At 33.6% G+C, this 57,671-nt stretch carries 55 protein-coding genes and 2 pseudogenes (1 of these 57 running past the window's edge); 24 read left to right on the plus strand and 33 right to left on the minus strand.

The window, feature by feature from the left end:
* The 3 genes from LS72_RS06435 to LS72_RS06440 form a co-directional block, all read right to left on the minus strand.
* Nucleotides 1-867 (minus strand): hypothetical protein (locus tag LS72_RS06435; RefSeq protein ID WP_138155196.1); only part of this gene is annotated, 867 nt, incomplete at its 3' end.
* Entirely contained in the window at nt 867-1,037 is a 171-nt protein-coding gene (locus LS72_RS10850; RefSeq protein WP_194145568.1) for a hypothetical protein, read from the minus strand. The genes LS72_RS10850 and LS72_RS06435, both read right to left, overlap by 1 nt.
* Nucleotides 1,038-1,253, minus strand: a complete 216-nt coding sequence (locus tag LS72_RS06440; protein ID WP_238700743.1) for a hypothetical protein — start codon at nt 1,251-1,253, stop codon at nt 1,038-1,040.
* 279 nt (nt 1,254-1,532) lie between these two features.
* Here LS72_RS06440 and LS72_RS06445 point away from each other — a divergent pair, with 279 nt between their 5' ends.
* Nucleotides 1,533-2,207 carry an XRE family transcriptional regulator gene (locus LS72_RS06445; RefSeq protein ID WP_052087413.1) on the plus strand — a complete coding sequence of 225 codons (675 nt, stop codon included), beginning with the start codon at nt 1,533-1,535 and terminating at the stop codon, nt 2,205-2,207.
* 281 nt (nt 2,208-2,488) lie between these two features.
* On the opposite strand, the gene LS72_RS06450 is transcribed toward LS72_RS06445, so the two are convergent.
* The 8 genes from LS72_RS06450 to LS72_RS06485 all read right to left on the minus strand — a co-directional run bounded on the left by LS72_RS06450 (nt 2,489) and on the right by LS72_RS06485 (nt 9,432).
* Complete coding sequence (locus LS72_RS06450) at nt 2,489-3,055, minus strand: D-glycero-alpha-D-manno-heptose-1,7-bisphosphate 7-phosphatase (RefSeq protein WP_034553765.1); 567 nt, start codon at nt 3,053-3,055, stop codon at nt 2,489-2,491.
* Nucleotides 3,056-3,601 (minus strand): queuosine precursor transporter, encoded by a 546-nt coding sequence (locus LS72_RS06455; protein ID WP_034553762.1) that lies wholly within the window; start codon nt 3,599-3,601, stop codon nt 3,056-3,058.
* A 96-nt stretch (nt 3,602-3,697) separates the two neighbouring features.
* Nucleotides 3,698-3,955 carry a 30S ribosomal protein S18 gene (gene rpsR, locus LS72_RS06460; protein ID WP_034553761.1) on the minus strand — a complete coding sequence of 86 codons (258 nt, stop codon included), beginning with the start codon at nt 3,953-3,955 and terminating at the stop codon, nt 3,698-3,700.
* Between the two features lie 11 nt (nt 3,956-3,966).
* Nucleotides 3,967-4,452, minus strand: coding sequence for a single-stranded DNA-binding protein (locus LS72_RS06465; protein WP_034553760.1), 486 nt, complete (start codon nt 4,450-4,452; stop codon nt 3,967-3,969).
* Between the two features lie 18 nt (nt 4,453-4,470).
* Nucleotides 4,471-4,902 (minus strand): 30S ribosomal protein S6, encoded by a 432-nt coding sequence (gene rpsF / locus LS72_RS06470; protein WP_034553759.1) that lies wholly within the window; start codon nt 4,900-4,902, stop codon nt 4,471-4,473.
* A 63-nt stretch (nt 4,903-4,965) separates the two neighbouring features.
* Nucleotides 4,966-5,967: a DNA polymerase III subunit delta gene (locus LS72_RS06475; RefSeq protein ID WP_034553756.1), complete on the minus strand. Its 1,002-nt coding sequence runs from the start codon at nt 5,965-5,967 to the stop codon at nt 4,966-4,968.
* Nucleotides 5,968-8,070 carry an RNB domain-containing ribonuclease gene (locus tag LS72_RS06480; protein WP_034553755.1) on the minus strand — a complete coding sequence of 701 codons (2,103 nt, stop codon included), beginning with the start codon at nt 8,068-8,070 and terminating at the stop codon, nt 5,968-5,970.
* Between the two features lie 360 nt (nt 8,071-8,430).
* Complete coding sequence (locus LS72_RS06485; RefSeq protein ID WP_414458065.1) at nt 8,431-9,432, minus strand: asparaginase; 1,002 nt, start codon at nt 9,430-9,432, stop codon at nt 8,431-8,433.
* Nucleotides 9,433-9,543: 111 nt separating this feature from the next.
* Here LS72_RS06485 and LS72_RS06490 point away from each other — a divergent pair, with 111 nt between their 5' ends.
* Complete coding sequence (locus LS72_RS06490) at nt 9,544-10,092, plus strand: membrane protein (protein ID WP_034553752.1); 549 nt, start codon at nt 9,544-9,546, stop codon at nt 10,090-10,092.
* Between the two features lie 146 nt (nt 10,093-10,238).
* Here the strand turns inward: LS72_RS06490 and dnaJ are convergent, their stop codons facing one another.
* Nucleotides 10,239-11,339, minus strand: coding sequence for a molecular chaperone DnaJ (gene dnaJ / locus LS72_RS06495; protein WP_034553750.1), 1,101 nt, complete (start codon nt 11,337-11,339; stop codon nt 10,239-10,241).
* Nucleotides 11,340-11,440: 101 nt separating this feature from the next.
* On the opposite strand from dnaJ, the gene recR reads away from it, so the two are divergent.
* Entirely contained in the window at nt 11,441-12,013 is a 573-nt protein-coding gene (gene recR, locus LS72_RS06500; RefSeq protein WP_034553747.1) for a recombination mediator RecR, read from the plus strand.
* Nucleotides 12,014-12,040: 27 nt separating this feature from the next.
* Here the strand turns inward: recR and LS72_RS06505 are convergent, their stop codons facing one another.
* The gene (locus LS72_RS06505; protein ID WP_034553746.1) at nt 12,041-12,799 is read right to left on the minus strand and encodes a TSUP family transporter; all 759 of its coding nucleotides are present in this window, start codon (nt 12,797-12,799) and stop codon (nt 12,041-12,043) included.
* 340 nt (nt 12,800-13,139) lie between these two features.
* Between LS72_RS06505 and LS72_RS06510 the strand changes: the two genes are divergently transcribed.
* The 8 genes from LS72_RS06510 to LS72_RS06545 all read left to right on the plus strand — a co-directional run bounded on the left by LS72_RS06510 (nt 13,140) and on the right by LS72_RS06545 (nt 20,082).
* Nucleotides 13,140-14,240, plus strand: coding sequence for an NAD(P)-dependent alcohol dehydrogenase (locus LS72_RS06510; RefSeq protein WP_084590145.1), 1,101 nt, complete (start codon nt 13,140-13,142; stop codon nt 14,238-14,240).
* 11 nt (nt 14,241-14,251) lie between these two features.
* A complete protein-coding gene (locus LS72_RS06515; protein WP_034553744.1) occupies nt 14,252-15,451 on the plus strand; it encodes an NAD(P)/FAD-dependent oxidoreductase in 1,200 nt (399 codons plus the stop codon).
* Nucleotides 15,452-15,689: 238 nt separating this feature from the next.
* Nucleotides 15,690-16,544 carry an ATP phosphoribosyltransferase regulatory subunit gene (locus tag LS72_RS06520; RefSeq protein WP_034553742.1) on the plus strand — a complete coding sequence of 285 codons (855 nt, stop codon included), beginning with the start codon at nt 15,690-15,692 and terminating at the stop codon, nt 16,542-16,544.
* Nucleotides 16,545-16,553: 9 nt separating this feature from the next.
* The gene (locus LS72_RS06525; protein ID WP_138155198.1) at nt 16,554-17,801 is read left to right on the plus strand and encodes an adenylosuccinate synthase; all 1,248 of its coding nucleotides are present in this window, start codon (nt 16,554-16,556) and stop codon (nt 17,799-17,801) included.
* Nucleotides 17,801-18,226 (plus strand): flagellar export protein FliJ, encoded by a 426-nt coding sequence (locus LS72_RS06530; RefSeq protein ID WP_034554158.1) that lies wholly within the window; start codon nt 17,801-17,803, stop codon nt 18,224-18,226. Before LS72_RS06525 ends, LS72_RS06530 begins: the two co-directional genes overlap by 1 nt.
* Nucleotides 18,223-18,768, plus strand: coding sequence for a MotE family protein (locus tag LS72_RS06535; protein ID WP_034554159.1), 546 nt, complete (start codon nt 18,223-18,225; stop codon nt 18,766-18,768). Before LS72_RS06530 ends, LS72_RS06535 begins: the two co-directional genes overlap by 4 nt.
* Before the next feature lie 9 nt (nt 18,769-18,777).
* Complete coding sequence (locus LS72_RS06540; protein WP_052087305.1) at nt 18,778-19,248, plus strand: hypothetical protein; 471 nt, start codon at nt 18,778-18,780, stop codon at nt 19,246-19,248.
* 87 nt (nt 19,249-19,335) lie between these two features.
* Nucleotides 19,336-20,082: a HugZ family heme oxygenase gene (locus tag LS72_RS06545; RefSeq protein ID WP_034554161.1), complete on the plus strand. Its 747-nt coding sequence runs from the start codon at nt 19,336-19,338 to the stop codon at nt 20,080-20,082.
* A 1,289-nt stretch (nt 20,083-21,371) separates the two neighbouring features.
* Here the strand turns inward: LS72_RS06545 and LS72_RS06560 are convergent.
* The 16 genes and pseudogenes from LS72_RS06560 to rfaD form a co-directional block, all read right to left on the minus strand.
* Nucleotides 21,372-22,601: a molybdopterin molybdotransferase MoeA gene (locus LS72_RS06560; RefSeq protein WP_034554164.1), complete on the minus strand. Its 1,230-nt coding sequence runs from the start codon at nt 22,599-22,601 to the stop codon at nt 21,372-21,374.
* Nucleotides 22,602-23,606, minus strand: a complete 1,005-nt coding sequence (locus tag LS72_RS06565) for a NifS protein (RefSeq protein ID WP_034554166.1) — start codon at nt 23,604-23,606, stop codon at nt 22,602-22,604.
* A complete protein-coding gene (gene selB / locus LS72_RS06570) occupies nt 23,600-25,423 on the minus strand; it encodes a selenocysteine-specific translation elongation factor (protein WP_034554168.1) in 1,824 nt (607 codons plus the stop codon). The genes LS72_RS06565 and selB overlap by 7 nt, the downstream gene beginning before the upstream one ends.
* Entirely contained in the window at nt 25,413-26,762 is a 1,350-nt protein-coding gene (gene selA / locus LS72_RS06575) for an L-seryl-tRNA(Sec) selenium transferase (protein WP_034554170.1), read from the minus strand. The genes selB and selA overlap by 11 nt, the downstream gene beginning before the upstream one ends.
* Nucleotides 26,763-26,819: 57 nt before the next feature.
* Nucleotides 26,820-27,173: a YraN family protein gene (locus LS72_RS06580; protein WP_034554172.1), complete on the minus strand. Its 354-nt coding sequence runs from the start codon at nt 27,171-27,173 to the stop codon at nt 26,820-26,822.
* A 2-nt stretch (nt 27,174-27,175) separates the two neighbouring features.
* Entirely contained in the window at nt 27,176-28,456 is a 1,281-nt protein-coding gene (locus tag LS72_RS06585) for a homoserine dehydrogenase (protein ID WP_034554174.1), read from the minus strand.
* Between the two features lie 15 nt (nt 28,457-28,471).
* Complete coding sequence (gene queF / locus LS72_RS06590; protein ID WP_034554175.1) at nt 28,472-28,927, minus strand: preQ(1) synthase; 456 nt, start codon at nt 28,925-28,927, stop codon at nt 28,472-28,474.
* Between the two features lie 60 nt (nt 28,928-28,987).
* A complete protein-coding gene (locus tag LS72_RS06595; RefSeq protein ID WP_238700746.1) occupies nt 28,988-30,196 on the minus strand; it encodes a beta-1,4-N-acetylgalactosaminyltransferase in 1,209 nt (402 codons plus the stop codon).
* A 9-nt stretch (nt 30,197-30,205) separates the two neighbouring features.
* Nucleotides 30,206-31,414, minus strand: a complete 1,209-nt coding sequence (gene gltS / locus LS72_RS06600; protein ID WP_034554516.1) for a sodium/glutamate symporter — start codon at nt 31,412-31,414, stop codon at nt 30,206-30,208.
* 87 nt (nt 31,415-31,501) lie between these two features.
* Nucleotides 31,502-33,754, minus strand: coding sequence for a 5-methyltetrahydropteroyltriglutamate--homocysteine S-methyltransferase (gene metE, locus LS72_RS06605; protein WP_034554515.1), 2,253 nt, complete (start codon nt 33,752-33,754; stop codon nt 31,502-31,504).
* Nucleotides 33,755-33,919: 165 nt separating this feature from the next.
* Nucleotides 33,920-34,486 (minus strand): anthranilate synthase component II, encoded by a 567-nt coding sequence (locus LS72_RS06610; RefSeq protein WP_034554513.1) that lies wholly within the window; start codon nt 34,484-34,486, stop codon nt 33,920-33,922.
* On the minus strand, nt 34,461-36,233 hold the full coding sequence (locus LS72_RS06615; RefSeq protein ID WP_034554512.1) for a bifunctional chorismate-binding protein/class IV aminotransferase: 1,773 nt from the start codon (nt 36,231-36,233) through the stop codon (nt 34,461-34,463). The genes LS72_RS06610 and LS72_RS06615 overlap by 26 nt, the downstream gene beginning before the upstream one ends.
* A gap of 204 nt (nt 36,234-36,437) precedes the next feature.
* A pseudogene (locus LS72_RS06620) lies at nt 36,438-38,045 on the minus strand (methyl-accepting chemotaxis protein); the annotation flags it as partial.
* 233 nt (nt 38,046-38,278) lie between these two features.
* The gene (locus LS72_RS06625) at nt 38,279-39,874 is read right to left on the minus strand and encodes an ABC-F family ATP-binding cassette domain-containing protein (RefSeq protein ID WP_138155200.1); all 1,596 of its coding nucleotides are present in this window, start codon (nt 39,872-39,874) and stop codon (nt 38,279-38,281) included.
* A 12-nt stretch (nt 39,875-39,886) separates the two neighbouring features.
* On the minus strand, nt 39,887-41,407 hold the full coding sequence (gene rfaE1 / locus LS72_RS06630; protein WP_034554754.1) for a D-glycero-beta-D-manno-heptose-7-phosphate kinase: 1,521 nt from the start codon (nt 41,405-41,407) through the stop codon (nt 39,887-39,889).
* Nucleotides 41,408-42,406: an ADP-glyceromanno-heptose 6-epimerase gene (gene rfaD, locus LS72_RS06635; RefSeq protein ID WP_034554755.1), complete on the minus strand. Its 999-nt coding sequence runs from the start codon at nt 42,404-42,406 to the stop codon at nt 41,408-41,410.
* Between the two features lie 329 nt (nt 42,407-42,735).
* Here rfaD and LS72_RS06640 point away from each other — a divergent pair, with 329 nt between their 5' ends.
* The 13 genes from LS72_RS06640 to LS72_RS06700 all read left to right on the plus strand — a co-directional run bounded on the left by LS72_RS06640 (nt 42,736) and on the right by LS72_RS06700 (nt 54,053).
* Nucleotides 42,736-43,083 carry a DUF485 domain-containing protein gene (locus LS72_RS06640; protein WP_034554756.1) on the plus strand — a complete coding sequence of 116 codons (348 nt, stop codon included), beginning with the start codon at nt 42,736-42,738 and terminating at the stop codon, nt 43,081-43,083.
* Nucleotides 43,084-44,733 (plus strand): cation acetate symporter, encoded by a 1,650-nt coding sequence (locus LS72_RS06645; protein ID WP_034554757.1) that lies wholly within the window; start codon nt 43,084-43,086, stop codon nt 44,731-44,733.
* A gap of 96 nt (nt 44,734-44,829) precedes the next feature.
* On the plus strand, nt 44,830-46,338 hold the full coding sequence (gene nikA, locus LS72_RS06650; RefSeq protein WP_138155202.1) for a nickel ABC transporter substrate-binding protein: 1,509 nt from the start codon (nt 44,830-44,832) through the stop codon (nt 46,336-46,338).
* Nucleotides 46,338-47,270 carry an ABC transporter permease subunit gene (locus LS72_RS06655; RefSeq protein ID WP_034555357.1) on the plus strand — a complete coding sequence of 311 codons (933 nt, stop codon included), beginning with the start codon at nt 46,338-46,340 and terminating at the stop codon, nt 47,268-47,270. Before nikA ends, LS72_RS06655 begins: the two co-directional genes overlap by 1 nt.
* A complete protein-coding gene (gene nikC / locus LS72_RS06660; protein WP_138155204.1) occupies nt 47,271-48,074 on the plus strand; it encodes a nickel ABC transporter permease subunit NikC in 804 nt (267 codons plus the stop codon). It abuts the gene before it with no gap.
* Nucleotides 48,074-48,802: an ABC transporter ATP-binding protein gene (locus LS72_RS06665; RefSeq protein WP_034555242.1), complete on the plus strand. Its 729-nt coding sequence runs from the start codon at nt 48,074-48,076 to the stop codon at nt 48,800-48,802. The genes nikC and LS72_RS06665 overlap by 1 nt, the downstream gene beginning before the upstream one ends.
* Nucleotides 48,786-49,586 (plus strand): ATP-binding cassette domain-containing protein, encoded by an 801-nt coding sequence (locus LS72_RS06670; protein WP_034555248.1) that lies wholly within the window; start codon nt 48,786-48,788, stop codon nt 49,584-49,586. The genes LS72_RS06665 and LS72_RS06670 overlap by 17 nt, the downstream gene beginning before the upstream one ends.
* A gap of 62 nt (nt 49,587-49,648) precedes the next feature.
* Complete coding sequence (tatA, locus tag LS72_RS06675; RefSeq protein ID WP_034555244.1) at nt 49,649-49,876, plus strand: twin-arginine translocase TatA/TatE family subunit; 228 nt, start codon at nt 49,649-49,651, stop codon at nt 49,874-49,876.
* Nucleotides 49,877-49,878: 2 nt separating this feature from the next.
* The gene (argS, locus tag LS72_RS06680; RefSeq protein ID WP_138155206.1) at nt 49,879-51,453 is read left to right on the plus strand and encodes an arginine--tRNA ligase; all 1,575 of its coding nucleotides are present in this window, start codon (nt 49,879-49,881) and stop codon (nt 51,451-51,453) included.
* Between the two features lie 21 nt (nt 51,454-51,474).
* Nucleotides 51,475-52,398 carry an ACP S-malonyltransferase gene (gene fabD, locus LS72_RS06685; protein ID WP_034555014.1) on the plus strand — a complete coding sequence of 308 codons (924 nt, stop codon included), beginning with the start codon at nt 51,475-51,477 and terminating at the stop codon, nt 52,396-52,398.
* Nucleotides 52,398-53,084, plus strand: a complete 687-nt coding sequence (locus tag LS72_RS06690; protein ID WP_034555013.1) for a 5'-methylthioadenosine/adenosylhomocysteine nucleosidase — start codon at nt 52,398-52,400, stop codon at nt 53,082-53,084. Before fabD ends, LS72_RS06690 begins: the two co-directional genes overlap by 1 nt.
* Entirely contained in the window at nt 53,084-53,542 is a 459-nt protein-coding gene (locus tag LS72_RS06695) for a SixA phosphatase family protein (RefSeq protein WP_034555012.1), read from the plus strand. The genes LS72_RS06690 and LS72_RS06695 overlap by 1 nt, the downstream gene beginning before the upstream one ends.
* A gap of 1 nt (nt 53,543) precedes the next feature.
* Nucleotides 53,544-54,053, plus strand: a complete 510-nt coding sequence (locus LS72_RS06700) for a NanQ anomerase/TabA/YiaL family protein (protein WP_034555011.1) — start codon at nt 53,544-53,546, stop codon at nt 54,051-54,053.
* On the opposite strand, the gene LS72_RS06705 is transcribed toward LS72_RS06700, so the two are convergent.
* The 4 genes and pseudogenes from LS72_RS06705 to lgt form a co-directional block, all read right to left on the minus strand.
* A complete protein-coding gene (locus LS72_RS06705; RefSeq protein ID WP_194145570.1) occupies nt 54,054-54,722 on the minus strand; it encodes a YggS family pyridoxal phosphate-dependent enzyme in 669 nt (222 codons plus the stop codon). It lies immediately after the preceding gene.
* 15 nt (nt 54,723-54,737) lie between these two features.
* Nucleotides 54,738-55,742, minus strand: coding sequence for an SAM-dependent methyltransferase (locus tag LS72_RS06710; protein WP_138155208.1), 1,005 nt, complete (start codon nt 55,740-55,742; stop codon nt 54,738-54,740).
* Nucleotides 55,742-57,656: pseudogene (abc-f, locus tag LS72_RS06715) on the minus strand (ribosomal protection-like ABC-F family protein). The gene LS72_RS06710 and the pseudogene abc-f overlap by 1 nt, the downstream one beginning before the upstream one ends.
* Nucleotides 57,649-57,671, minus strand: the 3' end of a protein-coding gene (gene lgt, locus LS72_RS06720; protein ID WP_034554977.1) for a prolipoprotein diacylglyceryl transferase. The gene runs 790 nt beyond the window's last position; the window shows 23 of its 813 coding nt (coding positions 791-813); its start codon lies off the right edge, out of view; its stop codon occupies nt 57,649-57,651. Before lgt ends, abc-f begins: the two are co-directional and overlap by 8 nt.

The following is a 57,671-nucleotide window of genomic DNA, read 5'->3' on the forward strand; positions in this document are numbered from 1 at the left end:
ATCCTCCCTATTTTTAAGCTCTATAAAATGCTTCACCGCTATCCCGCTAAGTTTTGCACTCTCATAGTCTTGTAAGATTCTCTCTCTTTGTTTAGCTTGGGCTTTTTGGTTAGGGGTGAGGTTATGCCAAGCGGTTGCATCATTGTGCTTTTCTGCTTTGTCATTGCGTCCCACCACTTCGTCATTGAGAGCGTTAGTGAAGCAATCCATACTCTCGCATACATTACGCTTTGCCACTTCGTCATTGCGAGGGCTTTGCTTAAAGCTTTCCATACTCTCATCTACCCTTGCAGATTCCACTACTCCACCATTAGGTAAATTATTCCGATAAAGAGAGGAATTGCTGCTGACAATAGCCCTACTATTACACTCACTAGCATTAGCATTCCCTCTAGTGTGTAGAGCTTCTCTTGAATTTTCTTTGAGAGCTTTTTCATTGTTAGCTCCTTTTTCTTCCATTTTATTTTCTTTACAAGCCAATGCTTTAGAATCCTTAGATTCCATAACATTAGGTTGTGTTGTTTTATCTCTGCTTTCCACTGCATCTTTACTTGAGTTTTCACTACATATATGCTTTTCTGTGTTAGCAGATTCCACCACCTCACCCATTTCCTCTAGCACATACTTTATAGGATAGCCTTTTTCTATGGCTTCCACTTGCTTTTGGGATAAGGGGGTGTTCCAAATTTGGAGGATTTTGCCTGCGTTGCCACCGATACCATTAGTGTAAGTAAAGTTTATTATAATAGACCTAATAGAAGAAATTTTTTTGCCACTCTGATTGGCTCTAAAACAAGCTTTTTCTAGGCTCTTTTTATTAATATTAAAGGATTCCGCAAACTCTTTACTGCTTATCCATTGTCCCATTACATCACTTCCCTGAATACTTTAGCGGTTATATAACCTTCCTGAATGATTTCATCGGCAAACGCATTAGCCTCTTGTAAGCTATCAAAAAACCTAACATAATCTTCTGTATCACTATCTGCATAAATCACGACAAAACCAGCTATTCTTTTTTCATTCTTTTTTTCCATTTACGCAACCTTAAATCCCTCTTTTTCTAGCATTTCTTTAAGTTCTTTGGCTCTGCCCCATTTACCTTTTGTAATGCCTTTGGATAAATCACATAACACGCTATAATCAGAATCACTAAGACCTTTAGCTTTAGCCCAAGTGCGTAGCTTAAACCCCTTTTTAACCATTTGCTTAGTGAGACAAGTAGATTTTTTACGCATTTTCTTATCTTTCATAGCTATACCTTTACTTTTATGTTATAATCACACTTAACCACTCCACAAATGGAGTGGAAAAGATGTAAAAAGACTTAAGCTTTAATCTCTATTTTGATGGAGATTCTAAGCCTTAGCCACTTCACAACCTTTTTGAATCTAAATGTAGCATTTTAAATCCTTTTAAAAGATTGCAAACCCACCCCCCTACCACTTTTAAGTTTTTTATCTTTTTATGATAAAATTCTTTAAAAGTAATGAAATTATAGTCTATTTTAATAGACTTGTCAAGGTTTATTTATGGATTTAAGAGAAAAAATAAGGACTGCGAGAAATGTGCTTGGTATCACACAAGGAGAATTAGCAAAAAATAGCGGAATATCTATACAAAATATAAAAAAACTTGAGACACAAGTCAATACAAATCCCACAAACAACACATTGCAAAAACTTGCTATTGCACTTAAAGTTGATAGTGATTATTTTGTCTCTCAAGTGTCTCCCAATCAAGAAAAATCTGTCTCTCAACCCAAAAATTCCTCCCAAACCTTAAACCAAGACGATTTTTATTTTATTCCTAAGCTTAATATTACCGCTTCTGCTGGTGGTGGTAACGAATTAGAGGGACTAGAATGTTATGAGAGCGGACAAACACTAGCCATTGATAAAGCCTTTTTTAAAGCCATTCCTTCACACAATATCAAAGCTATAAGAGTAGATGGCTACTCTATGATACCATTACTATTCCCTGATAGCTGGGTAATTTTCGAGGAGGGCAACGAGTTTAAAGGTGATGGATTATATATCATAAACTACGCAAATCAACTAATGGTAAAGCTTTTACAGCTTAATCCTATAACAAATATTTTAGAAATTATAAGCACAAATAAAGATTATAAAAGTTATGAAGTTTCTCTGAGTGAGAGTCAAGAATTGTGTTTAATTAGAGGTAAGGTGTTAAGGTCAATAATTTAATTTTGTGATGATTTTTGTGAGTGTTTTTAATAGCGTTTAATACGAGGTTTAAGCCACTTTTTTAAGGGTGTTTTGTGATTGATTTTGTGATGTTTTGTGAAAAAATAGCCATTTTGTGAAAAATTCTAAACTTAATTTTCCATTTTAAATCGAAGTAATTTAAAGAACAAACTTCTATTTTATCGCACTTTAAAGCACTTCGCTTTTAAAATTTGCACTTTGAAATAAAACTACCCCTTAAAATTTTATTGAATCTTAGTGAGCGGATTGGGCTGTGTGGTTTATGTCTCCTCAAATAAACTTAATGCTTCTTTTAGGGAATGAATATGATGCGTTGCATTAGGGGAATAATCATCTCCTATGTGGATTCTACGCTCTATTCCTACATTTAATCCCGCAATCATATCGGTATCTTTATCTCCAATGATATAAGTTTGATAATCTTTTAAAGAGAGGTTAAAATCTCTAAGTGCTTGTAAGAGCATTCCGCTTTTTGGCTTTCTGCATTCGCACATTTCATCAGGTGTATGGGGGCAGAAATAGATTCTATCAAAGGCTATGTTTTGAGGTATAAATCCCTTTTTGCGTAATGGCATCATTAGGCAAGAAGTAATGCAGTTTTGCATATAGGCGTTTAGATGGTAAAAATCTTCTTGCGTGAAAATTTTGCGGTTAATTCCAGATTGGTTGGTTATTAGAAAGCATAAGCTATTTTGTTCTTTAAGTTTTAAAAAAAGCTCCATAAAGTAGGGAGCGAAATAAAATTCTTCGATTTTATAGCCATAAGGGGAATCTTCTAAATTTACAACCCCATCCCTATCAAAGAAAACGATTTTTCGTTTTTGCATTTAACGCACAATCCCTAAAAACTTCTGCATTCGTATCCCAAAAAGATAAAAGAGGGGAGTATTAGAGAAAGCAAAAAAGAATTTTATTGCATAATCTCCGATTATTAGCATTAAAACATTACTCCAAGGCATAACAAATAAAAACGCAATATGAAAAAAAATCATCGTATCAATAAGTTGGGAAAAAGCGGTGCTTCCAGCACTTCTAAGCCACCATATTTTAGGGAGTTTGGATTTTATCCAATAAAAAATATAAACATCCATTTGTTGGGAGAAGAAAAAGGCAATCACACTAGCAATGGCAATCCTAAATTCTGCTAGGAATAAAGAGGGGATGAAAGCAAGTAATATTCCAATTCGCACTATTTTTAAGACTTTTGTTTTGTTATAACGTTCTGCTAATATATCTGATAATAAAAAAGTGAAAGGGTAGGTAATAGCACCATAGGTAAGAAAATCATTAATCGGGAATTGCACAAGGTAGTTAGAGGTAATGATTAAAAAGGTAAAGACAAGAGTAGAAATACTCATTACTGCTAAAGACATAAAATCCCCTATAAAAGTTCAAAATTATGATAATGTTTTATAAGGCTTTGAATCAAAGCCTTATAAAACATTATCCCTTTAAGGGATAATCACTAGTTAGATTTTAAAAGGGTTTTCTACAACCTTCTTTCTATCTACAATATAAGGTATGAGTGCCATTTGTCTTGCACGTTTAATGGCGACTTCTACACGTTCTTGCCATTTTTTTGAGTTTCCTGTCAAGCGGCGAGGCATAATTTTATAACGTTCGGATAAAGAATGTTTTAACATATCAATATCTTTATAGTCAATAAAATCAATTTTTGCCTCTGTATATCTGCAATATCTTTTAGAATATCTTTTCTTTTCTGCCATATTGTATCCTTTTAAAATGGTATTTCCTCATCATTAATATCTATGACGGGTATTTCTTGTTCTTTTGTTGTATTTTGAGGTTTTTGTTGTGCGTAATTAGGGCTATTTGGTGCTGTATATTCTGATGAGTAGTTATCTTCTTGGTTGTTTCCATAGGTCTCATTAGAATTTTGGGGTCTTCCTAGCATTTGCATACTTTCTGCTGTAATGCTATGCCGACTTTTCTTTTGCCCATTACTATCCATCCAGCTCTCTAGCACCAAGCGACCCTCTATAAGCACTTGAGAGCCTCTTTTTAAATATTGATTTGCCACTTCAGCGGTTCTACCAAAGAGATTTACATCAATAAAACAAGTTTCCTCGGCCTGTGTGCCATCTTGTTTTTTGTAACGGCGATTTGTCGCTAATCCTAATTTAGCTAATGCCGAACCATTTGGTAAATATCTTAACTCAATATCACGGGTTAAATTTCCTACTAAAATGACTTTATTAAACATAATAATCCTTATAGCTCTTTAAACTTCTATTGTAGGGGATTGTTCTTTGTCATCCTCAATTTTTTCTTCTCTAGGTTCTTTATCTTTACTTTCTTTTAAGGCGATAGGTTTTTTGTTGTGAATGGCTCTATCAACAAGAACTTCCCACGCTTTTTGTTCTTTTTTGCTATCATATTTGATAACAATAAAGCGTAAAATATCTTCATTAATACGATAAAGACGTTCTAACTCTAAAACTAATTTGGGTTCAGCTTTAAAGTAAATCACGAAGTAATAGCCACGTTTATTTTTTTTAATCTCATAAGCAAGATTTCGCATACCCATATCTAAAGTTGCACTAATCTCACCACCATTATTTACAATCGCTGTTTTGTAAAAATCAATTTTTGTTGTGATTTCTTCTTGTGTTAAAGTGGGTTTTACCACAAACATAGTCTCATAAAAACGCATAAAACTCCTTTTGGATTCTGCCCCTTTCTAAATAAAGGAGCAAGGAATAAATAAGCCTCTATTCTATTTTAAAATTGCTTCAATTTTCATTAAAACCTTTAAAAATCCATTGCCTTTAGTTATGCCTTTAATGGATTCTTCACGCCATTTATTGAGATGATAAAATATGTTTTGGTATTGGGATTGATTAAGGCGGATAGCGAGATTCTTTTTCTTTTCTAAAAGGGCTTGGGGGAGTTTATAGCCTAAGACTTCTTCAGAGCTTAGATTCCCATAGAGCTTAATATGGGTAGCAAATAAAAAAAGGGTGAAAAAATATCTTTGGATCTCATTAATGAGTGAAACTTCTTCAAAACCTTGCTCTAAAAATTGCTCTAAATGGTGATAATAGGGTTTTTTTGTAAGCAATAATTCTAAAATTTCTTCATATGTAATACTTCCTAATCCATAACCTAAGGAATCCACAATTTGTGTATTAATCTCTTCATCAAAAATGCTATATTTTTTTAATTCTGCGAGGGTTAAACCTAAATTAAAATTTTGTTGCTCTAAAATCTTTTTTAAAAGAAAATCTGAAATTCTAAGTTCAAATTTTGTAGCATATTCCCGCAAAATATTGAGGCTTTCTTTTAAATTTGGTTTGAAAAAACGCACTTCAAAAAAATCCTGCCCTTTAAAGCTTTGAATCATTGCCTTGCAGTCTTGTGCATATTGTGCGGAGGTTTTGTTGTCTGCTTGATAAAATTCTAAGATTAAATGTCCACTTTGGGTTTTTTGTAGGGTTGATAAAAGGGAGTCTAGCTGTTTTTTGGGGATTTTTTTATCTATTTTAATCCATACAAGTGAGGAATCTCCAAAAAGAGAGCCTTGAGAGAGACAAGAGAGGACAGATTCATAGTCAAAATCATTAAAATAAAAACTATTTTTTTCACAACCTTGTTCTAAAAGCTTTTGTGTGATTTTCTCTCCATAATATTCTATAAGAAAAGAATCTTCACCATAAAGTAAAATAGCTCTTATAAGCGTGTTTTTAGCAAGTTTTACTTCAAGTTCTTTTTGATACATTTACTTTCTTTTGCGTGTTTTGATATTTTTTATGAATTGCTTGGCTTTTTGTTTTGCCTTCAATTTACTAGGTTTCTTTTGTGTTTTTTGGGAAAAATAATTGAGTAATTGTTTATTATCTTCATTGAAATATTCTATGATTTTTCCATAAATTTTTGCAGTGGCTAAATTAACCTCTAAGATTTGAATCCTTACTCTTTGGTATTTTGTTCCGCAACTCTTTAGTGAGATTACTCTAGCACCTATTAGCGGATAGCTACTTAGGGCTACAATGGGGTTTTGGTTGTTTTGGCTATGGATAATTCCCTCATAGCTTTGCCCTATATGTTTAAAGAGGTAGCGCGCAAATTTTCTATCTTGAAAATCTTGTTCTATTTTAGTTACCTCCCTTTCTTTTTGACTTAAATCTTCACAAAGAATGGGCAAGGATTCCTTGGAATTGGGCATTTGTGTGAGTGTGATTTTTTCTTTTAAGATTCTATGGAGGAGTAAATCACTATAGCGGCGGATTGGTGAAGTAAAATGGCTATAAGCATCAAAACCAAGCCCAAAATGTCCTATATTATGGCTTGTATAGCTAGCTTGCTCCATAGATTTTATGACAAGTTTATCAGCTTCTATGGCTAATTTTGCCTTTTTGGAGAGTTTTTGCACTTCTAAGATGGCTTTGTGAAAGGATTCTATAGTTTTTGGTGCCGCATTATGTTTCCAAAGCCCAAGCATTTTTAATTCTAAAAATAAAGCCTTAATGTTTTGGGGTTTTGGTTTTGGGTGGATTCGGTAGATTCCAAGCGTAGAATCTTTATTAGAGGCTTTTTGTTGAAGCATTTTTGCACTTTGAATATTGGCTAGGAGCATACATTCTTCAACGAGTTGGTGAGAGAGTGTTTGAAATTTTAAAGATGCAGATTTTAATTCGGTGTTTTTGTCTAATTCTAATTCTAAAGAATCCCCTAAAAAGTCAAAACCAATTTGCAAACGTTTTTTGCGTAAAGTTTGTGCTAGAGCATTAAGTTCTAATAGCATAGGTTTCAAGGGGTGTTTTATAACAGAGCTTTGCTTAGTTTGTAAAAACTCATCGACTTCCTCATAGTTTAGCTTTTGTTTAACCTTAATGAGTGCGTGTAAAAGTTCTGTATGCAAAATGGCTTTAGTGCGTTTATGTAATCTCATCTTAAAAGTCATAGCTAAACGGACTTTGCCCTCTCGTAAAGAGCAAAGATTTTCACTTAAGGCAGGGGGGAGCATAGGGATGGATTTATGAGGAAAATAAATGCTAAAAGAGCGGTTTTTAGCTTCTATATCTAAGGGGGAATTAGGGGTAACATAATGGCTAACATCAGCAATAGCTATATAAAGCAAAGAAGAGGTGGAATCATAAAAAATCGCATCATCGTGGTCTTTTGCGTTTTTTGGGTCTATGGTGCAAAAGGGTAGGTGTGTAAGATTGATCCTTTCTTTAAAGTCTTTGATTTTTACTTCTTTGGTATTTTGTGCCTGTATCTCTGCTTGGAGGGAGAAAGATTCTTGCCTTTGGTAAAGGTTTAAAGAGAGTATTTCATCAATATTGGGGTCATCTAAGGTCCCTAAAATTTCTAAAATTTCTCCATTTTTGGGATTGAGCTTTAAAAGTGTGCCTTTTGGAAGTGTTTTGAGGGATTTTTGGGGAGCTTTGATTTTATAGGATATTTCATTGGGGATTGAGATGGCTATGCAATTAAGCTGGTATTTTTCTAAATAGGCAATGACATTTTGTTCTTTGCTCTCTAAAATAGTTAAGACCTTTGCTTTAGTCTTTTTATGGGATTTTTTTGTAAGGATTTGTGCTAGTGCTATATCCCCCTTGTTAGCGTTTTTTAAAAGCTTTTTTTCGATGAGCCAATCGGGTTGGTTATGGATTTTGGGTAAGGGGGTGATGAAGCCATATCCTTCTTTGGTAAGCTCTATTTTTCCGATACAATAGGATTTTTTTAGGATATATCGTTGCTTTTTGGTTGTAAGGGCATCAAATTGTTTGAGAGTTTCTAAAATATCCATAAAGGGAGAGGGGAGTTTGGAATCTGTAAAAATCCCTTCTTTTAAAAGATAAATAAATTCAGTCATTAAAATCCCAATCCGATCTATTATTAGAATTAAGCCCTAATTGTAGGAAAATTTCATTAAAACTTGATTAAATGGGGATTAGGGTTTTTAGTGGAATCTTGTAAATAAGTTTGTGTTAAGGGTGCTAACTATGCCTTAACTTAAACCTTAATTAACTCTTTTTCCTAATACTCATAAAAACAATTACCCTTAGTAAAAGCTAAGACTTTAAAATCGCACAAACAAGAATAGGAGATCTAGATTTGATAAACAAATCTTTCCTAATTGTCTATTTGGTTTTAAAACCTTAGCTTTTATAGGAATCCTTAGTTTATAAATAAATTTCTCAACTACTACGATAATTTTTGGAGAGTATCTCTATTAATATTTTTTAAAATACTCTCTAATAGTCTTAATCGCTTTAGTTTTGCTTAAAGCAAGCATTAAAAGTACCCTTGCTTTTTGGGGGTTTAGATTATTGGCACTTATAAATCCCTCTCTTAGCTCTTTTTGTGTTAATGGCACTAATCCAGCTCCAACTCGGGAACTTTTAACGACTATTATTGCTTGTTTTTTCAAAAGCCCCCTTAAGTAGTCCTTTGGGGTTTTATGGATACTTCCCGCACCGCTTCCTGCGATGATTAAACCTTCAGAACCTACTTTTACAAAGGCTTCTATGGCAACTTTGGAGCCATCATTGCAATATGAATAGACAATATCAACTTTTGGTAATATGTCTAAATCTTGGATATTAAAGGGGGTATCTTGGGTATGGGGTTTTAGTGGCATAGTGTGAAAAAATATCTCCCCATCTATGATATACCCCATTGCTCCAGAATTGGGTGCATTAAAGGCTTCAAGGTTTAGCGTATGGGTTTTGCTTACTTCCCTTGCACTATAGATTTTATCATTCATAACTACCATTACACCTTTATGCGAGGATTCTTTATGCCCTGCTAGAGAAATTGCATTATAAAGATTTTTAATCGCATCACTCCCTATGGCACTAAAGGGTCTTATCGCTGCTGTGAATACAACGGGTTTGTGGCTTTTAAGTACTAAATGCAAGAAATAAGCACTTTCTTCTAAAGTATCGCTTCCGTGAGTAATAACGATGCCATCGATGTTAGAATCCTTTAAAAGATTATCGGTTTTATGGGCTAGATTCAACCATATTGCATTACTCATATCCGCACTATCAATATTGGCTATTTCTTCTAAAGTAATATTAGCAATGCTTTGAAAGCTTGGGGTAGATTGCAATAAGCGTTGAATACTTATTTTGCCTATTACATAATCTTTGGTAGAGAGCATATCTATTGCCTCACCTGTAATAGTCCCTCCTGTGCTTAAGATTACAATATTGGGCTTTAAATCCATTATTTTCCTTATTTTAGCTCTTAATATTGAAATTAAAGATTTTATATTTTAACAAAAATTAGGGATTTTAGTGTTATGATTTGTCTTTTAAGCTTAAGATAAAAGGGATTTATAATGGTCAAGCAGTTTCGTAATATACATATTTATCTTAGTTTATTTTTCTTGCCTGTAGCTTTGATGTATGCACTAACTGGGGCATTATATATTTTTGGTGTTGATGAAGATAGTGGAGCGTCAAAACATACTTATACACTCAAGGCTACTATTCCACAAGGAGGAGAGATTGAAGCGATGTTAGAATATCTTAAGGCAAATGATATTGCCCTTCCAAGAGGGAGTGAGCCAAAATTAGATAAAAAAGGGTATTTGCGTATAGGCAGTGTTCATTATTTTGCGGGTATTAAAAAGTTAGGAGAAGGGACTTATGATATTATGGTATTTAAACGCTCTTTTATTGGTGATATTATTCTTCTTCATAAGGCAAAGGGGGAGTGGTATTTTAATATTTTAGCGGTTGGTTTTGGTATTGCCATAGCTATCCTTTATCTCTCTGGGCTTATCATAACGCTTTTTAATTCTAAGAAAAATCGTTTTATTCAATATGTAACTCTTATTGTAGGGTTTATTGTGAGCTTTGTTTTAGGGACTCTTAGTGTGCTTTAGAGGTATAAACCTTTGCTTTTATTGAAGTATGTTATTTTGCGTTTAATCTTTAGTATTTTGTGGGTTTGCCTCTATTGCTAGAGATTTTTAAAAGGCTTATTTTGCATAGAGGCTTTATTAGGAATGCAGTATGCAAAATTTCTTAGTTATTTAAACCAGTTCTTAACTTTTTCTACTAATCCTTCTAAGCAGTTAATGGGGGTGGATTCTTTATAGCCAAATGATTGGTGTAAGGATTGGAGCATTTCTTTTTGTTTTTCATCAATCTTTGTAGGGTAGGTGATATTAACAACTACTATAAAGTTACCTTTTCTACCACTATTTACGCTTTTAATGCCTTCTCCGTGAAAAATGAATTGTTGTTTGTCTTTTACCCCTATAGGAATTTTTAACTCTAATTCTTTGGTTAAAGCAGGAATTTTTATCACCCCTCCTAACATTACAAGTGTAAAAAATATCGGAACTTCCAAATAAACATCATTGTGATGGCGGATAAAATGTTCATCTTCTTCTACAGAAATTTCAAGGTATAAATCACCTCTGCTTCCATCTGGCATTATATTTCCGCGTTTTGCCACCCGAATTTGATTGTGGCTATCCACTCCCTCTGGGATATTCACTTCAAACTTTTCACTCTCTTCTTGGTAGCCTTTTCCATTGCATTTTTCACATTTTTCAGCAATCATTTCTCCGCTTCCACGACATTTTGAGCAAGTTTGTGCAAAAGTCATAAAGCCTTGTGAGAAAGTCTCCCTACCACTTCCTTTGCAAGCATTACAGGTTGTGGTTTTTCCATTCTTTGCCCCACTTCCTTTACAAGAGCTACAAGCTTTTTTATAGAGGATTTCAATTTCCTTTTTGCAACCAAAAATGGCTTCATTAAAGCTTAATTGAAGTTCCACTCCTAAATCGCGAGGATATTTATCTTGTCTTTGTGGGCGGGTATTGAATCCTCCGCCAAAAACAGAGTTAAAAATATCAAAGATACTTCCCTCCATATCAGAAAACCCAAAGCCACTACTTTCTAAGCCTTTTTTGCCATAAGTATCATAAATTTGTCGTTTTTCCTTATCACTTAAGATTTGATAGGCTTCATTGATTTTTTTAAACTTCTCTTCAGCTTCTTTATCATTAGGGTTTCTATCAGGATGGTATTTAAGTGCCATTTTGCGATAAGCTTTTTTTACTTCATTTCCATCGGCATTACGGGATATTTCTAATATTTCATAATAATCAAATTCTTCCAAAGAGGACTCCTAAAAATGTAAGTAGCATAAAATTAAATTTGGGATTGTAACGAAAATTAGTTTTATTAGTTATTAAAAGTTTTTAGGCTAAACTCTTTTGTATGAAAGCACTCCCTGAAAACTTTGTAAAGCTTATTGAATCTTTAGAAAAACTCCCTAGTATTGGTAGAAAATCTGCTACGAGACTTGCCTACTTTCTTGCTTTTGAAGATAAATTTAGTGCCTTACAAATAGCACATAATATAGAAGTTTGTGTGCGTGAATTATGTGTTTGTGAGGAATGTTTGGGGATTAGCTCTAAGCCTATTTGTGAGATTTGTGCTACCCCTATAAGGAATAATGGAGAGATTTGCATTGTTGCTAATCCTAGAGATATTTTTTTACTTGAGGAGAGTGGAGAGTTTAATGGTAAATATTTTGTTATTACTTCTTTAGAAAAACTTGATTTAAAAGCTTTAGAGAACAAGATCCTTAGGGATAAGGTTAAAGAAGTGATTTTTGCCTTAAGTCCGACACTTGGCAATGATAGCTTGATGTTATATTTAGAGGATAAACTCTCGTATTTGGGGATACAATTTACTAAGATCGCTCAAGGTGTGCCAACAGGTGTAAGTTTAGAAAATATAGATCAGCTTTCTATCATCCGAGCTTTGCAAGCACGTACCAAGATTTGAAATGTAATGAGATTCTTAAGATTAAGCTTAGCCTAGTTGCTCATAAAATAATTTCAATGCCATTGTAAAAGAAATCACTACAATAAGGGGCTTAATGAGTTTAATGCCATATTTAATGGCTGCCCTTGAACCTAGATTTGCTCCAATAATTTGTCCAATTGCCATAATAAAGCCAATCCCCCAAAGCATATTCCCACCTAGTGCAAAAAAGATTAAAGAAGCAAGATTAGTAGAAAAGTTATAAAGTTTTGCTTGTGCTAAAGATTGGGTAAGTCCAAATCCTGCAAGTGCAACAAGGGCTAAGATTAAAAAAGAGCCTGTCCCTGGTCCAAAAAATCCATCATAAAAGCCAATCCCCGCTAAAGATAGCAAAAAGAAGCCTTTGTGGAATCTAGCTGCTCTTTGTTCTTCGGTGATTTTGGGTAAGAATAGAAAATAAAGACCAAAAACCATAATTAAAAAAGGGAGAAATTTTGAGAGAAAATCTGTATTAATAAATTGCACGCTAAGGGTTCCAAAAGCAGAAAAAACAAATACCAAAATAGCATAAGGCAAACATTGTTTTAAACTAAAATAACCTTTTTTGTAAAAATGCCTTGTAGCTGAAAAACTGCCAAAAGAGCTTTGAAGTTTGTTAGTAGCAAGTGCTTCAAGGGGAGAAGCTCCAGCAAATAAGAGGGTAGGAAGTGTAATGCTGCCTCCGCCTCCTGCAATAGAATCTATAAAACCTCCTATGAGTGCTACACTAAACAATAAAAGCAAGATTGAAATTTCCATTTCAAACATTGCAATTTCCTTTCGCTAAGTATTGTATTTGTGAATTTTGTAATTGTAGCCTAAATTTTATTTTGGGTAAATATTAGTTGGTATGAGATTGTAAAAGTAAGCTTTTTAAAGGATATTTAGATTATTAGAGTTTTGAGTTTGTATTTTAAGCAATATTGGGAAGTATGGGATATGTGAGAGTTCTTTTTTGTTACTATTTGTAATAAAATAGCTATTTACTTGGGAGTATCAAACTAGTTTTTAGTTTTATGAAAATACAATAGATTTAATCAAGTTATCAATTATATGTTATATTTTTATAATGTTTAGCTTGATAAATATTATTTCTTAAGGACATACTATGGGAATTAAAGGTTTTGCAATGCTAAAAATTGGTTCAGTGGGAATCATTGAAAAAGAATATTTAGAGGAAGTAACTACCGGTAAAAAACTTATAATGGGACCTTTTGATGCTATTGTTCGTCCTATTGCGGTAGCTCCTTGCACATCAGATTTGCATACTTGTTATGAAGGTGGGATAGGTGAGAGAACTAATATGTTTTTAGGGCATGAAGCAGTAGGGGAAGTTATTGAAGTAGGAGAATTTGTTAGGGATTTTAAAGTCGGGGATAAAGTTGTAGTCCCCGCTATTACGCCTAATTGGAATGCAGAAAACGCCCAAAGAGGTTTTGCACAGCATAGTGGTGGAGCTTTGTCAGGATGGAAGTTTTCTAATTTTAAAGATGGGGTATTTGCAGAAAAGTTTCATGTAAATGATGCGGATGGGAATCTCGCACATTTACCCGAGGGTGTAGATCCTGTGGATGCGGTGATGCTATGTGATATGATTACGACAGGTTTTCATTGTGCGGAAAATGCAGAAATTTTACCCGGAGAGACGGTAGCGGTTGTTGGGTTAGGACCAGTTGGATTAATGGCAACAGCTGGAGCAAATATGATGGGAGCAAGTGAGATTTATGCGGTAGATTGTGTGGATTTTAGGTATGAAGTAGCAAATAAGCATTATGGAGCTACACATTATATTAACTTCACAAAAGCACCCTTTCAAGAGCAAATCAATGAGCTAACCAAAGGTAGAGGTGTGGATAAAGTTCTCATTGCAGGAGGTGGGCTTGGCACTATTGGTGATGCGTGCGAATGTTTAGTTAATGGGGGGATTGTTTCTAATGTGAATTATTTGGGTAGTGGAGAGCATATCACTATCCCTCGTTTAGCGTGGAATGTGGGTATGGGGCATAAGACAATTAAGGGTGGCTTAACTCCTGGTGGAAGATATAGAATGGAAAAGCTTGCGCGACTTTTGCAAACTAAGAAATTAGATGTTAAACCCATTATTACACATCCATTGGAGGGTAAATTTGAAGAGATTCAACAATCCTTAGATATGATGAAAAACAAACCTCAAGGTTTAATAAAGCCTGCGGTAAAAATTAATTGGTAAAAGGAAGCTAAATGAAAAAAGTAGTCTTGCTTGGTGCAGGTTATGCTAATATGGCTCTTCTTAAGAGCCTCCCAAGTAATGTATGGAATGAAAATGAATATGAGTTTTTGCTTATTTCTAATACCCCTTTGCATTATTTTAGTGTTCTTTTGCACGAGGTTGCAAGTGGTGTTTGTGAGGAGGAAATTACCTTGCCTTTAAATGCTATCTTACCTAAAAATGTAAAATTTATACAAGATAAAGTAATAAGGATTGAGCAAAATTTAATACAAGCAGAAAATGATACTTATGAGTATAATATTTTGGTTGTTGGCTTAGGATTCCAAAGTGATAATTTTGGAATAGTAGGCATTAAAGAATATGCAGATTCTATTGTGAATTATCAAGGTGCTTTAGCGTTAAAACAAAAGATTGTCAATGCTTTGAGAGATTATGCTGTTAAAGGTGATGTGGAGAGCTTTAAAATCGCTGTTTGTGGAGCAGGATTTACAGGGATAGAGTTTATTGGCTCTTTTGTAGATGAATTAGTGCAAATACGCAAAGAGCTTAATATTCACCAAGAGAAAATAAAGATTACTTGTATTGAAGCTATGCCAAATATTTTACCGATGTTTAATCCTAAGCTATCTAGCAGTGCTAAAACTTATCTTGAAGAGAAAAATATTACTTTTGAGTTAGGTTGTAAAATCTTAGAATGTGAAAAAGATGGCATTATTGTTGAAAAAAATGGGCAAAAAGAAAAAATTGATGCTTCGTTAATTATTTGGACTGCAGGGGTAAAAGGTAACCAAGTGATGGAGGATTCTACATTTTTCACCACTCAAAGGAGTAAAGTAGAAATAAATGCTTATCTCCAGCCTATTAATCAGGCTAATCAAGAATTGATGCAAAATGTTTTTGTTATTGGGGATTGTGCGGCATTAAAAGATCCTTTGACACAAAGATTTTACCCCCCAACTGCACAGATGGCTATGCAACAAGGTGAGTTTTTAGCGAAGTTATTAGTGCAAAAGCTTCAAGGTAAAAATTTTTCTGAAGAATTTTCTTATAAACCAAAAGGCACTATTTGTTCTATTGGCTCACAATATGCTATTGGCTATGTTGGGAAAATGAATATTAAAGGCAAGAGTGCTCTTTGGCTAAAAAGAGCGATAGAGGCTAATTGGAAGTTCAAGCTTGCAGGTTTGAAGGCTTTTAGTAAAACCTTCTAAACTCCTAAGTTGGATTAAGGAGTTTTTATAGCCTATTTTAGAGATAGATAAATGCCTTATAGGTCATTAATGCAATTTTGGTATTTTATGGGGTTTGTATATTGATTTTAATGCCTAGTCTTTTAAAGCTCTAAAATAGAAATTTTTGATTTTAAAGCTCTTTGTGGGGCATAATATATAAGGCTTTTTATGTGGAATTTGTGGTATAATCTAATCATTTAGCATTAAGGAATGATTTGTGATTTTAAGCCACGAAATACCGCAAGGTTCTAAATTGTATTTTGGTAAAAGTGCAAGAGCAAAAAGGAATTTAGAAAACCTCGTGAGTAAAATACTTTATGAGAATGGCTATGAAGAGATTGTAACCCCAACTTTTGCTTATTTGCAACACCAAAGAGATATACAAAATAGAGAGGTAGTAAGAACTAATAATCAGTATAATCAACAAATTGTTTTGCGTAATGATTCCACCATTGATGCCATACGATTGTTAGCCCCCCATTTAAAAGAGCAAAATATTGGTAGGAAATGGTTTTATATTCAACCTATTTTTACTTACCCTACCACAGAGTTTTATCAAATTGGTGTTGAAAATTTAGAGAATTGCGATATTACTTCTTTTATACAAATGTCCCTTGAAATTCTTAATCAAGTGCAAATTCAGCCTTTTTTGCAAATTACTAATGTCAAGATTCCACAAATTTGTTCGCAAATCTTTAATATCCCTTTTGTAGCTTTTGAAAAGATTGATATTAGTGTTATAGAAAATGCACATCCTTTTATGGCAAGGCTTTTAGAAGTGCAGGATTTAGCATCTATTGAAGGTATTTTTAAAAATATTACAAATTTTTCTTTGCCAAAAGTTTTGGAGCAAGAGTTAAAGATCTTATTAGAAGTTGCACGAAATTTGCAGGAGCAAAAACCTATTATATCCCCTTTATATTGTCCGGCTATACCTTATTATAATGGAATGCTTTTTCGCTTTTTTCTTGATAATCAGAACATTATTTTAGGTGGAGATTATGAGATTTTAGGACAGAGAGCTTGTGGTTTTGGGATTTATACCGATCATATTATGCTACATTTAAATTAAGGGAGAATTGTGAAAACAAAAGCAGACTTAATAGTTGGGATTCAATGGGGCGATGAAGGGAAAGGAAAAATAGTAGATTTATTAGCACAAAATTATGATTATGTTGTGCGTTATCAAGGGGGGCATAATGCAGGACATACGATTGTTGTAGATGGCAAAAAATATGCCTTACACCTAATGCCATCTGGTATTTTGTATCCTAAATGTAAAAATATTATTGGTAATGGAGTGGTTATTAGCCCCAGTGATTTAATTAAAGAGATGGGGCAGTTTAAGGATTTAGAGAATAGATTTTTTATTAGCCAAAAAGCACATTTGATCCTTCCTTTTCATAATTTTCTTGATAAACTTCACGAAAAAAACGCAAAAAAAGCTATTGGGACAACAGGTAAAGGCATAGGACCAGCTTATACAGACAAAATTGCAAGGAGGGGAATTAGGATTGAAGAATTAGTAAATACGACTTCCCTTTGTCAGAAAATTTTAGAGCAAATAGCGCAAAGAGATTTGCAGAATTTTGGGATTGAGATTCCTAAAAAAGAAGTTTTACAATCCCAATTAGACTTTTATGCTCAATCTTTATTGCCTTTTTTAGCGAATACTACGCATTTATTATGGGAAGCTATGGATAGGGGTGAAAAAATCTTGTGTGAGGGCGCACAAGGGAGTATGCTAGATATTGACCACGGGACTTATCCTTTTGTAACAAGCTCCACTACAACAGCGGCTGGGGCTTGTAGTGGAAGTGGAATTGCCCCTAGAGAATTAGGAGAGGTTATTGGGGTTATGAAGGCTTATTGCACGAGAGTTGGCAATGGTCCATTCCCCACAGAGGAAGAAGGTGAGATAGGGGCGTTATTGCAACAAAAAGGTGGTGAATTTGGCACAACAACAGGCAGAGCTAGACGTTGTGGTTGGCTGGATGCTATGGCGGTAAAATATGCTTGTAGGCTAAATGGAGTAAGCACTTTAGCTATGATGAAGCTTGATGTATTAGATGGTTTTAAGGAGGTAAAAGTCTGTGTGGGTTATAGGGATAAACAAGGCAAAGTTTTAGAGGCTTATCCTAGTGATATTAGTGAAGTAAAACCTCTTTATAAGGCTTTTGAAGGTTGGGATAAAACGGCGGGAGTTAGGGATTTTGAGAAGCTTCCTAAAAATGCTAAAAATTATATCTTTGCATTAGAAGAGTTTTTGGGTGTGAAAATTGCTATGATTTCAACAAGTCCTGATAGACACGATACGATATTACGCTAATGAAAACAAAATTTACTCCTTTGGTATTGTTGCAAAAACAAAAAATTGATGTTATAGAGCAGGAGATTGAGCGTAACGCACAAGCTATTAAGGGCAAACAAGAGGAAATTGATACCCTTATAGCGGAGTTTGCAACATTAAAAGAGCCAACAAGTGGAGTTTATCAAGCTTTTTTAACTTTTGTGCATCATAAAAATGAATATTATCAGAGTATTGATTATAAAATGGGTGAATTAGCACTGCTTAAGAAAAAAAAACAAGAATTGCAAGAAGCTTTTAGATTGCAAAATATTGAGCTTGAAAAAGCAAAATACCTTGATAGTTTGGAAGTTAAGAAGGTATTACAAAGGTTAAAAAAACGCGAAAATGTAGAAATGGATGAAATTTCTGTAATGCTTTATGCTAATAATAAGGAGATTCTATGAAAAAATTTATTATTTTTATATTTATTCTAAGAGTGTTTGCAGAGGATAATCAGCGCCAAATTGTTAATTGTAATATTATTTTTGAACAAAGAAAGGCAGAGATTTTAAAAGAAATTGAAAAAATTGATGAACAACAACAAGCACTTCAGGCTTTGCAGAGTGCAACGCAAAATGTCTTAAACCAAAGAGAGGAGAGTTTAAAAAAGCGGGAAGAGGGAATAGCAAGTGAGAGGAAGGCACTTGAAGAAAAAGAAGCCCTTATCGCAAGAATGGTGAAAAAAAATGAGGAATTATTAAAGCAAATTAAAGCAGAGACAGAAAGCAAAGTCAATGAGACTTATGCGGGAATGAAAGATTCAAAATCTGCGGCTATCTTAGAGAATTTACCAGAAAAAGAAGCTGCAACAATACTTTTTGGGCTTGATACGAAAACAATGAGTAAGATTTTAGCAAAGATGAATCCGCAAAAAGCAGCAACTCTCACACAGATTATTCAAAAAGGTCCCCCCTTTGGTGAGGAAGAGCAAAAGAACACTTTATAAGGACTTTATTTGTTTTTTGAAAAAATGTTGCAATTGTATAAGCAAAAAAATTTTCATTTAAGCTCTAAACTTTTAGAAATGCTAAAAGATGGGGGCATAAAGGCTAATTTTGCAGATTTGCAGGTGGGGAATAGAGGCATTTATTTTTTGCTTCCTAATGCAGGGGTTAGCAAAGTTATGCTTTACCAAGCACAGATTCAAGAATACCTTTTTCATACCAAAGGAGAACCTTTGGTGCATCTGTGTTCTTGTGATGAAAGCAAGAAAAACTTTAATCATAAAGATTTTTTAGCCATTATTAAGATGGATTTGCGATTTTTTTTAGGCATTTATTCTCATAAGATTGAGAGAAAATTTTTCAATGATAAACCTTTAAGACTTTGTCCGCAATGTTCTGAAATTTTATCGCATTACCAAGAAAATCTTGAACTTTTTTTTAAGAGTGCAGAAAAAGATTATCATTTAGATTTTAAGGATTAGTTTTTAATCTATGATAATTATTATTATTTTATTATATTTTAAAGCAATGTTTATTATTATTTAAGCATTTAATTTTTGGAGATATTTATGAGTTTTGAATATGTTTTAAAGCATTTAAATGAGTATCATCAAGAGGATTTGATGGATTTATGTAAGAAATTTGATAATGTCAAAGAAGTTACTAATGTAAAGGCTCTAAAAGTCGATTATGATGGACTTACTTTAGTCTATAATCATAATAAAGAATTATATCTGGCATTCCCTGCTAAAGCTACTTCAGAAACTCTTAAAGATGTGATTATTGCTTTAGTTTTAAGCGCTAAGAAATCCTTAGATATAGAATCTATTCAAAGAGAAATGCAGGAATTTATGCAGGGCTTTAAGTCTGTTTGTTTAGCTTCTCTTCATCCACAGGGTAATGTGGTATGTTCTTATGCACCCCTTATTCAAGCTTTTGGGGACTATTATATTTATATTAGTGAAGTTTCTGAACATTATGCTAGTCTTTATGCTAATCCTAAGAATGTGGAAGTTATGTTTTTAGAAGATGAAAAAGAAGCACATTCTGCTATTTTACGCAAAAGAGTGCGGTTTAAAACCAATGTAGTTTTTATAGAAAGGGGAGAGTTATTTGATAGGGTTTATGATGTTTTTGAAGAACAAAATGCTTTTAATGCTTCTTTGAAAACTATCCGCAAAATGCTTGATTTTCATCTTATTAAATTAGAATTTCAAGAGGGACGATTTGTTAAAGGATTTGGTGCGGCTTATGATATTAAAAATGGAGAGATTATTCCATTAACTGATAAAAACCCTCACAGACATAAGGCTTGATTTATCTAAATAGGGTTTTTACTTATTTTACTGAGCTTGAATAGCTTTGCCCTTAAGTAAATAAATTGCTTACCACCTTTTGGTGGCTTGTATAACAATCTTTTAAAGCAGTAACAATTAATATTTGCTTTAGTGAAAATGCATTCATAATAATAGTAATTAGTCTTTGTAGTTAAGCATTATAAAAAGTAAAGAGATAATGCAATGTGCCAGAAAAAGAAATCTTTGAGAATATAGCAGTTAATCCTAGATATGTAATAAAATCATAGAATATTTATCTTAATTTGCAACAAGGATAATGGAATAAAAACAAAGAGAGTTTAGTTTAAATCAATGGTGGCACAACAAGAAAGGATGAATGCAAATAGAGCTTTAGAGTAAGCCTTAAAAGATAGAAATGTAAGGTTTTCTTAAATTTAAAAACTAAGATACCATACCAAATAACAATCAAAAATCGACCTAACAAATACTTCGTAACTTTAAGTTTTAATTAAAACGCATTCTAAAGAACTAGTTATAAAAAATGCGATTTAACTTTTAAAAGATTGCAAAGAAAACAAAGCAGCAGATTATTAAACTAAAAAGGAAAAAACTAAATTAGGAAGTAATTTAAAAGCATAATTAAGACTTAATAAAATCTATGAAAAAAGTTCTAACATAAAAAAGATAGCTATTTATACTAAATACTATTCTATGAGGCAAAACATAATCGCAGATTCTTTGTAAAAGTAAATCCGCAGTATGTGTAAACGATAGTTTTACCTTCAAAGATGGAATATATTTGTGAGGGCTGTGTAGCTAAGATTTACAGAGATATAAATGCAAATAGAAATATCTTACAAGAGGGATTAGAGCCATTTGGGCTAGAATTAGCCTATTAGACTATAAATAAAAGCCTTATTAGTTAGTTAATAATAGTTGAAGTTAGGAAACTCTTACTTCTTAAAGTGAGTATTTACTAAGGTGTATTTCTTGAATTTAGTTATGAATCTAAGTTAAGTAAAAATTATTTTATAATCAAAATGGGAATAGGAGATTTTTGCGAAAAATTACTTTGGTTGCTTGAGAAAATTTTATTCCAAAAGTTATCTTTACTCTCCCTAATAACCAATAAATCAAAATCTTTTGCATAGGCAATCACTTCTGTAATAGCTTCTCCATAAAGAATAATAGGGAGTTTTATATGGATGAAGCTTAGGGTGCAACCTTCCCTAAAAAGTTTATAACAAACTCCACAAACTTTATAGCAAGTTAGTGTTATGCTAATAAAACCTTTTTCATAAATCCCCCTAATGATTGATAATATCGCATTTTTCTTTACTCCAAAGTATTGGGTAAGGCAAAACTTTAATTTCTCTGCCTAATTCAATCTCTGTGCAATGTTCATCAAAAATAGCTATGCTATTACTCTTTGTTAGAGGGAGGATTTCTCCAGAATTGTATTTTCCTCCTTGTGTGAGATAAAACCCACTACTGCCTATCTCTCCTAACATTGCGTTCATCCTGCTTTTAAGTTTAAAGGCATTAGAATTTTTTAAAAGGATATATTGTGGGTAATATGTATTTGCCCCACTAAGTTGCCTTAAGAAAGGAATAATCAAAAAACGCAATAAAACGGCTGCCCCAAGAGGATTTCCCGGTAGGGCGATTAGGAATTTGTTTTTAAGTTTAGCGACCATTATGGGCTTACCGGGCTTAATTTGGATACCATTTATCAAAATCTCTGCACCACATTCTTTTAAAGATTCATACATAAAATCCGCTTCACCCTTACTTGCTCCACCTGTTGTAAATATCACATCATAGGGTTTTTGCAAAGTGTTGATTAAAAGTTCTTTTTTATCCCTTAAGATTCCGCCATAATTCCCATAAAATCCAAAACTTCTTAAGGTTGCAAGAATCATTGTCGTATTAGAATTGTGGATTTGGTAGGCATTAGAAAACTCCCAAGGTTCTTTTAGCTCATCACCTCCAGAGAAAACACCGATTTTTAGAGATTCTAATACTTTTGTATAGGCAATACCTTGTGAGGCTAGAATAGCTAAATCATATTCATCAAGCATTTCTCCTCTACTTAAGAGCTTAGAATCTAAGCTTACTTCTTCGCCTATTTTTCTAATATTAGCACCAATTTCTAAATTTTTTGGCAAGACGATAAAGTCTTTTGCGTTTAATCCCTCTTGAATCTTTTCAAAAGGAATAACACAATTAGCATTTTTTGGGATTTTAGCACCTGTCATAATTTTTACACATTCATTTTTGTTGAGTGTTGTCTCTTGCATATCCCCGGCAAAAACACTTTGCAAGATTTTAACTTTATTCCCCTCATCGGCAGTATTAACCGCATAACCATCCATTGCGGAATTATCAAAAGCAGGTAGAGGTTTTTTGCAAAGTATATCTTGGGCTAAAAACCTCCCTAAGCATTCTTGTAGCGGTAAAAACTCTTCATTGAGTGAGAAATTTTCACCCGCTTTGTTTAAAAGGTTAATAGCTTCTTGAAGTGTGAGTGCTTTCATTTATCCTCCTAAAAGTTTAAGTTGTAAGTATTTTTGTGCGAGTTTTTGTGCTAATTTTTGGGTATCTCCTTGAAAGTCTATAAAGCTTATGCTTAATAATTCCCTAGCCCTCTCTTGTGTGTATCCCATAAGCTGTAAGACAAAAGAGGGGTTTAAGAAGCCAAAGAGGCAATCTTGTCCATTGATTAAGCGGATATTATCAAAAATCAAGCTTTGTATGAAATCTCTAGCTTTAATTCCCTTTAAACCTAAGCTTAAAGTATTAGCAACACTAGGATAGAAGATATAAGAATCTTCTCCTAAAAGATTTTGTAAGTTTTCAAAAAAGGATGGCGCATAGTCTTTATTAGATATTTTTTGTGTTTGCAAGGCTGATAGAAACACTGCATAGAGGTTTTCAATCTCTAAGTAGTTTCCGCTTAAACCATAGAAGTCCTCCCTTTGGGATGCCATAATGCCTAAGGGGCGAATAAGCCCTAAATTCTCCCCATTAGCTAGATAGATATTTGCATTTTTGGGTAGGGGTAATTTGAGGGCAAGTGCGTAACTAATATCCCAGATACTAAAATAAGGCTTTAAAATGGTATCAAGATGTGCATTGCTTGTTAAAATATCCTCATTTAAATAAGGCACAATGAAGCAATCTGCACCCTCTGCTAGGGCTTTTTGAATAGGTATCTTCCCATCTTCTATATTGGGGATTAGCGGGATAAAAGTATTTTTTTTAAAGTGCAAAGATGCTTCATAAAGCATTTTATGAGAGCTTAGGATGAGGGCTACTTTATATTGTTTGCTTAATTTATCTAAGAGGAAGTAAAAGGATTCTACATTGAAGTTAAAGGGCTTGATGGCTTTGGTTTGAAAGAGTGCATTAAGTGCTTCTTTATCTTGTTGGATTTTTTGTAGGGCATTGGGGGTTAGGGCAAAATAATTGGGGGAATCTATGGCAATAAGTTTTTGCATTAAGCTATGTTTAATGGGTGGGTTTTGCAAATAATCTAGCATAATTGATCCTTTTTAAATCTCCGCCCCTCTTTATTGATAATATCTGAAAAACTATCTAAATAATCTAAATAAGTAATTAGGTATTTTCTGCTTAGGTTTAAGTGGTTTTTTAAATTGTTAAGCTCTAAATAGCCCTCATCTTGTAGTATTTTCCGCATAAGTGCTAAGAGTTGGGATAGGCTTTGAGCGCTAATAAAAAGCTTGTGGTTTAAGCGGATAACTTTCTTTTCTCTTGTTAATTGCTTCAATACTAAATTACCTGTTGCCCTATCAATATCTAAAGATTCATATAAATTATAAGGAGCAATGGGTTCAAAACCTTGCATTTGAAGCGTTTCATAAATACTTTTGTAGAGATAATCTTGGATATTTTCTTTAAAGCTTAAGGAGATATAAAAAGATTCTTCTTTATTAAGTAGCCCCCTTTGGTGCATTGTTTCTAAAACCATTTTCGCAAAATCCTCTACAATCCACGCGTGTTTTTGACTTAAGAGGGCAGGAGAGAGGAGAGCGTTTGGGTTTTTATCAAGTATGTTGTGAATGATTTTTTCTAGGATTTGTTCGGTTTGTTTGCCATAAGCGACAAGATGTTTTGTGCTAACAAAGCAATCTTGAATTTCTGAAGCAATGTTAATGGCTTCACTTTGTGGGATACCAAAACGTTGCATTGTACTAATTAAGCCAAAGCCTTTTTTGTGTGCTGATAATAAAATGCTAAAAGCAGTTTTAAAATCCTCTTTATCTAAGGATTCTAAAAAAGCTAATTTTTGCTTCTTTTTCATAGGGTCGCCAATGGGGCTTAAAATTTTTCCCCCTCCTAAGGTTTTATTTTCATCCCTTAGGATGAACCTTTCACCAAATGCACTAAAGATAGCCCTATCGCATTTTAAAGTGGCGTATTTTGGATGATTTTTTAAAAATAAGACTTTACCCTTACATTTTAAGGAGCCAATAAATACTAAAACTTCACTATTATGTGTTATATTTTCATGAAGATCTAAGCAAACTTCAACCGCATTAAAACCTCTTAAATACCCTTTTTTAGTGAGTAAATATCCCCTCTTTAGTGCATTATGGGATATTCCTGCTAGGTTAATAGCAATCCTTTGTCCGCTCTTTGCTTCTTTGATAAAGGCATTATGGGATTGAATATTTTTAATCCCTAAAGACTTTTGGAGATTACAACACCATATTTTTTGCTCTACATTAAGGTTTCCATCTAAGAGTGTCCCGCTTACAACACAACCTGAACCCTTAATGGCAAATGCTCTATCAATGTAATAACGGAAGCAACCTAAGTCCCTATGAAGTTTTTTGGGCAATAAAAATAATGCTTCTTTGAGTGCTTGGATACTCGCATTATCATAAATAGAGCATTCAAAGATACTATAATTTAGGTTATAGTGTGAAAACAGCTCTTTTATTTGAAGTTTTATGGCAGCTATTGTATTTTTAGAAGCTAAATCTGTTTTGGTTAAAATAACTAAAAATTCCTTAATGCCTAATAAATAGGTGATTTTTAAATGCTCTAGTGTTTGTGGTTTAATCCCCTCATTACTTGCAATCACAAGCAAGGCATAATCTATCCCAAAAGCTCCAGCAATCATATTTTTTACAAGCCTTTCGTGTCCGGGCACATCAATAAAAGCAATATTTTTAATCCCATTACTAAGGTTAGAGAAGCTTAAATCTAAGGTTATACCCCTCTTTTGCTCATCCTCCCTCTCATCCCCCCAAAAGCCGTTTAAAGCGGCTATAAGACTTGTTTTTCCGTGGTCTATATGCCCTATACTTCCAAGGATTACATTATCTTGCATTGTGTGCCTTTAAGAGTGTTGTGCTAATAGTTTCAAAATCTTTTGTAAAAAGTGCTATTATCTCTAAAATAACTTTTTTATCCTCTAAACGAGCAATAATACCCTCTTTTCTCAAAAAAGACTCTAATTGTTTCTCATCTTTTGTTTTAAGGGCAATACCATAAGAATCTAAAGGTTTATTAGGCATGGCACCACCCCCTATGTAGCTTTTTGTTTCTATAATTTGGGGCTTAAAGATAGGGGGTATTTGTGCTAAGAGTTTTTGGGCTTTGTGTTTTAACTGTTCTTTGGTCTGTAAAAGCATTTTAGCGGTGGGTATTTTTTCATATTCCCCCTTTAGATACGCACATAAAAGTGCTTCTAGCATACAAAGCGTAAATTTATCCACCCTTAGCATTCTTAAGAGTTGGTTTTGTTTAAGCTTGGTGATATATTGTGCTTTACCAAAAATGATACCCGCTTGTGTCCCACCTAGAAGTTTATCTCCGCTAAAGCTTACTAAAGAGGGTTTTAAGGCGGCAATTTGCTCTAAACTTGGTTCAAATTTTTTTAAATATTCACAACCGGGTATCTCCAAATACCCACTACCTAAATCATAATAATCTAAAAGATTTTTTTCCTTAGCGAGTTTTATTAAGTCCTTATAAGCAACTTCTTTGTAAAAGCCTGTAATTTCATAATTAGATTTATGGGCTTTGAAAAGCATAGCGGTATTTTCATTAATGGCTTCTTGGTAATCTTGTAAATAGGTTTTATTAGTCGTGCCAACTTCTTTTAAGATAGCCCCTGAATCTTGCATTACTCTAGGGATTCTAAAGTTTCCTCCTATTTCTATAAGCTCCCCCCTTGAAACAATAACTTCTTTGTTTTTTGCAAAAGTGTTCAAAATCAAAAAAACCGCTGCAGCATTGTTATTGACAATTAAAATATCCTCCGTTTGCAAAAGGGTTGTGAATAGCTTTTTTAGGTGGATAGTGCGCTCACTCCTTATCCCTTGTTGTTCGTCATATTCTAAGTTATTATAAGCACTTAATGTTGGGATGATTTCTTCTAAGAGTGCTGATGAGAAAACACTGCGTCCTAAGTTGGTATGCACGATGATTCCTGTTGCATTAATAAGGGGTTTAAGGGATTTTTTGCTTAAATGCAAATATTCCTTAGCAATATACTCTACACACGATTCAAAGCTTAAAATCTCTCCGCCTTTTAAGAGATTTTTGCGATAATCTTTTAAAAATTTTTGGATAAGGGGTTTTAAGACAATGGGATTATAAGCACTTAAGGCTTTAGTGTTGAGTAATTTATCGGTTTTTGGGATTTGTTTGAGGAGATTTTCCATAGAACTTCTTCATAAAATAAATTCTTAATACAATAACTTAAAATCACTTTATTTTTATTAAAAAAGTGTAATGTTCTCTAGCCATTGTATTTGATAATCCTCATTTTCTTTAGCTTTTGAAAGGATTAAGGCACTTAGGCAAAAGGGCAAGTCTAGCTTCTTTTTTTGTAAATAATAAGCAATGCTTTTTTTGAGATGTTTGAGTTTTTGTGGGTTAATATTAAAAACAGGTTCAAACCCTACCCCGCTTTTGACCTCTACAAAATATAAAACTTCTTCATTTTTTGCGATAATGTCAATTTCTCCAAAAGGAGAGAAAAAATTACATTCTATAATCAAAAATCCTTGCTTTTGCAAAAAATTACAGGCTAAAGATTCTGCTTCTTTGCCCTTTTGTCTTGTGTTTTTCATCTTTAGGGCTTTTCAATCCTAATCATAACGGGTTTATCTTGTGTAACTTCTAAGTTATGGATTTTCTCTAAAGCATTTCTAATTTTAGATTCTGTGCAAGTATGTGTGGATAAAAGCAAGGTGGAATGGTTTTTAAGTTTAGAGGGGGATTGCAAACAAGTGTTAATAGAAATTCCCTCTTCCCCTAAAATGGTCGCAATTTGTGCTAAAACACCGGGTTTATCAAGCACTAAGATTCGTAAATAATACGCACTGCTTATTTGCAAAAAAGGCTTTAAATGCAAATCTTTATCAATGGAGTTTTTAAATCCTAGCATTGGGGAGCTTTTAGTTCTTGCTATTTCAATAATATCTGAAATCACTGCACTAGCGGTTGCATCTCCTCCTGCTCCTGCACCATAATAGAGTGTTTCTCCTACATTATCGCCCACTACACTAATGGCATTCATTACGCCATCAACTTTGCCAATCATCGCATCTTGGGGGAGAAAGGTAGGATGAACCCGTAATTCTACTTCCTCGCCATTTTTTTTAGCGATACCTAAGAGTTTAAGATGATAGCCAAATTCTTTTGCAAAAGTAATATCTTCTTGCGTAATTTCTGTAATTCCTTGTGTTAAAACCTCTTCTGGTTTAGCATTAATCCCATAGGCAATACTTGCTAAGATTAAGAGTTTATGCACACAATCAAATCCCTCTACATCAAAGCTAGGGTCGTTCTCTGCATAACCTAACTTTTGTGCTTCTTTGAGGACTTCTTGGTATTCTACTCCCTCATTTTTCATTTTGGTTAAAATATAATTACAAGTGCCATTAATAATGCCATAAATGCTTAAAATATGATTAGCCCCTAAGCCATCACGCAAAGCCTTAATGATAGGAATCCCACCCGCAACACTTGCTTCAAAGCCTATGGGTAAATTTCCTGCGATTTGTTCTAACTCATAGCGGTGATAGGCAAGCATTGCTTTATTAGCAGTTACAAAGGCTTTAGATTTCTTTAGTGCTTGTTGTGCAATATTAAAAGCCTCCTCCACACCACCGGCTAATTCTACAATAATATCAATATCTTTATCCTCTAAAACTTCCTTAACATTATTCGTAATGGGGAAGTCAAAACCCTCCCTTGCTTTAGCAATATTCTTAATAGCGGCTTTTTTAATAACGATATTGCAACCTGCTCTTGCGGCGATGAGGTTTTGATTATTTTTTAATATCTTTGCTACACTGCTACCTACAACCCCTAATCCTACTAAACCTATGTTGAGTTGTTTTTTTTTCATTTTTTCTCCATTATTTTATAAATTATGATGCAAAAGCCTAAAATTTGCCATTTCTTCATATTTTGTGCTTGGGATTCCATAATTTACATAAGGATTAATGCTAATTCCACCCCTTGGGGTAAAATCCCCTAAAACTTCTAAATATTTAGGCTCTAAAAGCTTGATTAAGTCTTTTAAAATGATATTCACGCAATCTTCGTGGAATCCACCCTCATTACGGAAGCTAAAGAGATAGAGCTTTAAAGATTTAGATTCTACCATTTTGGTTTGGGGAATATAAGCAATGCTTATAGTGGCAAAATCTGGTTGTCCTGTTATGGGGCAGAGGGTGGTAAATTCTGGACAAGAAAAATGCACCCAATAATCCCTGTCTTGGTGGGAATTTTCAAAAGTTTCTAAAAGATTGAAATCATAATTGAAAGTATAAGAAGTTTTTTTTCCTAAGCTTTTGAATGGAATCTTTGTTTTCATAATTAATGCCTTTAAAGTAAAAGGCGATTGTAACAAATTAATACTAAATTCTTTTTAAGGCTATCTTGCTAAATCAAATCGACTATAAAGGGAAAGTATGGTTTCTTTTTCAAGCATTTTTGGAACTATTTCTACACCTATGGCTTCATCGTTAAATTCTTTTAAGGGTAAAACATTTTGAGGAATGCCCTCGCGTCTCTTTTTTATGCCGGGAAAATGATAGTGGCAAAGTTCCGAGCGATAAACTCTACTATAAGAATCCTCTACCTTAGCTTCATAGGAATGATAATTTTCTTGCAAGGCTTCAAGTTGAATTTTGGTGGGCTTACCTTTTAAAATCTGATCCCCCCATTCTTGCAGCTTTGGAGAGAGTATGCGTTCATAGTATTTACAATTAAGATTACATCGCAAGGTTTGATCCCCGGCTCTATTATAATAACCCCTCACTGATTTACCGATATATACCTCTTCCCATTGTATATAAAAATCCATCCTTGAGAGTGTAAGAATATCGGTGTTTTTCTTTAAGAGGTAAAGACTTTTAAAAAGTTTTTTAGCATCATAGATATGATCCATATCAAGCTTGATAAACCATTCTCCTTGTGGGATAAAACTCAAAATATAGTTAGAGTAGTAATAAAGTTTATTTTCCTCTTTTTTAGGATTTTTAATTTCTACACTATAGGGATATTTTATCGGGATGAAGCTTGGGTAGGTTTGGCAAAACTCTAAAATAATCTCTTCACTCCCATCATCACAATCATTATAACCAATTACGCCTCGCTGTATCGCAGGAAGAATAGAATCTAAGGACGCTCTTAGCGTCCTTGCTTCATTTTTTACCCTGATATACCCCCAAGGATTAAGCGGGGATTTGGGATTATTAGCCTTGCTATCAAAGCGAAAAAAGCCATAATGCCTATTTGCCCCCCCCCCCCCTTTTTTTTTATTTAACAGAGTATCAAGACTTAGAGCTTTTAAGGATTGTAGGGTGTAGGGTTTAGAGGTTTTAGTGGCACTAGAGATTGTTAGATTTTCTTGTGTGATAGCTAGGTTTTGTTCTCTAGCAAAATTTAATACTAAAAAATCCTCATTGCTAAAATTATTTATTTGGGAGCAAATCTTGGGAGAAATGAAAGAATCAACCCTATCTAAAGTAATGGTATGGAATCTATTTTCTATCCTTTGCCGTATTTTTTGACGATAAGACTTGATGGGAATAAAGGCACAAATGAGTTTGGCAAAATAACGTTTGAAGTATTGTAGCATAATAGCTCCTTAAAAAAATGGTAATTGTAGAGTAGTGCTAATAATAATGGCATTGATAATATCGATAAAAAATGCACCCACTAATGGCACAATAATAAAAGCTATATGGCTCATTCCATAATGCTGTGTTATGGTTTGTATATTTGCCATAGCTGTAGGGGTAGCACCTAGTCCAAACCCACAATGTCCAGCGGCTAAAACTGCCGCGTCATAGTCTTTACCACAGAATCTGAAGGTAATGAAAATCGCAAAGGCTACCATAAGGATAACTTGGATGGTAAGGATTGCAAACATAGGAAGCGCTAAAGCAACAAGTTCGGAGAGATTAATAGTCATTAAAGCAAAAGCTAAGAAAAGGGATAGGCTTACATTGCCAATTACAGAAACTTCTCTATCAAAGACTTGGTGTATTTTAGTCAATGATAAAAGATTACGCAAAATTGCTCCGATAAATAAACACCATACAAAAGTCGGTAGGGTAAAAGAAGAGCTTTTAAAATATTCAGAAAGTAGGGTTCCAAACAAGAGTGCAAGAGCAATTAATGCTAAAGATTGCACAAAAGAATAGGCTGTAATTAAACGTTCTTTTTCTGGCTTTTCAAACCCTTGTGGAGGAGATTCTTCTTTTAGATGAGAAATAGTTTGTAGATGGTATTTTCTAATAAGATAATGGGAGATAGGACCTCCAATAAGTCCTCCTGCGATTAAACCAAAGGTTGCACAAGCAAGAGCAATTTCTAAACCCGCATTAAGATTATAAGGGTTGGCTTTAAATATCTCCGCCCAAGAAGCTCCAGTGCCATGCCCCCCACTCATTGTAATAGAGCCGGCTAAAAGTCCGATTAGTGGATTTATACCCATAAGTTTTGCTATAAAGATTCCTGTAATGTTTTGTAAAAAGAGCAGGAGAGCGACACACATTAGGAAAATAAAAAGAATCCTCCCTCCTTTTCTAAGTGAAGTAAAATCAGCACTTAAACCAATACTGGCATAAAAGGCTAACATTAAAGGTTCTCTTAAGGAATCATTAAAACTAAATTTAATCCCACTATATTTCAATAAACAAAAGATGCCAATAGCTATGATGATACCCCCAACAACAGGTTCTGGGATATTATAATCTTGCAAGAATTTACTCTTACTTATCACCCATCGCCCAAGCAGTAAAACACCTACTAAGGCAACTAAAGTAGCATAGAAGTTTAGGTCTATTGTCATAAAAGACTCCTTAAAAGTCTTATTGTAGCAAAATCACTAATTAGAATATGCTTAAATATAATGTTTAAGCATATTCTTTATTGCAAATTAGGAGCTTCTAATAACTTTAACTGCTTCTACCATATTTTTTAAACTAGGTTTTACCTCTTCCCATTTTCTTGTTTTTAATCCACAATCTGGATTAATCCATAATTGCTCTTTGGGTAGCACTTCAAGTAAGGCTTGAATTTGCTTTTTTATCTCCTCTGTATTTGGGATTCTAGGGCTATGTATATCATAAACACCCGGTCCTACTTCGTGCGTATAACCCACCTCTTTAAAGACTTTTAAAAGCTCATTTCCGCTTCGTGCAGTCTCTATGCTTATAACATCGGCATCTAGAGCTTCTATGGTTTTAATAATATCATTAAACTCACTATAACACATATGGGTATGAATCTGTGTTTGTGGTGAGGCTATGGCAGTTGAAGTTTTAAAGCATTCTAATGCCCATTTTTCATATTCTTTAATATTCTCTTTCCTTAAAGGATAGCCTTCTTTAAACGCCGCTTCATCTACTTGAATAATAGAGATTCCTGCTTTTTGCAAATCATCAATTTCATCAGCAATAGCAAGAGAGATTTGCTCACATACTAAATGGCGGGGTAAATCATCTCGCACAAAACTCCAATTAAGAATCGTTACAGGACCTGTTAGCATACCTTTCATTACCTTTTTGGTAAGACTTTGGGCGAAGGTTATCCACTCTATTGTCATAGGGTTCTTTCGCTCTACATCACCATAAATAATAGGGGGTTTTACGCAGCGACTTCCATAGCTTTGCACCCACGCATTAGAGCTAAATACAAAGCCTTCTAACTGCTCCCCAAAATACTCCACCATATCATTTCTCTCTGGCTCTCCATGCACTAGCACATCAATCCCAATACTTTCTTGAAATGCTACGCAATCCTTAATGTATTCCTTAATGCCCTTTTCATAGGTTGCTTTATCAATATTGCCTTTTTTATAATCTAGTCTTAATGCTCTAAGCTCTGGAGTTTGTGGGAATGAACCAATGGTGGTAGTAGGTAAAATAGGGAGATTGAGGGCATTTTTTTGTAACTCTAATCGCTCTTTGAAATTCATATTTCTTTGTTTTAAAGTGTTTTGTTGAATCCTATTGCGGATTTTTTGGTTATTGGTCTTAAGGGAGTTTTTCCTAGAAAGTATGGTCTTAGCATTTTCCTCTAAAGATTGTTTGGCGGCTTTTTCACCCTTAAAGACAAGTTCTAAAGTCTTTAATTCTGCTATCTTTTCTTTAGCAAAACTAAGCCAAGAGAGGATTTCACTTTCAATGTTATCCTCCCCCTCTTTGCTAAAGGGCAAGTGCAAAAGAGAGCAAGAGCTGCTTATTACAATGCGTTCTTTTGGGATAAAAGCGTTAATAGAATCTAAAAGGGCTAATTTAGATTCTAAATCCGTTATCCAAATATTGCGTCCATCAATCACCCCTGCATAGAGGACTTTATCACTTTTAGCAAGTGCTTCTAGGCTTTGTTTGTTTTTCTCTCCATATACAAAATCAAGCCCTATACCGTAAATATTGGTCTTTAGCAAAATCTCTGTAAGTTCGCAACTATGTTCAAAAAAGGTGCTCACAATTACCTTAATGCCTTTTTGGCTAATTTCATTATAAACGCATTCAATCATTTGGTTATTATAGATACTTTCTAAATTGTTTGCTACATTCAAACCTTTAACAAAAATAGGCTCACTAAATTCAATCATTACTTCACCAAGTGTTGTAATTTGCTCGATGAGTTCCAAATAGGTTTTTTTAAGCTTGTCAAAGATTGCTTTTGTTTCCCCTTGCGTGATTTTACTTAGGGCAAAAAAGGTAAAAAGTCCAATAAGTTGGATTTTTGGTTTATAGCCTAAGCTTAGGGCTTCTTGGTATTGTTTGATAATCTTATTAGCATTAGCTTTATAATTATCCTCATCGCTTAACTCTGGCACGACATAATGATAATTAGTGTTAAACCATTTTGTCATTTCGCAAGCTACGCCTACATTATGCCCCCTTGCCATTGCAAAATATCCCTCTAATCCGCTTAAATCTTTGAATCTCTTTGGCTTTGCATTAAGGGCATAGGCTAAATCTAATACATTGTCATAGAGGCTAAAGTCATTGACACATACAAAATCAAGCTCTTTTTGTAGCTCCCAATGCTTTGCCCTTAAATCTTTTGCAACTTGTTGTAATTCCTCCTCATTGCTCTTACCACTCCAAAAACTCTCCAATGCTTTTTTTAATTCTCTGTTTTTCCCAATGCGTGGAAATCCTAAAATATTACTCATTTTTTTCCTTGTTGTAATCAATATGTAAAATCGCATTATACTACTTTTTTATAAATACATATCGTATTTTTGTATAATTAATAGATTTTATAATCTAAGGTTACAAAATGTAAATTTATGGATTTTTAGAATCATTGTTTTAAGGGTTTTTAAGCTTTAGTTATTTTAGATTTTTAAGAAATTATGAAGTAATTGTTTGCCTTGAGATTGTAAAATAGATTCAGGGTGGAATTGTATGCCATAGATTGGAAAATGTTTATGCTGGATTATCATAGGGATTTTATGATGATTTTTGGTAATAAATCCTAGCATTTGGCATTCTCCAAGTTTAGATACATATAAAGAATGGTAGAGGGCTACTTTAAAGGGTTTAGCAATATTCTGACAAAGTTTATTAGGGATAAACTCACAAAGCATACTCTTAGCGTGTAGAGGCGTATCCATTTGTTCCACTTTGCCCCCATAGACTTCAGCGATACATTGCATACCTAAGCATACTCCAAGTGTTTTTTTGTGGGGGAAGTTTCTAAGAATGCTTAAAGATATTCCGGAATCTTTAGGTGAACCAAAACCTGGCGAGACAACAAGATGGCTAAAAGATTCAATAAATGCTTTTTCAACACTAGCGTCATTTTTGATAACTTTAGTCTTCGCCCCTAAGGTTAAAAAGTAATAATACAAATTGTAAGTAAAAGAATCATAATTATCAATTAGAAGTATTTTTGCATTCATTGAGTGTAACCTCTATAATTCCTCTTAAGGAGTTGATGCAAAAGATTTTTTCTGCCTTTAAAATATCTTTTTTCCATAAAATTCTTTCTTTAATAAGTTTAGAATCTAAAAGAACTTGCCGCATACAACCTCTCAATAAGCCACTTTCTTTAGGGGGAGTTAGTAGGATATTATCTTTTAAAATTACGATATTGCTTCTACTGCCCTCTGTAACCTCTCCTTTTTCATTGCTATAAATATAATCAAAGATTGTTTGATTAAAAGATTCTTTAAAATGCTCTCTTAGGGTGGTTTTATGATAGAGCAAGTCGTTATGGGAGTGAATATAATCTTTAGCAAAAGCGACTTTGTGAGAATAGATAGGGGTATAGGGGATTTGCTCAAAAAATATTTCTTTGCCTAATAAAAGACGCAAAATAGAGGGGTTGGAATCCCTTTTAAGAAAGGGTAAAAGTGTATCAGGGATACTCTCCCAACCCTCTTTAGATAAAAGTGGTTCAAAGGTTTCAAAGTTTTTTAGTGTATCAAGAGGATTTTTTAAGCTTTGGTAGGAATTTTCTAAGATTTTAGGATAATCAAAGCCCAAATCCTTTGCACTTTTTAAAAGTCTTTTTAAATGGTAAGAGAGCAAAAAGGCTTGATTATCCCGCACAAGAATTGTCTCTAAAAGTTTAAAATTATGGGGAAAAAGGAATTGGGATTTTAATTGCAATTCTTTAAATTCCTCCTCCCACTTAGAATCCCACACTATTCCACTCCCTACACCATAGCGATAAAAGTCCTCCCCTTGGTATCGCATAAGGGTTCGTATGGGGACATTAAAACGGGCTTTATTTTTGGTAATAACACCTATGGCACCACAATATACTCCTCTATCTCTAAGTTCTAGGTTTTGGATAATCCCCATCGTGGATTTTTTGGGTGCTCCTGTGATAGAACCACAAGGGAATAAAGCACTAAAGATTTCATAAAGGGATTTGTGAGGGACTTTTGCTTGAAGTTTTGAGACCATTTGGTGAAGTGTAGGATAGGTTTTAATAGTTAGGAGGGATTTGATTTTTAGGGTATGTAGTTTAGCAATTTGGCTAATATCATTGCGTAATAAATCTACAATCATAATGTTTTCTGAAATACTTTTAGAATCTCGTTTTAAATTTTTTTTATTTTTCTTATCCTCTTGTTTGTTTTCACCCCGTTTAATCGTCCCTTTCATTGGCTCTAAAGTAATCTTGTCTTTTTTAAGCTTAAAAAAAAGTTCGGGAGAGAGGGAGATAATCTCGACAAAGGGGGTTTTAAAATAGGCTTTATAATCTGTATCTTGCATACAAAGCAAAGCTTTAAAAATCTCTAATCCCTCACAATGGCTTTGTAAATGTATCTCTTGTGTGAGATTGACTTGGTAGGTATTCCCCGCTTTTAGATGGTGCTTTACTTTTTCAAAAGTATGTTTGTAAAGTTCCTCATTAAGTCCTTGTTTAAGGGTGGGATAAAATAAAGCTTTACTTTTTAGGGATGAAGCAAGGAGAGGAGAACGTCTCTTAAAAAGGATAAATTCTAATAAAGGCTTTTTATGCTCTTTTTGCTCTTGCAAGGCAAATAAACCTGCTTCATAACTAACATACCCAACTAAATAACCATATTTTGCATATTTTTGTATTTTTGTAAAGCAAAGGGGTAAGTCCTTTTTGCTAAAAGCAAAAATATGCTTGAGAGGTTTAGAATAAACATAATTGCCAAAAACTACCATTTAAAACTTAAATTCATTAATTTTTGCTTCAATCTTTTGTGATTGGCTTGAAAGCTCCTTAGAGACACTAGAGATTTTATCCATTTCTTGAGAAATGTTTTGTAAATATTCATTTAACTCTTTGTTGTTGTTTAAAAGTGAGTTTGTTTCGTTATTAAGCTGCTGTGAGCTTGAAATTGTTTCATTAGCAAGAGAGCTTACGCCCTGTATGCTTTCATTAACCTTGTTGATATTTTCTTGAATTTGGTGGGAATTATCTACAAAAGAAAAAAAGTTTTTAGAATTTTGTGAAATTTGTGTGCTAACATTACTGATAGACTGCGTGATGATATTAATGGTGGTATCAATTTCATTGAGGGATTTTTGTGTTCTCTCTGCTAATTTCCTTACTTCATCGGCAACCACTGCAAATCCTCTCCCGTGATCCCCTGCTCTTGCTGCTTCAATGGCTGCATTAAGGGCTAAGAGATTGGTTTGGTCTGCAATATCAACGATAGCCACTAAAATGTTTTTGATATTTTCTGCATCTTGGGTGAGTGTTGCAATATTTTCGACTAATGCTTCTTGGTTTTGTGCATCTTGTGCAATGCTTTGTGAAAAATTCGCAATAGAATTTTTTGTTTCATCTAATTGGGATTTTGCTCCTATAATATCTGTCATTGTATGGGTCGTTTTTTGGATATTGATTGCTAGTGATTCCCCAACTTCTTTGCCAATTTCATTAGAATAGTTAGAAAGTTTAAAGCTCTCTTGTGTGTAACCTAAGACATCTTTTGCTCCTTTGAACAAATCTTGGGAAATTTGGAGATTGCGCTTACTTTGTGCGTTTAGTTCCATAAAAATTTGTTTAATAGTCTGCAAAAAGTTTTGGATTGCTTGATACATAATGCCAATTTCATCGGAGCTTTTTTTCAAAGAGAGGGTTTTGCTAATATCTTTAGTTTTATTCATATATACAAGAAATTCTAAAATTTTTCTAATCCGTGAAGTGATGTTATAAACAATAAGATAACCTATCCCTAAGGTTGAGAGAATAACTAATGCTAAAACAATACCTAATCCTATAAAATTAATAAAGTTTTTGGATTTATTATTTGAAACTGTCGAGATGAGATTATTAGCAAGATTATCTTCAATGTTTTTTAAAATATTAATTTTAAGGGTAATGGTATCAAACCAATAAGCTTGTGAAATACCAAAATTACCAGTTTGTGCCTTTTCAATAGCGATTTTGCGTATCCTTTGCACTTCTTGGAAGCTTGGGTCTTTTATGGCTTGTTGGTAAAATTCTAAGCCCTCTTTCGTGCTATAGTGTATAAAATTTTCTAAATAGATATTTTGTGCTGTTATTAGAGCAATAAATCGTTGGTATAATCCTTCTGTAAATTTGTTAGCCCCTAAGACATTAGATAAAATAGCCCTTTCTTGTCCAGAACTTTCTTTAGCATTAATAAAGTCAATAAAAGCTATTAAAGAGCGAACCACTGCATAATCTCTGCTGATATTTGCTACTTCTGTAATATCTCCTATGAGGCTTGAAATAGTCTGTGTGTAATAGCCTAAAACCTCTCCAACTGCCATATTAAAAGAATCAACCCCCTCCCGGAATCTTTGTAGGTTTTCTAATTGTTTTAAGGAATCCTTTAAAGAGTTTTGCAACATTATTGGATAATCCCTAAAGTTAAAAGATTGTAAAAAACTTTTTAACTCCATTACTTTTTTATCGGTTAATAATCTTTGCTCTAAGAGCATTTTTTCAAAGTCTTTATCTTTTGTCCCTAAGTAGCCCGCAGAAGCTCCCCTCTCTTTTTGTAATTCGTGGATAGTCCCACTAATATTTGCAGAAAGTAAAATACCCTTCTCCAAAAGTTCGATTCGGCCATATTCTTTATAGCTATTTTGGATTAGAAAAATCGCAATACAAGTAAAAATAACTAAAGGAATACATAAAAGTAATAACATTTTTGTGCGGATTTTAAGGTTAGAAAATACCATAATTTCTCCTTTTTGTTTGGTATTTGAATATGCTTAATGCAATAAGTAAGCTAAAATTTTGAAGAGTTCTCTATATATTCTTCATAGCTCCCTCTAAAGTCTATGATTTCATTATTTTCTTTAAATTCTATAATGCGGTTAGCAAAGGCATCAATGAGTTCTCTATCGTGACTTATGCAAATAATATTCCCATTATATTTATAGAGGGCTTCACCTAAAGCAATAATGGCTTCTAAATCAAGATGATTAGTGGGCTCATCTAGCACTAAAAAATTCCCTCCCTCTAGCATTAGTTTAGAGAGCATTATGCGGTGTTTCTCTCCGCCGCTTAAACGACCTACATTTTTTTCTTGTTCCTCACCATTAAAGAGCATTCTTCCTAAAGCATTGCGTATCTCTCCGGCTTCTTTTTTCTTATCAAATGCCCTAAGCCATTCATAAAGACTTTCTTCTCCTGTGATAAGCTCTGTAGTATTTTGTGGAAAATAACTCCTTTTTATGGTTGCTCCCCATTTTATACTTCCTGTTTTTGGTGCTAGATTCTCACAAATTAATTCACAAAAAGTGCTTTTTCCAATCCCATTGCGTCCAATAAGGGCGATTTTATCCCCGGGAAGTATTTTTAAATGCAGATTCTTTAAAATTTCTAAATTTTCATAGGCAAAACTTAGATTTTCAATATCTAAAGCCTCATTTCCAATATTGCGTTCGGGTTTAAAAAGTATGCTAGGTTCTCTTCGGCTAGAGGTTTGCAGATTTTTTATATCAAGTTTTGCAAGTTGTTTTTGTCGGCTCGTGGCTTGTCTTGCTTTAGAGGCATTAGCGGAAAATCGAGCAATAAAAGATTCTAATTCTTCTTTTTCTTTAAGTTTTTTATTGCGCTCCATCTCTTGTTGTTTGGCTATGAGTGTGCTAGCAATATACCAATCATCATAATTTCCGCTAAACTCCCGCACATTTTGAAAATCTAAATCTAAAATATGCGTGCAAACACTATTTAAAAAATGCCTATCGTGTGAGATAACCACTAAGGTTCCCTCATGCCTTTTGAGTTGTTCTTCTAAGTAGGCAATAGCATTTAAATCTAGGTTATTGGTGGGTTCATCTAAAAATAAAATATCGGGCTTGGGAAAAAGCACTTGGGCTAAAAGCACTTTAAACTTATCACCCCCTGTTAGGGTTTTCATTAATTCTTTATGGATAGAGGAGGGGAATCCTAAATCCTCTAAGATTTTTTGGATTTGTATATCATACTCATAAGTGGGGTCTTCCTCTGCACAAATAGTTTCAAGCTCTCCTAATCGCTCATTAGCTGTATCGCTAAAATCTCCGCTTTCATACAAGCTTTCTTTTTCTTTGATAGCATCATAAAGCCTTTTATTGCCATATAAAACACAATCCGCAATGCTAAAATTTTCAAAGGCAAATTGATTCTGTCCTAAAACACCAATCCTTGCATTGTGGGCAAAAGCAATATTTCCATTGGTGGGTTCTATTTCTTGGCTTAAGATTTTTAAAAAGGTTGATTTTCCTGCTCCATTAGCCCCAATTAGCCCATATTTTTTGCCTTTGTTAAGCTTCAAGTTAATATCTTCAAAAAGTTTTTTGGTGGCATAGTGCATACTTAAGCCTGTGATTTGAATCATAAAATGCTCCTACTACTTTAAGGTTTTGATTTTTTCAATAATAGCGGTGCTACTTTTGCCCTCTATATAGTCTATTAAGACGACTTCTTTAGCGATATTACTGCCTATTATTTCTTGATTTAGATAGTCTTTGCCCTTAACTAAAATATCGGGTTTGATTTTTTTAATAAGCTCTAAAGGGGTTTCTTCCTCAAAAATAATCACAAAATCTACACATTCTAAGGCACATAGCATAGCTATTCTATCATATTGCGAGTTAATGGGGCGATTCTTACCTTTAAGGGTTTTAATAGAATTATCACTATTTAAGCCAATAATGAGTAAATCCCCTAAATTTTTCGCCTTATTTAAGTAATCAATATGCCCTAAATGCAAAACATCAAAACACCCATTGGTAAAAATAATTTTAGATTCTAAGTTTTCTAGGGCTTTAATGAAATCCTCTAAGTGGGTAGGGCTAATGTATTTATCCTTATAATTTCTTATCCTCTGTGGTGTGTTTTGGAGTTGCAAGCAAAGAGGAGATTCTTTGTGTTTATTCTCTTGGAGGGTTGATAAGAAATGGCTATCAATAAATTGGGAGTTAAGGAGATTATTTTTTCTTAAATAAGTGACAATCTCCTCTTTGGAAGCTGTGGCGGAGCCGATTTTATTCACAACAACCGCTGCTGCTGCATTAGCAAAATACACACTTTGGAGAATATTTTTTTGCAGGGAGAGCATATAGGCTAGGGCAGCAATAACCGTATCTCCAGCACCGGTTACATCAAAGACTTCTTTAGCCACTGTTGGGATTGTTTGTAGGGTTTTATCTAAGATGGCTATGCCATCCTCACTTAAGGTAATTAAAGAAAATTCTAAATCACATATTTGTTTTAATTTTTTGGCGGTTAAAAGTAGGCTTTCTTGATCGCAAATGGAGATATTTGTGGCTTCTTTAGCCTCTTTTTTATTAGGGGTTAGGAGTGTAGCCCCGCGGTATTTTTGATAATCTTTACCTTTTGGGTCAATTAAAATTTTAATTTTAGATTTTTTCGCAAGAGTGATAAGCTCTTGTGTAAGCTTAGGGCTTAAAACGCCTTTTTGATAATCTGAAAGCACAATGCAGTCAATTTTGTGATTTTTGATAAGTTGTGCACTAAAGTCTAAGATAAAAGATTCTCCTTTTTGGTCAATGCTTTCTTTATCCTCTTTATCGACGCGTAAAACTTGTTGGTGTGCGGCGATAATTCTTGATTTTTTGGTTGTGGGGCGATTTTTATGAATATAAATGCCTTGTGTGTGGATATGGAGGGCTTGTAATTGATATTTTAGTTTCTCTCCTGCTTCATCAGCCCCTATCATTCCGCAGATAAAAACCTCTGCTTCTAAAGCCACTAAATTATTAGCGACATTACAAGCACCCCCTAAACTTAAGGTTTCTTTGGTTACCTCAATCACTTGCACGGGGGCTTCAGGTGAGATTCGCTCACAATTTCCCCAAACATAATGATCTAAGATTAAATCCCCAATAACTAGAATCTTTGGCTTCAATTACCAGCCCTTTAGATGAATATCTTGGATTTGCCCTACATAGTCTTTAATGCCATCCTCTAAGGAGAATTTAGGCTCATAGCCTAGAAATTCTTTAGTGAGTGCAATATTAGCTTGTGTATGGGTTTGAAAAAAATTATAGGGATTATCAAAATATTCCACTTCAAAATCCCCTAAATGCTCTCTAAGAGAGGCTACTATATCATTATAACTCCTAGCCTCTCCACTTCCTACATTATAAACCCCGCTTTTTTTAGCCCTCATTGCTTTAATATTAGCTTGAATAACATCTTTAATATAGACAAAGTCGCGTTTTTGCTCCCCCATTTTAAAGAGGCGAACTTTTTTACTTTTTAAGGCTTGTAAGCCTAATTGTAAAATCATAGAAGCGGTTTTGCCTTTGTAAAATTCATTTTTGCCATAGACATTAAAATACCGTAATCCTACGATATGCAAGAAAGGAAAGCTTTGTGCGTATTTACTCGCTAAATTATCCATCATAAGTTTAGAAAATCCATAAATGTTTTGGGGAATCTCACCGCTTCCTATATTATTGGGAGCTGGGGTATTGCCATATACACCAGCACTTGAGGCATAAATCATCTTAGAATGTGTTTTTAAGCATAATTGCAATAAATCTTTAAAGGCATTGACATTGCTTCTTAAAACAATCTCTTGATTGCTAATAGTAGTATCAGAAATAGCTGCTTGGTGAAAGATATAATCAAACCTATTTTCTTCTAATCGTTCTAAATCTTGTTTATTGTTAATATCGCCAACAATTACTTCACCATTAAAACCTAAGAGATTCTTAAAATGCCCTAGAGATTTAAGATTACCATTACTAAAAGTTTCTTCATTTCTAAAGCAATCAAAGACGACTACTTTAGCCTTAGGGTGGTATTCTTGAAAATACATTGCTAGATTAGAGCCGATAAATCCTGCCCCACCGGTGATTAAAATATGCTTTCCCTCTAAAGTGTCATTAATATACTGCATACTTGTCCTTAAGAAATCTATAATTTGATTTTGCATTATAACAAAAGTTTGAAAACATAAATATCTCGTTTATCATTGAAATATAAGGAATGTCTAAGAAATATTTCCTTTAAAGATTTTCAATGTTTATTTGAATTTAAATAGAGGGTATAATGTTAAGATTTGTTTTAATGTTTCTATTATACTCAAAACAAAATTATCTATGCTACGTGGTTACTATAATAAACAAATTTTTTTATTTGTCGCCATAGTCTAAAAATTATTTGTAAAATTTATGCGTTTTTAAGTAGCATATTAAAATAAATTTTAAATCTTTAAAGGATGGAATTATGAAAAATGATGAGGTCATTAAGAAGTTACGAGATTTTATTTCTTTAAGGAATAAAATTTCTTTAACGCTATCAATTATCATTTTGGCATTGTATTATGCTTTCATAGTAGGTGTTGGATCATTTCCAGAGATTCTTGGATATCGTTTAGGTCCTAGTGCAATTACGCTTGGAATTATTGTTGGTGTGCTTATAATCATTATTAGTGTTATTGCAACAGGAATCTATACTTTCTTTGCTAATGTGTATTTTGATAAAGCCCAACAAGAAGCGTTAAGGGAATTAGAAAATAGTGGCTTATTGGAGGATTTTAAAGAGGGTAAGATTACTTATCATAAAGGAGAGTAGATGAAGAGACTAATCATAGCTTTAAGTATTTTTGGCAGTTTGTGTTTTGGTGCAGAGGTCGATGTTGGCGAGATTGTGAAGGTGCAGTTTAATCCAACTGCTGTTATTATGTTTTTAGTATTTGTTTTAGTAACTCTAGGAATTACCTATTATTCAAGTAAAAAAAGTCAGTCTGCAAGTAGTTTCTATACTGCTGGAGGGAATATCACAGGTCTTCAAAATGGGACAGCTATAGCCGGAGATTATATGAGTGCAGCTTCATTTTTAGGTATCACAGCACTTGTTTTTACTAATGGTTTTGATGGATTAATATATTCCATTGGGTTTTTAGTTGGTTGGCCTATTATTTTATTTTTAATTGCAGAGAAGTTTAGGAATCTTGGAAAATTTACCTTTACTGATATTGCGGCTTATCGATTAGATTCAAAACCTATTAGAATCTTATCAGCAATATCGGCTTTAAGCGTTGTTAGTTTTTATTTGATTGCTCAAATGGTGGGTGCTGGACAGCTTATTCAAGTGCTTTTTGGACTTCCTTATGCTGTGGCAGTTGTTTTAGTAGGGGTTTTGATGATTTGTTATGTTACCTTTGGGGGAATGCACGCTACAACTTGGGTGCAAATTATCAAAGCCATTTTACTCTTAAGTGGGGCAACTTTTATGTCCTTTATGATTTTATATCTCACAAAATTTGATTTGACTTATTATTTTTCTGAAGCGATTAAAAACCATCCTCAAAGTGAGGGTATTATGAGTCCGGGAACTTTTATAAAAGACCCAATTTCAGCTATTTCATTAGGGCTTGCTTTAATGTTTGGAACTGCTGGATTACCCCATATTTTAATGAGATTTTTCACAGTTAAGGATGCTAAAGAAGCTAGAAAATCTGTTTTTTATGCCACTGTGTTTATTGGGTATTTTTATATTTTAACTTTTATCATCGGATTTGGTGCAATTGTATTATTGCTTGGGAATCCGGATTATACCAATGCAGATGGAACTTTTAATGGTGTTGCTAATATGGTTGCTATTACTTTAGCAGAAGTTATAGGTGGAGATATTTTCTTAGGATTTATCTCAGCCGTTGCTTTTGCAACTATTTTAGCTGTTGTCTCTGGACTTGCTATCTCCGGAGCTGGAGCTATAAGCCACGATTTATTTGTGAATGTTTGTAAAAATGGTGTATGTGATCAACAATTAGAGAGAAAGGTAACGAAAATTGCTACTATTGGTATTGGAATTGTTGCTATTATTTTAGGAATGATTTTTGAAAAGCAAAATGTAGCTTTTATGGTTGGTTTAGCCTTTGGAATTGCAGCTAGTGTTAATTTCCCAATTCTCTTATTAAGCATTTATTGGAAAAATCTTACAACAAAAGGTGCCTTTTATGGAGGGTTGATTGGTTTAATTGTTGTTTTAATACTTGTGATTTTAAGCCCTAGTATTTGGGTAAAAAGTTTTGGTTTTAGTGAAGCAATTTTCCCTTATGATCATCCAGCTATTTTCTCTATTCCTTTGACCTTTATCCTTATTTATATTGTCTCTAAACTTGATACTTCTAAACGGGCTGAAATTGATAAAAGCGGATTTAATGCACAGGATTTTAGAGCTCAAACAGGTATAGGTATTAGTGAGGCAGTTTCTCACTAATATCCCCCCACCCCCCTTATTTTGGTAGTTTTAAGTATTTATTTAGTTTTCAAAATATAAAATCATAGCTTTATATTTAAGATTTAAGGGGTAGTTGTGAAAATTATTCTTTCTTTAATTTTTCTATTTTCTTATGTTTTTTCCACAGAAATTATCAGTGCGTGGAATGTAAATGCAGGTAAGATTAATCCTCATCTTTATTCTCCTAACCAAATGTATGCACAAGTGATGATTTATCAAGGACTTGTTCGTTATACAGAAGAAGGAATACGACCAGAGATAGCAGAGTCTTGGGAAATCTCTAATGAGGGTAAAACTTATACTTTTCATATCAAAAGAGATTTGAAATTTTCTGATGGAAGTCCTTTAGATGCTTATGCTATTCAATCAAACTTCGATGCAATTTTAGAAAATAAATCTAGGCATTCTTGGCTTGGTATAACTAATAAAATTAAAAGTTATAAAGCCCTTAATCCTCTTGTTTTTGAGTTAGAGCTTAATAGTCCTTATGTTGCAGTTTTAAATGAGCTTAGTCTGCCGCGTCCTTTTAGGATTATTGCACCAAATGCTATGATTAATAAAAGCACTAAAGATGGCATAAGGGCTCCCATTGGTAGCGGTGCTTTTATGCTAGAAGAAAGTGTGCTTGGTGTGCGTGATGTGTTTGTTCCTAATCCTTATTTTTCAGGCAAAAAGCCACAAATTTCTCGCCTTGTGATGAAAATTCTTCCCGATGCCCACGCTAGGATATTAGCGTTTGAAAGCGGTGCTTTGGATATTTTAGTGGGTAGAGATTCTATTTCAAGAGAGAATTTTAAGCGACTTAGCCAAAACACAAAATATCAAACCATTACCTCTAAACCACAGGGCACTTTTCAGATAGTTCTTAATGCTTCAAAGGATAGACCAACTTCTAATAAGGATTTAAGAAAGGCTATTATTATGGCTGTGAATAAGAATCTTATTTGGGAGAAAATACTCTTACAAATTGACCCTAAAGCCGATTTTTTATTTAATCCTTCATTACCCTTTGCTGATGTGGGACTAGATAAGATTCCCTTTAATGTAGCAGAGGCTAAGAGACTTTTAAAGGATAAAAAGTTTAAACCCTTAGAATTTGTTTATATAGCTAACAATCCCATACAAAAAGCTATTGCTGAAGCTATTGCTTTAGATTTGAGTAAGATTGGCTTAGAGATTAGGCTAGTTGCAAGTGAGAGTATTGGTTTTTATCAAAGTCAAAAAAATGGAAACTTTGATTTAATCTTTAATGATACTTGGGGCAATCCTTATGATCCTCATTCTTTTATTGCTTCTATGTTGGTTCCATCACACGCAGATTTTACGATTCAAAAAGATTTAACCAACAAAAAAGATATTGATGCAAATATTTATAGAATCTTAAACGCCTATGGAGACAAGGAATTGCAACAAGAATATACCAATCTACTTACTGCTTTGCACCAAAGTGATATTTATTTGCCTCTAGCTTATACTCTTGTTTTAGGAGTATATCGTAAAGACAAAATACAATCTTATCATTTTGGAAATATGGAGAGTGAGTTTTTGTTTGAAGAGCTAGAGATGCGGAAAAAGAGAGAATAATGTTTAAATTTATAGGGCAGAGGATTTTGTTTTTAATCCCTATTTTACTAGTAGTTTCTTTTATTGTCTTTGCGATTTTGCATTTAAGCCCTATTGATCCTGCTTTTGCTTACCTTACCCAATCCCAAATTCCTCCAACACAAGAGGCACTAGAACTTGCTAGGGAGGAATTAGGTTTGAATTTGCCCTTTTGGCAACAATATGGGATATGGTTAAAAAATATTTTGCACTTAGATTTTGGAATCTCTTATGTAACAAAACGTCCTGTTTTAGAGGATATTTTGTATTATTTACCTACAACCTTAAATCTTGCTTTTTTGTCAATGATTGTTGTAGTGATATTTGGGATTGTATTAGGTGTATTAGGAGCTATAAAAAAAGATACCATTATCGATAGGGGGCTTGGGGTTTTTGCCTTTATTGCTGTTTCAACGCCAAGTTTTTGGTTAGGGTTTTTATTGATTTATGGTTTTACTTTGAAGCTTGGTATTTTATCCCCTTATAAGGATTTCTCACCAACAAGTTATATTTTACCAGTTATTACTTTAAGTTTAATGTCTATAGCGATTAATATGCGTTTGATGCGAGTAAGCTTTTTAGAACACCAAAGTCAAAGAAGCGTTTTATACGCTTATGCTAGGGGATTGTCTCAATATACAATTCATAAACATATCCTTAAAAACTCTATTTTACCTATTGTTACTTCTTTGGGAATGCATTTTGGTGAGCTTTTAGGCGGGGCTGTGATTGTGGAGATTCTCTTTGGAATGCCCGGTTTTGGGAGATATGCTGTAGGAGCAATTTATAGCCACGATTATCCGGTTATTCAAGCTTTTATGCTTTTGATGGTAGTGGTTTTTATAGTGCTAAATTTATTGGTAGATATTGCTTTAGCGTATCTTAATCCAAAGATACGTTATAAGGAACTTTAAATGCGTTTAAAAATTGCTTTGTTTTTGAGTGTTGCTTTAATTTTTATTGCTATTTTTGCACCTTTAATATTCCCTCATAATCCTAATATGGGGGATTTACAAATGCAATTTTCTCCCCCTAGTAGTGAATATTGGCTTGGGACTGACCATTTAGGGAGGGACATTTTAAGTCGTTTGGGCTATGGAGCAAGAATTTCCTTTTTTAGTGTATTATGTATTAGTTTTTTGATTGTTATAAGCTCTTTTAGTGTGGGGATGATTGCCGGATACAAGGGGGGAGTGGTGGATAATGTTTTAATGCGTGTTTGTGATGTATTTTTAACTTTTCCAACTTTTGTTCTTGCTTTGTTTTTTATCGCTATTTTAGGTGTTGGCTTGTTGAATGTGATTTTAGCCATTGCTCTTACCCATTGGGCTTGGTATGCAAGAATGGTTAGGAGTATTGTGTTAGAGGTGCGGACGCAAAACCATATAATGGCTGCTAAAATGCTAGGTGGCAGTGAATTTAAGATTTTATGCCAACATATCTTGCCGGTGGTTTTTGTGCAGATGATTATTCTAATTACCTTAGATTTTGGGCATATGCTCTTACATGTTGCGGGATTATCTTTTTTGGGACTTGGTGTGCAAGCCCCCTTAGCAGAATGGGGAGTTATGATACAAGATTTTGCACCTTTTGTTATGGAATACCCGCATTTGATGGTTTATCCGGGGTTATGTATTTTTATAAGTGTTGCGATTTTTAATACTTTAGGGGAAGCATTGCGGGATAAATATGCTTTAGATACTTTAAAGGTGGCATAATGATTAAAATAGAAAACTTATCTTTAAAAAGTCCCTACAAGCAGATTTTAAAAAATATTTCTTTTACAATGTCAAAGGGTGAGAGGATCGCTATTTTGGGTGAGAGTGGAAGCGGGAAAAGTTTGCTTTTGAGGGCTATTTTAGGGATATTGCCCCAGAATATTTTTTTAGAAGGACAAATTAGCAATAATGCAAAAAATGGCGTTATTTTGCAAAATCCTGCGAGTTGCTTTGATGGTATTTATACTCTAAGGCTGCATTTTCTAGAAACACTTAAAGCCCACGGTATAGATTTAAAAGAGCAAGAGTGGGGGCTAGAATCGGTAGGATTAGCAAGGGATGTCCTAGAATCTTATCCTTTTGAGTTAAGTGGTGGTATGCTTCAAAGGGCTATGATTGCTTTAGCACTTTGTATTAATCCTAATTTTATCTTTAGTGATGAAATGACAAGTGATTTAGATTGTATCGGTGTTAATGAGATTATTGATTTATTTTTGTCTTTGCAAAAACAAAAAAACTTTGGAATCTTATTTGTAACACACGATGTATTTTTAGCCGCTAAAGTTGCAGAGACAATGATAGTCTTAGATAAGGGGGAAATTGTAGAATATGGAAAAGTGCAAGAGATTTTAAACGTTCCAAAAGCTAGAAAAACTAAAGAATTATTCGATGAAAACCAAAAATTATTCCAAACACCTTGGGGAGATTTTAGTGCAAGAGTTAATTAATGTTAAGGAAGTCTCACAATATTATAAAAAGGGTAATTTTTTCTCTAGAGCCCCCCTGAATATGGCTTTAAACAAAGTTAGTTTTTCTTTGTTTGAAAATAGAAACTTAGGAATTTTGGGTAGGAATGGGGCAGGCAAATCTAGCCTCGTAAGAATCTTATTAGGATTAGAAAAGCCAAAAAGTGGTCAAGTAACAATACTTTCTAAAGAATATTTTAAAGGGGAGGATAGGGAGTTAAAAAAATCTATTCAAGCGGTTTTTCAAGATCCTCAAAGCTCTTTAAATCCTAGATGGAGTGCTAGGGAATGTTTATTAGAGGGGTTAGCAAACTTTAAAATGCTAAAAAATGCTAAAGAGCAGAGTGAAGAGTTAGCGGATATTATAGAGTTAAGCAAAGATTCTTTAGATAAGAAAAGTTCAGAATTTAGTGGTGGGGAACAACAAAGAATCAACCTTGCAAGGGTTTTAGCATTGCGACCTAAAATATTAATTTTAGATGAGGCACTTTCTAATTTAGATGTGCATTTGCAAATGAGAATGATTGAAAAACTTAAGAGTTTGCAAAAGCAATTCCAAATGACTTATATTGTAATTTCTCACGACTTACGCATTGTTTTACAGCTTTGTGAGGATATTTTACTCCTTAAAAACGGACAAATTGTTTTTAGAACCAATAAAGAAAAGGGGACATACAAGGCTATTTCAAGAGAACAAAGAGGAGATGGAGAGAATTATTTTTATGAATTTTATCAAGCTAGTTTTCAGCATTTGGTTTTTGATTAGGTTTGATGGTTACAAGTTAAAGTATGCTATAATCAGGAAAATTTCTCATTAAGGATAAAATAATGATGCCAAGTGTGCAACAATTATTGATTGTTTTATTAATTATTATTGTTTTATTTGGGGCTAAGAAAATTCCAGACTTAGCTAAAGGATTAGGTTCGGGGATTAAAAACTTCAAAAAGGCGGTTAAAGAAGAGGAAGAAGAAGTAGCCACTAATACTAAAATTGAGCAAGATAAAAAACAAGAAAATGCTTCAACTACTACTAATGCTGAGAACACTAAAGTTTAAAAATGTATCCAAGCCTTAAAGCTCTTATTAGCCAGACTTTAGATATTGAATGTTTTTTAGAAAAACCAAAAGATAGGAAATTTGGGCATTTTGCTTTACCAACTTTTAGCCTTGCTAAAACTTTGAAGAAGAATCCTCCAGAAATTGCACAAGATTTTGCTAAAAAATTAGCAACTTTAGCAGAGATAATAAACATTAATGTTGTGGGTGGATATGTGAATTTTTCTTTAAGTGATGGCTTTTTGCAAGAGTGTGTAAAGAATTTTTTAACTCCAAAATTTTTAAAAAATACAAAAGAAAAAATTTTGCTTGAATATGTGAGTGCTAATCCGACAGGTCCTTTACATATAGGACACGCAAGAGGAGCGATTTTTGGGGATTGTTTAGCGCGTTTTGGTGAGTATTTAGGATTTGAAGTTGTTAGGGAATATTATATTAATGATGCGGGCACACAAATAGAAAATTTAGGACGTTCTATTTATATTGCCGGAAGACATTTATTTTTTAATGAAGCTTATAACTTACCAGAGGATTGTTATAGAGGTGAATATATTTTAGAGTTAGCAAAAGAAGCAAAAGAGCATTTTGGTGAAGAATGCTTTGAGTCGGAGAAAAATATTGCGGATTTAAGTGTTTTTGGCAAAGATAAAATGTTGGAGGAGATACAGGCTAATTTAGCACAGATTGGAATAGTATTTGATAATTTTGTAAGCGAAAAGACACTTTTTAAGGAATGGGATAACACATTAGCACAATTACAAAAAGGTAATGGAGTTTATGAGCTAGAGAAAAAAATATGGATAAAATCTAGTGAATATGGGGATGAAAAAGATAGGGTGATTGTCCGAGAAAATGGGGAACCTACTTATCTTGCTGGAGATATTATCTACCATAGGAATAAATTTAAACGCTCTTTTGATAAATATATTAATATTTGGGGGGCTGATCATCATGGCTATATTGCTAGAATAAAAGCGGCTATAGAGTTTTTAGGGTATGAGAGTAAAAATTTAGAAATATTGCTCTCACAAATGGTAGCTTTGCTAAAAAATGGTGAAGCTTATAAGATGAGTAAGCGAGCGGGTAATTTTATTTTATTAAAAGATGTGGTAGAGGAGGTTGGTTCTGATGCCTTGCGTTTAGCTTTTTTAAGTAAAAAAGCCGATACACATTTAGAATTTGATGTGGAGGATTTGAAAAAGCAAGATTCTTCTAATCCTATCTATTATATCAATTATGCACACGCTAGGATTCATACACTCTTTGAAAAATCTCATCAAGATTTTCAAAGTTTTCAAGGGCAGTCTTTAGAGGGCATTACAGAATCTTTGCGTGATTTATTAGTTTTAGCTTTGAATTTTTCTAAGGTTTTAGAAGATTCTTTTAGCCAAAGGGCTCCCCAAAAGATGGTGGAATACTTGCGTATGCTCTCTTCAGAGTTTCATCATTTTTATAATGAAGAAAAAATTTTACACACAGAAAATGAAAAACAAATTTTAAGCGTTTTAAAGATTGTAGCACAAGCTCTTTTTCAAGGATTAGAACTTTTGGGTGTGCAAGCAAAGACAAAAATGTAAAGATAAGAATAAAGGATAATAATGAATGTTGCAGTAATTTTTCCTGGTCAAGGTAGTCAAAGTATAGGAATGGGAAAAGATCTTTATCAAAATTCACAAGAAGTTAGAGTGCTTTTTGAACAAGCAAGTGATATTTTGCAAGAAAATATGGCTAAGCTTTGTTTTGAAGAAAATGATAAATTAAATCTAACACAATATACACAGCCTGCAATCTTGCTTGTAAGCTATGCGATTTATTCTTTGATATTGCCTAAAATAAAAGGCAAAATAGGTTTTGGTTTAGGGCATTCTTTGGGAGAATTTAGTGCTTTATGTGCTAGTGGTGTTCTTGATTTTGATAATGCTTTAGCCTTAGTTAATCAAAGGGGGAGATTAATGGAGGAGTGCTGTAAAAATAAAACCGCTGGAATGATGGTTGTTTTGGGTTTAGAAGACCCCATTTTAGAAGAATTTTGTGATAAAAAACGTAATATTGGTTTGAAAGTATGGTGTGCCAACTATAATGCTGATGCACAAATGGTATTAGCAGGGGGTAGAGAGGACTTATCAAGTCTTGAAGTTGAGATAAAAGGACTAGGAGCTAAGAGAGTCTTAATGCTTCCTATGTCCGTAGCTAGCCATTGTCCTATTTTAGAGGGAATGCGTGAGGATTTTGCGGTTATTTTAGAAAGTTCTTTAAAAGATTCTTTTGGGTTTTCTATTATCTCTAATGTTAGTGCAAAGCCTTATAATAAAAAGGATGAGGCTTTGAGATTATTATCTAATCAGCTTATTTCCCCGGTGCTTTATAAGCAATCTATTCGTGAAAATGATAAGGAAGTTGAGGTATTTATAGAATGTGGAGGGAATGTATTAAAGGGCTTAAATAAGCGGCTTACTTCAAAAGAGACACTTTCTTTGCAAAATTATCAAGAAGTGCAAGAATTTTTAGATAAGGATTTTTAATGAAGGTTGGTATTTTAGGTGCGATGGATGAAGAAATAATGCTTTTATTGGAGCATTATAAGGATTATGAGAGTATTTGCTTTGGTGGAAATACTTTTTATAAAATTAAACAAAATGGAATTATTATTGCAAGTAGTCGTATAGGCAAGGTTTTCTCTGCTCTTAGTGCGTCTATAATGATTTTGCATTTTGGTTGTGAGGGTATTATTTTTACTGGTGTTGCAGGAGGTGTTAATCCTAAGTATAAAATTGGTGATTTAGTCTTAGGCGTAGAGTTAGCACAACACGATGTAGATATTACCGCTTTTGGGCATCCTTTTGGATTCTTATCAGGAGGGAAAGTTTTTACAAAAACCGATGAAAAACTCAATAGTATTGCTAAAGAAGTCGCTAAAAATGAAGGTTTTAGGATGTATGAGGGAATTATTGCCACAGGGGATCAATTTATTCATAATTCTGAACGCAAAGAGTGGATTAAGCATACTTTTAAAGCCGATGCTATAGAAATGGAAGGTGCTAGTGTAGCTGTGGTGTGTGATAATTTGCAAATCCCTTTTTGCATTTTGCGTGCAATCTCTGATAATGCTAGTGATGAGGCATTGGTGAGTTATGAAGAATTTTTAGAAGAAGCTGCAAGAAAAAGCACACGACTTGTTATTAAAATGCTAGAAAAAATGGGATTGTAATGTATTTGGTTTTAGTGCGTCACGCTAAAGCTGAAGATAGGGAGAAATGGAATGCAAAAGATGATTTAAGACGACCTTTGGTAAAAAAAGGTGTTAAACAGGCTAAAAACATAGCAAAATATCTCAAAAAATACTCTATTGATGCCATAATTTCTTCTTTAGCCATTAGGGCTTCTGATACCGCTAAATATATTGCAGCTTATCAAAAACAAAGCACTTTCTTTTTAAGTCCTTCTTTGAATCCAGAAATAGGTATAGAGGGTTATATTAAACATAAAGAAGAGATACAACAAGATTGGGAGGTAGTGGTTATAGTGGGACACGAGCCTTTAATTGGTGAATTTGTGCGGCACCTTTGTGGGGAAGTATCTTTGAAGATAAGTAAAGGCTGTGTAGTGGAATTAGAATATAAGGCTAATAAATGGCGATTAGTGGGTTTAAAGAATTTCAAGGCTTGATATGTTTGTAGGCTATTTTCCAGATATTTTAAGAAAATTTAAAAAAAGTGAATCTTTGCTAAAGGTATGTAGTTATCTCAATGAAGCTTTAGATGAGGAAAGTGAAGTTTATCATAGGATTACACATTTAGGGGCTAATGAGAGTTTGGAAGTGTGTGTAGATGAGGGGATTAAATCTATTGAACAAGCTTATTACACAAAGTCTCCCAAAGAGGCATTTTATGAGAGCCATCAAGAAATGGTAGATTTTCAAATGCTACTAAAGGGCAGGGAGATATTCTTTGTTGCTCCTCATAGCCTTTGTGAAATAAAGAATCCTTATAATAGAGATAAAGATTTAATAGAATATTATCCAAATATCTATGCTTCAACCTTGCTACTTTTTAGGGGTAATCTAGCAGTTTTTGAAGCAAATGATGTGCATGCTGGTGGGATTTTTATTGGCCAGAGTGAGCTTGTGCAAAAAATTGTTGTGAAGATTCCACAAAAACTTATTAAGCTTAATTTTTAATTATCTAAAAAGTATAGTGCCTAATCGCACACAATTACTTCCGCATTTAATTGCAAGTTCAAAGTCTCCGCTCATTCCCATACTTAGTGTTTGTGCACCTATGGGGAGTAGCTTTTCATAAATCTTATAGGTTGTTTCAAAACTTTTTTGAATGATTTTTGTATCTTGAGTATGTGCTCCAATACTCATAATTCCGCAAAGCTTGATATTAGGGAAATTCTGAGAGATTTGGTGGTATTTTTCAATGGCAACTTCAGGCATAAAGCCACTTTTATTATTTTCTTTTGCACTATTGATTTGTAAAAGTGTCCGTAAAGTTTTGTTTTCTTTACTTAGTCGCTTCTGTAATTCTTCTGCGAGACTTAGAGAGTGTAGGCTATGGAGCATAAAGGGTTTGATTTTTAGTAGCATATTGATTTTATTACTTTGTAAAGTGCCAATGAAATGCCATTCTAAGGGGAGAGATTCTAAGAGTTGGGATTTTTGGTTTAAATCTTGCACTTTATTTTCTCCAAAGGCTCTTTGTCCGCATTGATAAAGGGCTTGTATTTGCTCTGTGGTAGAATATTTGCTAACTGCAATTAGTCTAACAATTCTATGTCTATCTACAGCGATTCTTGCTTTTTCTATCCTCTCAATAGCATCAAGGAGATTTGTATTAAAATCCATAATTATCCTTTTAAGTTATTTTACAAAAGCCATACCTAAAAATCTCTCACCTAATAAACCTGGCTCAAGAAGTGTCCGAATCTTAGCAGAGTGTTTCATAAAAGATTGCAATCCATATTTAGCAATATACCATTCCCCAACTTTATCTAAACCCATATCTACTAAGGCTCTATTTTGCCTATGGCAAAAAAGCTTTTTTGCACCTATGGTTTCAAAGTAGTTATTCCAGATTGTAAAATTAACATCATAGGTTATATCACATTTGTTAAAAGATTCTAAAAAGCTTTTATCATATTCTGTGCTTTTGGGAGAAATGAATAGATTTTTTGTTGAGTGTTTTTCAAAAAGTCGTAAAGAAAACTCATTTCTTGTTTCTAAGCTTCCATAATCAAAGGTTAAAAACATCCAATGTTTCGCACAATCATTGCAGTTTTTGATAAATTCTTCTATATATAAAGGAATTTCAGAAATCTGCAAATGAAACTTTTGTGCGATTTGTTCTATGGGCTTTGGGGCTTTTTTGAAACTTAAAATATTATCCTCTATAAAAGCTATTTGTCCTTGATAATAAAGTTCGCAAGGAAAAGCATCAAGAAGTTCGTTGCTGCAATAGAAAATGAAATCATAATGCAGGGATTTAATGGATTGAAAATCCTCTACTATTAAGAGGTTTTTAGAATCTATTTTTTGCAAAAAAGTTTGATTTTGTATGTTGTGTAGGGACTTAAGTGGTTCTAAAATCAGAAAATCAATTTTATGAAAGTTTAAAAAATTTTCTTTTAAAAAAAAAGCAATATCACTTATTAAATTGCCCCTTTCTGCACCAATTTCTACAATGGCAATCTTTTGGTTTTGAAGAGAGTTTAATTGTTCTTGCAGATAATAGCCCAAGGTATAGCCAAAAAATTCACTTACACTTACGCTAGTGTAAAAATCCCCTTCTTTGCCAATATGCAAATTTCTATAATAGCCACTCTCTCCATAAAGCCATTTTTGCATAAATTCACCAAAACTCTGCATTAGAGATTTTCCATTTTTTCTTCTAGCTCTAAGTATTGCGTAATTTTCTCTTCACATAGGGCTTTTTTGTTTTCATATTCTAAAGCTAGGGTTGTTAAATCGCTATTTTTCTGTGGTGTATAAAGTTTTTTTTCTAAAAGTTTTAATTCTTGCTCTAAAGATTCAATCTCTTTGGGTAATAGCTCTAAAAGTCTCTTTTCATTATAACTTAGCTTAGTTTTATTTTTTGGTTTTTCCACTTTTGTTTTTTGAAGTTCTTTAGCAATATTGGTGTATTCTTTAAGCTCATTTTGAATTTCTAAGTATTCGCTAAAGCTATGATGTGATTCTTCAATTTTTTGATCTTTTAGGATAAAAAGTTTTTTAGCGATTTTATCCACAAAATATCGGTCGTGGCTTACAAAGAATAAGGCTCCTTGAAAGCTTTGTAAGTATTCTTCTAAAATATTGATAGTGGGAATATCTAAATCATTAGTGGGTTCATCAAGTATTAAACAATCATATTCTTTGCTAAAAAGTAATGCTAAAGCTACACGACTTTTTTCTCCACCACTTAATGCACCAATTTTTCTATCTAAAAATTCTTTAGGAAAAAGGAAGTTTTTAAGGTAGCCAAAAATATGCAAACTTTTGCCTTTGACTTCTATATGGTCTCCCCCAAAAGGGCAAAAGGTTTCTAATAAATCTTTAGAATCATTGAGCATTTCACGATGTTGGTCAAAATAGCCTATTTTAAAATCCCCCCTTTTGGAGTGTTCCATAATAGTTTTGTGCTCTCCCTAAAAGGAGTTTTAAAAATGTGCTTTTGCCTACCCCATTTTTACCAACAATAGCGACTTTATCAGTGTTTAAAATCCGAGTAGAAAAGTTTTTAAAGAGGATTTTATTCCCCATTTGCATAGAAATATTTTCTAATTCAAAAAGCATTTTTTTGTGGTTTGTTCCTTCAAGCTGGTTAAAATGCTTATGCTCTCTCTCCAATTCTAAACTCATTTTTTTGATAAGGGAGGGATTTTTCTTTGCTTCCTCCCTTAGTTTTAAAATCCTTTCTTTTCTGCCCTCATTGCGTTTTACTCTAGCTTTTACTCCTCTAGCTAACCATTCTTCTTCCATTCTTAGGTGTTTTAATAAAGTTTGATGGCTTTTTGATAAGCTTTTTAGTAATGCTTCTTTGGCTTTTAGATAATCCCCATATCCTCCGTTAAATTCACGGATTTTACAATCCTCTACTTCAATAATCCGGGTAGCGATTTTATCGATAAAATACCTATCGTGGCTAATAAAAACAAGGGTATATTTTTCTTTAAGTAATAAATTTTCTAAAAATTCTACCATTTCTACATCTAAATGATTAGTGGGTTCATCTAGGAGTAAAATATCGGGTTTTATAAGTAGCAAACAGGCTAAGGCTACGCGTTTTTGCTCTCCTCCGCTTAAATATTCTACCTTTTGGTTCTCTAACTCCTTTAGGTCAAAGGTTTCTAGGATTTGTTGAATCTTGTTTTCTAAGTCCCAAGCATTATGGTGTTCAATGAAGTTTGATAGTTTTGAGTGTTTTTTTAAGAGTTCTTTATCATAAGGAGCATTTTGTAGAGATTTTGCTATTTGCTCTAAGGATTGCTTTGCTTGATTAAGTGTTGTAAGAGCTTGTAAAACACTCTCTTTAGTTGTCGATCCCTCTTGAAAATTTGGTTTTTGGGCGAGCATTTGAATCTCTAAATCCCCTTCTAGGATTCTCTTTCCATAATCTGCTTCTAATTCCCCATTAAGGATTTTTAAAAGGGTGCTTTTTCCCGCTCCATTTTTGCCAATGATAGCTACTCTCTCCCCTTGGTGAATATGTAAGGAAATATCTTTTAAAATAGGTTTATAATCAAAGGCTTTAGAGATGTTTTGTAAGGAGATATTAGCCACTTTTTGCCTTTTGTG

The sequence above is a fragment of the Helicobacter apodemus genome (assembly GCF_000765745.2).
GTDB classification, from domain to species: Bacteria; Campylobacterota; Campylobacteria; order Campylobacterales; family Helicobacteraceae; genus Helicobacter_D; species Helicobacter_D apodemus.

What these genes read in the sequence shown, in the direction of transcription:
- rfaD (WP_034554755.1), bottom strand. Translation starts at nt 42,406, where the DNA reads ATGCAGTATATTAATGACACTTTAGAGGGAAAGCATATTTTAATCACC.
- LS72_RS06565 (WP_034554166.1), bottom strand. Translation starts at nt 23,606, where the DNA reads ATGCTAGATTATTTGCAAAACCCACCCATTAAACATAGCTTAATGCAA.
- metE (WP_034554515.1), bottom strand. Translation starts at nt 33,754, where the DNA reads ATGAGTAATATTTTAGGATTTCCACGCATTGGGAAAAACAGAGAATTA.
- tatA (WP_034555244.1), top strand. Translation starts at nt 49,649, where the DNA reads ATGATGCCAAGTGTGCAACAATTATTGATTGTTTTATTAATTATTATT.
- rpsF (WP_034553759.1), bottom strand. Translation starts at nt 4,902, where the DNA reads ATGCGTTTTTATGAGACTATGTTTGTGGTAAAACCCACTTTAACACAA.
- LS72_RS06610 (WP_034554513.1), bottom strand. Translation starts at nt 34,486, where the DNA reads ATGAATGCAAAAATACTTCTAATTGATAATTATGATTCTTTTACTTAC.
- nikC (WP_138155204.1), top strand. Translation starts at nt 47,271, where the DNA reads ATGCGTTTAAAAATTGCTTTGTTTTTGAGTGTTGCTTTAATTTTTATT.
- LS72_RS06690 (WP_034555013.1), top strand. Translation starts at nt 52,398, where the DNA reads ATGAAGGTTGGTATTTTAGGTGCGATGGATGAAGAAATAATGCTTTTA.
- gltS (WP_034554516.1), bottom strand. Translation starts at nt 31,414, where the DNA reads ATGACAATAGACCTAAACTTCTATGCTACTTTAGTTGCCTTAGTAGGT.
- LS72_RS06560 (WP_034554164.1), bottom strand. Translation starts at nt 22,601, where the DNA reads ATGAAAGCACTCACACTTCAAGAAGCTATTAACCTTTTAAACAAAGCG.
- LS72_RS06595 (WP_238700746.1), bottom strand. Translation starts at nt 30,196, where the DNA reads ATGCTACAATACTTCAAACGTTATTTTGCCAAACTCATTTGTGCCTTT.
- LS72_RS06505 (WP_034553746.1), bottom strand. Translation starts at nt 12,799, where the DNA reads ATGTTTGAAATGGAAATTTCAATCTTGCTTTTATTGTTTAGTGTAGCA.
- LS72_RS06625 (WP_138155200.1), bottom strand. Translation starts at nt 39,874, where the DNA reads ATGATTCAAATCACAGGCTTAAGTATGCACTATGCCACCAAAAAACTT.
- LS72_RS06450 (WP_034553765.1), bottom strand. Translation starts at nt 3,055, where the DNA reads ATGCAAAAACGAAAAATCGTTTTCTTTGATAGGGATGGGGTTGTAAAT.
- LS72_RS06545 (WP_034554161.1), top strand. Translation starts at nt 19,336, where the DNA reads ATGAGTTTTGAATATGTTTTAAAGCATTTAAATGAGTATCATCAAGAG.
- selA (WP_034554170.1), bottom strand. Translation starts at nt 26,762, where the DNA reads ATGGAAAATCTCCTCAAACAAATCCCAAAAACCGATAAATTACTCAAC.
- fabD (WP_034555014.1), top strand. Translation starts at nt 51,475, where the DNA reads ATGAATGTTGCAGTAATTTTTCCTGGTCAAGGTAGTCAAAGTATAGGA.
- LS72_RS10850 (WP_194145568.1), bottom strand. Translation starts at nt 1,037, where the DNA reads ATGGAAAAAAAGAATGAAAAAAGAATAGCTGGTTTTGTCGTGATTTAT.
- LS72_RS06645 (WP_034554757.1), top strand. Translation starts at nt 43,084, where the DNA reads ATGAAGAGACTAATCATAGCTTTAAGTATTTTTGGCAGTTTGTGTTTT.
- LS72_RS06640 (WP_034554756.1), top strand. Translation starts at nt 42,736, where the DNA reads ATGAAAAATGATGAGGTCATTAAGAAGTTACGAGATTTTATTTCTTTA.
- LS72_RS06710 (WP_138155208.1), bottom strand. Translation starts at nt 55,742, where the DNA reads ATGCAGAGTTTTGGTGAATTTATGCAAAAATGGCTTTATGGAGAGAGT.
- LS72_RS06665 (WP_034555242.1), top strand. Translation starts at nt 48,074, where the DNA reads ATGATTAAAATAGAAAACTTATCTTTAAAAAGTCCCTACAAGCAGATT.
- LS72_RS06615 (WP_034554512.1), bottom strand. Translation starts at nt 36,233, where the DNA reads ATGGTAGTTTTTGGCAATTATGTTTATTCTAAACCTCTCAAGCATATT.
- LS72_RS06655 (WP_034555357.1), top strand. Translation starts at nt 46,338, where the DNA reads ATGTTTAAATTTATAGGGCAGAGGATTTTGTTTTTAATCCCTATTTTA.
- LS72_RS06530 (WP_034554158.1), top strand. Translation starts at nt 17,801, where the DNA reads ATGAAAACAAAATTTACTCCTTTGGTATTGTTGCAAAAACAAAAAATT.
- LS72_RS06700 (WP_034555011.1), top strand. Translation starts at nt 53,544, where the DNA reads ATGTTTGTAGGCTATTTTCCAGATATTTTAAGAAAATTTAAAAAAAGT.
- LS72_RS06510 (WP_084590145.1), top strand. Translation starts at nt 13,140, where the DNA reads ATGGGAATTAAAGGTTTTGCAATGCTAAAAATTGGTTCAGTGGGAATC.
- LS72_RS06445 (WP_052087413.1), top strand. Translation starts at nt 1,533, where the DNA reads ATGGATTTAAGAGAAAAAATAAGGACTGCGAGAAATGTGCTTGGTATC.
- LS72_RS06480 (WP_034553755.1), bottom strand. Translation starts at nt 8,070, where the DNA reads ATGACTGAATTTATTTATCTTTTAAAAGAAGGGATTTTTACAGATTCC.
- LS72_RS06580 (WP_034554172.1), bottom strand. Translation starts at nt 27,173, where the DNA reads ATGAAAAACACAAGACAAAAGGGCAAAGAAGCAGAATCTTTAGCCTGT.
- LS72_RS06585 (WP_034554174.1), bottom strand. Translation starts at nt 28,456, where the DNA reads ATGAAAAAAAAACAACTCAACATAGGTTTAGTAGGATTAGGGGTTGTA.
- LS72_RS06475 (WP_034553756.1), bottom strand. Translation starts at nt 5,967, where the DNA reads ATGTATCAAAAAGAACTTGAAGTAAAACTTGCTAAAAACACGCTTATA.
- LS72_RS06535 (WP_034554159.1), top strand. Translation starts at nt 18,223, where the DNA reads ATGAAAAAATTTATTATTTTTATATTTATTCTAAGAGTGTTTGCAGAG.
- LS72_RS06695 (WP_034555012.1), top strand. Translation starts at nt 53,084, where the DNA reads ATGTATTTGGTTTTAGTGCGTCACGCTAAAGCTGAAGATAGGGAGAAA.
- recR (WP_034553747.1), top strand. Translation starts at nt 11,441, where the DNA reads ATGAAAGCACTCCCTGAAAACTTTGTAAAGCTTATTGAATCTTTAGAA.
- LS72_RS06465 (WP_034553760.1), bottom strand. Translation starts at nt 4,452, where the DNA reads ATGTTTAATAAAGTCATTTTAGTAGGAAATTTAACCCGTGATATTGAG.
- queF (WP_034554175.1), bottom strand. Translation starts at nt 28,927, where the DNA reads ATGAAAACAAAGATTCCATTCAAAAGCTTAGGAAAAAAAACTTCTTAT.
- argS (WP_138155206.1), top strand. Translation starts at nt 49,879, where the DNA reads ATGTATCCAAGCCTTAAAGCTCTTATTAGCCAGACTTTAGATATTGAA.
- LS72_RS06440 (WP_238700743.1), bottom strand. Translation starts at nt 1,253, where the DNA reads ATGAAAGATAAGAAAATGCGTAAAAAATCTACTTGTCTCACTAAGCAA.
- LS72_RS06455 (WP_034553762.1), bottom strand. Translation starts at nt 3,601, where the DNA reads ATGTCTTTAGCAGTAATGAGTATTTCTACTCTTGTCTTTACCTTTTTA.
- LS72_RS06705 (WP_194145570.1), bottom strand. Translation starts at nt 54,722, where the DNA reads ATGGATTTTAATACAAATCTCCTTGATGCTATTGAGAGGATAGAAAAA.
- rpsR (WP_034553761.1), bottom strand. Translation starts at nt 3,955, where the DNA reads ATGGCAGAAAAGAAAAGATATTCTAAAAGATATTGCAGATATACAGAG.
- selB (WP_034554168.1), bottom strand. Translation starts at nt 25,423, where the DNA reads ATGCAAGATAATGTAATCCTTGGAAGTATAGGGCATATAGACCACGGA.
- LS72_RS06515 (WP_034553744.1), top strand. Translation starts at nt 14,252, where the DNA reads ATGAAAAAAGTAGTCTTGCTTGGTGCAGGTTATGCTAATATGGCTCTT.
- LS72_RS06490 (WP_034553752.1), top strand. Translation starts at nt 9,544, where the DNA reads ATGGTCAAGCAGTTTCGTAATATACATATTTATCTTAGTTTATTTTTC.